The organism is Streptomyces sp. (genome assembly GCF_036566765.1).
GTDB lineage: Bacteria > Actinomycetota > Actinomycetes > Streptomycetales > Streptomycetaceae > Streptomyces.
Map to the genome: position 1 here is coordinate 1 of NZ_DATCVQ010000317.1, position 49,543 is coordinate 49,543.

The 49,543-nt window shown below is 68.5% G+C and carries 83 protein-coding genes and 1 pseudogene (1 of these 84 cut by a window edge); 11 read left to right on the plus strand and 73 right to left on the minus strand.

Annotation, left to right across the window (positions count from 1 at the left end):
• Positions 1–105: 105 nt before the first annotated feature.
• The 32 genes from VIU94_RS18355 to VIU94_RS18510 all read right to left on the minus strand — a co-directional run bounded on the left by VIU94_RS18355 (position 106) and on the right by VIU94_RS18510 (position 20,835).
• Positions 106–492, minus strand: coding sequence for a phage tail termination protein (locus VIU94_RS18355; RefSeq protein ID WP_331912825.1), 387 nt, complete (start codon positions 490–492; stop codon positions 106–108).
• A 14-nt stretch (positions 493–506) separates the two neighbouring features.
• Positions 507–698: a hypothetical protein gene (locus VIU94_RS18360; RefSeq protein ID WP_331912827.1), complete on the minus strand. Its 192-nt coding sequence runs from the start codon at positions 696–698 to the stop codon at positions 507–509.
• Positions 698–1,069 carry a hypothetical protein gene (locus VIU94_RS18365; protein WP_331912829.1) on the minus strand — a complete coding sequence of 124 codons (372 nt, stop codon included), beginning with the start codon at positions 1,067–1,069 and terminating at the stop codon, positions 698–700. Before VIU94_RS18365 ends, VIU94_RS18360 begins: the two co-directional genes overlap by 1 nt.
• The gene (locus VIU94_RS18370) at positions 1,069–1,407 is read right to left on the minus strand and encodes a hypothetical protein (protein WP_331912831.1); all 339 of its coding nucleotides are present in this window, start codon (positions 1,405–1,407) and stop codon (positions 1,069–1,071) included. The genes VIU94_RS18365 and VIU94_RS18370 overlap by 1 nt, the downstream gene beginning before the upstream one ends.
• Positions 1,407–1,991, minus strand: a complete 585-nt coding sequence (locus VIU94_RS18375; protein ID WP_331912833.1) for a hypothetical protein — start codon at positions 1,989–1,991, stop codon at positions 1,407–1,409. Before VIU94_RS18375 ends, VIU94_RS18370 begins: the two co-directional genes overlap by 1 nt.
• 38 nt (positions 1,992–2,029) lie before the next feature.
• A complete protein-coding gene (locus tag VIU94_RS18380) occupies positions 2,030–2,263 on the minus strand; it encodes a hypothetical protein (RefSeq protein ID WP_331912835.1) in 234 nt (77 codons plus the stop codon).
• 1 nt (position 2,264) lies between these two features.
• Entirely contained in the window at positions 2,265–2,648 is a 384-nt protein-coding gene (locus tag VIU94_RS18385; RefSeq protein WP_331912837.1) for a hypothetical protein, read from the minus strand.
• A 12-nt stretch (positions 2,649–2,660) separates the two neighbouring features.
• Positions 2,661–3,605 (minus strand): phage major capsid protein, encoded by a 945-nt coding sequence (locus VIU94_RS18390; protein ID WP_331912839.1) that lies wholly within the window; start codon positions 3,603–3,605, stop codon positions 2,661–2,663.
• A gap of 60 nt (positions 3,606–3,665) precedes the next feature.
• Positions 3,666–4,187, minus strand: coding sequence for a hypothetical protein (locus VIU94_RS18395; protein ID WP_331912841.1), 522 nt, complete (start codon positions 4,185–4,187; stop codon positions 3,666–3,668).
• A 55-nt stretch (positions 4,188–4,242) separates the two neighbouring features.
• Complete coding sequence (locus tag VIU94_RS18400; protein WP_331912843.1) at positions 4,243–5,259, minus strand: hypothetical protein; 1,017 nt, start codon at positions 5,257–5,259, stop codon at positions 4,243–4,245.
• Positions 5,243–6,664, minus strand: coding sequence for a phage portal protein (locus VIU94_RS18405; RefSeq protein ID WP_331912845.1), 1,422 nt, complete (start codon positions 6,662–6,664; stop codon positions 5,243–5,245). Before VIU94_RS18405 ends, VIU94_RS18400 begins: the two co-directional genes overlap by 17 nt.
• 15 nt (positions 6,665–6,679) lie before the next feature.
• Positions 6,680–8,386: a terminase large subunit gene (locus tag VIU94_RS18410; protein WP_331912847.1), complete on the minus strand. Its 1,707-nt coding sequence runs from the start codon at positions 8,384–8,386 to the stop codon at positions 6,680–6,682.
• A complete protein-coding gene (locus VIU94_RS18415) occupies positions 8,364–8,633 on the minus strand; it encodes an HNH endonuclease (RefSeq protein ID WP_331912849.1) in 270 nt (89 codons plus the stop codon). Before VIU94_RS18415 ends, VIU94_RS18410 begins: the two co-directional genes overlap by 23 nt.
• Before the next feature lie 670 nt (positions 8,634–9,303).
• The gene (locus VIU94_RS18420) at positions 9,304–9,891 is read right to left on the minus strand and encodes a phage terminase small subunit P27 family (protein WP_331912851.1); all 588 of its coding nucleotides are present in this window, start codon (positions 9,889–9,891) and stop codon (positions 9,304–9,306) included.
• Between the two features lie 955 nt (positions 9,892–10,846).
• Positions 10,847–11,176 (minus strand): hypothetical protein, encoded by a 330-nt coding sequence (locus tag VIU94_RS18425; RefSeq protein ID WP_331912853.1) that lies wholly within the window; start codon positions 11,174–11,176, stop codon positions 10,847–10,849.
• A 32-nt stretch (positions 11,177–11,208) separates the two neighbouring features.
• Entirely contained in the window at positions 11,209–11,538 is a 330-nt protein-coding gene (locus VIU94_RS18430) for a hypothetical protein (RefSeq protein ID WP_331912855.1), read from the minus strand.
• Between the two features lie 304 nt (positions 11,539–11,842).
• Positions 11,843–12,073, minus strand: coding sequence for a DNA-binding protein (locus VIU94_RS18435; RefSeq protein WP_331912857.1), 231 nt, complete (start codon positions 12,071–12,073; stop codon positions 11,843–11,845).
• A 168-nt stretch (positions 12,074–12,241) separates the two neighbouring features.
• Entirely contained in the window at positions 12,242–12,601 is a 360-nt protein-coding gene (locus VIU94_RS18440) for a hypothetical protein (RefSeq protein WP_331912859.1), read from the minus strand.
• A gap of 153 nt (positions 12,602–12,754) precedes the next feature.
• Positions 12,755–12,928, minus strand: coding sequence for a hypothetical protein (locus VIU94_RS18445; RefSeq protein ID WP_331912861.1), 174 nt, complete (start codon positions 12,926–12,928; stop codon positions 12,755–12,757).
• A 100-nt stretch (positions 12,929–13,028) separates the two neighbouring features.
• The gene (locus VIU94_RS18450; RefSeq protein WP_331912863.1) at positions 13,029–13,310 is read right to left on the minus strand and encodes a hypothetical protein; all 282 of its coding nucleotides are present in this window, start codon (positions 13,308–13,310) and stop codon (positions 13,029–13,031) included.
• Positions 13,311–13,918: 608 nt separating this feature from the next.
• Complete coding sequence (locus tag VIU94_RS18455) at positions 13,919–14,395, minus strand: hypothetical protein (protein ID WP_414720970.1); 477 nt, start codon at positions 14,393–14,395, stop codon at positions 13,919–13,921.
• Positions 14,392–14,574 carry a hypothetical protein gene (locus VIU94_RS18460; protein WP_331912865.1) on the minus strand — a complete coding sequence of 61 codons (183 nt, stop codon included), beginning with the start codon at positions 14,572–14,574 and terminating at the stop codon, positions 14,392–14,394. The genes VIU94_RS18455 and VIU94_RS18460 overlap by 4 nt, the downstream gene beginning before the upstream one ends.
• Positions 14,575–14,592: 18 nt before the next feature.
• Positions 14,593–14,913 carry a hypothetical protein gene (locus tag VIU94_RS18465; RefSeq protein WP_331912867.1) on the minus strand — a complete coding sequence of 107 codons (321 nt, stop codon included), beginning with the start codon at positions 14,911–14,913 and terminating at the stop codon, positions 14,593–14,595.
• 212 nt (positions 14,914–15,125) lie between these two features.
• On the minus strand, positions 15,126–17,264 hold the full coding sequence (locus VIU94_RS18470; protein WP_331912869.1) for a hypothetical protein: 2,139 nt from the start codon (positions 17,262–17,264) through the stop codon (positions 15,126–15,128).
• On the minus strand, positions 17,261–18,565 hold the full coding sequence (locus VIU94_RS18475; RefSeq protein WP_331912871.1) for an MFS transporter: 1,305 nt from the start codon (positions 18,563–18,565) through the stop codon (positions 17,261–17,263). The genes VIU94_RS18470 and VIU94_RS18475 overlap by 4 nt, the downstream gene beginning before the upstream one ends.
• Before the next feature lie 15 nt (positions 18,566–18,580).
• Complete coding sequence (locus VIU94_RS18480) at positions 18,581–18,778, minus strand: hypothetical protein (protein WP_331912873.1); 198 nt, start codon at positions 18,776–18,778, stop codon at positions 18,581–18,583.
• Between the two features lie 55 nt (positions 18,779–18,833).
• Entirely contained in the window at positions 18,834–19,004 is a 171-nt protein-coding gene (locus tag VIU94_RS18485; protein ID WP_331912875.1) for a hypothetical protein, read from the minus strand.
• A gap of 35 nt (positions 19,005–19,039) precedes the next feature.
• Complete coding sequence (locus VIU94_RS18490) at positions 19,040–19,270, minus strand: hypothetical protein (RefSeq protein ID WP_331912877.1); 231 nt, start codon at positions 19,268–19,270, stop codon at positions 19,040–19,042.
• A gap of 60 nt (positions 19,271–19,330) precedes the next feature.
• Positions 19,331–19,768: a hypothetical protein gene (locus VIU94_RS18495; RefSeq protein ID WP_331912879.1), complete on the minus strand. Its 438-nt coding sequence runs from the start codon at positions 19,766–19,768 to the stop codon at positions 19,331–19,333.
• A 166-nt stretch (positions 19,769–19,934) separates the two neighbouring features.
• Positions 19,935–20,180, minus strand: a complete 246-nt coding sequence (locus VIU94_RS18500) for a hypothetical protein (protein WP_331912881.1) — start codon at positions 20,178–20,180, stop codon at positions 19,935–19,937.
• The gene (locus VIU94_RS18505) at positions 20,177–20,422 is read right to left on the minus strand and encodes a hypothetical protein (RefSeq protein ID WP_331912883.1); all 246 of its coding nucleotides are present in this window, start codon (positions 20,420–20,422) and stop codon (positions 20,177–20,179) included. Before VIU94_RS18505 ends, VIU94_RS18500 begins: the two co-directional genes overlap by 4 nt.
• The gene (locus VIU94_RS18510) at positions 20,419–20,835 is read right to left on the minus strand and encodes a DUF6907 domain-containing protein (RefSeq protein WP_331912885.1); all 417 of its coding nucleotides are present in this window, start codon (positions 20,833–20,835) and stop codon (positions 20,419–20,421) included. Before VIU94_RS18510 ends, VIU94_RS18505 begins: the two co-directional genes overlap by 4 nt.
• A 110-nt stretch (positions 20,836–20,945) precedes the next feature.
• On the opposite strand from VIU94_RS18510, the gene VIU94_RS18515 reads away from it, so the two are divergent.
• From VIU94_RS18515 to VIU94_RS18525, 3 genes are all read left to right on the plus strand, one after another.
• Positions 20,946–21,314, plus strand: coding sequence for a hypothetical protein (locus tag VIU94_RS18515; RefSeq protein WP_331912887.1), 369 nt, complete (start codon positions 20,946–20,948; stop codon positions 21,312–21,314).
• A 121-nt stretch (positions 21,315–21,435) separates the two neighbouring features.
• Positions 21,436–22,902, plus strand: a complete 1,467-nt coding sequence (locus VIU94_RS18520) for a peptide deformylase (RefSeq protein ID WP_331912889.1) — start codon at positions 21,436–21,438, stop codon at positions 22,900–22,902.
• Positions 22,902–23,225 carry a GIY-YIG nuclease family protein gene (locus VIU94_RS18525; RefSeq protein WP_331912891.1) on the plus strand — a complete coding sequence of 108 codons (324 nt, stop codon included), beginning with the start codon at positions 22,902–22,904 and terminating at the stop codon, positions 23,223–23,225. The genes VIU94_RS18520 and VIU94_RS18525 overlap by 1 nt, the downstream gene beginning before the upstream one ends.
• A 182-nt stretch (positions 23,226–23,407) precedes the next feature.
• Here the strand turns inward: VIU94_RS18525 and VIU94_RS18530 are convergent, their stop codons facing one another.
• The 28 genes from VIU94_RS18530 to VIU94_RS18660 all read right to left on the minus strand — a co-directional run bounded on the left by VIU94_RS18530 (position 23,408) and on the right by VIU94_RS18660 (position 38,518).
• On the minus strand, positions 23,408–24,037 hold the full coding sequence (locus tag VIU94_RS18530; RefSeq protein WP_331912893.1) for a hypothetical protein: 630 nt from the start codon (positions 24,035–24,037) through the stop codon (positions 23,408–23,410).
• Positions 24,038–24,299: 262 nt separating this feature from the next.
• Positions 24,300–24,488: a hypothetical protein gene (locus VIU94_RS18535; protein WP_331912896.1), complete on the minus strand. Its 189-nt coding sequence runs from the start codon at positions 24,486–24,488 to the stop codon at positions 24,300–24,302.
• Positions 24,489–24,645: 157 nt separating this feature from the next.
• The gene (locus VIU94_RS18540) at positions 24,646–24,834 is read right to left on the minus strand and encodes a hypothetical protein (RefSeq protein WP_331912898.1); all 189 of its coding nucleotides are present in this window, start codon (positions 24,832–24,834) and stop codon (positions 24,646–24,648) included.
• Entirely contained in the window at positions 24,831–25,292 is a 462-nt protein-coding gene (locus tag VIU94_RS18545; protein ID WP_331912900.1) for a hypothetical protein, read from the minus strand. The genes VIU94_RS18540 and VIU94_RS18545 overlap by 4 nt, the downstream gene beginning before the upstream one ends.
• A gap of 57 nt (positions 25,293–25,349) precedes the next feature.
• Positions 25,350–25,520, minus strand: a complete 171-nt coding sequence (locus tag VIU94_RS18550) for a hypothetical protein (protein WP_331912902.1) — start codon at positions 25,518–25,520, stop codon at positions 25,350–25,352.
• Entirely contained in the window at positions 25,517–26,374 is an 858-nt protein-coding gene (locus VIU94_RS18555) for a hypothetical protein (protein WP_331912904.1), read from the minus strand. Before VIU94_RS18555 ends, VIU94_RS18550 begins: the two co-directional genes overlap by 4 nt.
• 83 nt (positions 26,375–26,457) lie before the next feature.
• Positions 26,458–27,276: a DNA-methyltransferase gene (locus VIU94_RS18560; RefSeq protein ID WP_331912906.1), complete on the minus strand. Its 819-nt coding sequence runs from the start codon at positions 27,274–27,276 to the stop codon at positions 26,458–26,460.
• Positions 27,277–27,463: 187 nt separating this feature from the next.
• Positions 27,464–27,697 carry a helix-turn-helix domain-containing protein gene (locus VIU94_RS18565; protein WP_331912908.1) on the minus strand — a complete coding sequence of 78 codons (234 nt, stop codon included), beginning with the start codon at positions 27,695–27,697 and terminating at the stop codon, positions 27,464–27,466.
• Positions 27,694–27,999, minus strand: coding sequence for a zinc finger domain-containing protein (locus VIU94_RS18570; RefSeq protein WP_331912910.1), 306 nt, complete (start codon positions 27,997–27,999; stop codon positions 27,694–27,696). Before VIU94_RS18570 ends, VIU94_RS18565 begins: the two co-directional genes overlap by 4 nt.
• Positions 27,996–28,316 carry a hypothetical protein gene (locus tag VIU94_RS18575; RefSeq protein WP_331912912.1) on the minus strand — a complete coding sequence of 107 codons (321 nt, stop codon included), beginning with the start codon at positions 28,314–28,316 and terminating at the stop codon, positions 27,996–27,998. The genes VIU94_RS18570 and VIU94_RS18575 overlap by 4 nt, the downstream gene beginning before the upstream one ends.
• On the minus strand, positions 28,313–29,071 hold the full coding sequence (locus tag VIU94_RS18580) for a zinc finger domain-containing protein (RefSeq protein ID WP_331912914.1): 759 nt from the start codon (positions 29,069–29,071) through the stop codon (positions 28,313–28,315). Before VIU94_RS18580 ends, VIU94_RS18575 begins: the two co-directional genes overlap by 4 nt.
• Positions 29,068–29,994: a hypothetical protein gene (locus VIU94_RS18585; protein WP_331912916.1), complete on the minus strand. Its 927-nt coding sequence runs from the start codon at positions 29,992–29,994 to the stop codon at positions 29,068–29,070. The genes VIU94_RS18580 and VIU94_RS18585 overlap by 4 nt, the downstream gene beginning before the upstream one ends.
• 75 nt (positions 29,995–30,069) lie before the next feature.
• Positions 30,070–30,501 (minus strand): hypothetical protein, encoded by a 432-nt coding sequence (locus VIU94_RS18590; RefSeq protein WP_331912918.1) that lies wholly within the window; start codon positions 30,499–30,501, stop codon positions 30,070–30,072.
• The gene (locus VIU94_RS18595) at positions 30,498–31,322 is read right to left on the minus strand and encodes a hypothetical protein (RefSeq protein WP_331912920.1); all 825 of its coding nucleotides are present in this window, start codon (positions 31,320–31,322) and stop codon (positions 30,498–30,500) included. The genes VIU94_RS18590 and VIU94_RS18595 overlap by 4 nt, the downstream gene beginning before the upstream one ends.
• A complete protein-coding gene (locus tag VIU94_RS18600; protein WP_331912922.1) occupies positions 31,322–31,567 on the minus strand; it encodes a hypothetical protein in 246 nt (81 codons plus the stop codon). Before VIU94_RS18600 ends, VIU94_RS18595 begins: the two co-directional genes overlap by 1 nt.
• The gene (locus VIU94_RS18605) at positions 31,564–32,589 is read right to left on the minus strand and encodes a hypothetical protein (RefSeq protein ID WP_331912924.1); all 1,026 of its coding nucleotides are present in this window, start codon (positions 32,587–32,589) and stop codon (positions 31,564–31,566) included. Before VIU94_RS18605 ends, VIU94_RS18600 begins: the two co-directional genes overlap by 4 nt.
• Positions 32,586–32,924: a hypothetical protein gene (locus tag VIU94_RS18610; RefSeq protein WP_331912925.1), complete on the minus strand. Its 339-nt coding sequence runs from the start codon at positions 32,922–32,924 to the stop codon at positions 32,586–32,588. The genes VIU94_RS18605 and VIU94_RS18610 overlap by 4 nt, the downstream gene beginning before the upstream one ends.
• 78 nt (positions 32,925–33,002) lie before the next feature.
• A complete protein-coding gene (recT, locus tag VIU94_RS18615) occupies positions 33,003–33,806 on the minus strand; it encodes a phage-derived integrase/recombinase RecT (protein WP_331912927.1) in 804 nt (267 codons plus the stop codon).
• The gene (locus tag VIU94_RS18620) at positions 33,803–34,816 is read right to left on the minus strand and encodes a YqaJ viral recombinase family nuclease (RefSeq protein ID WP_331912929.1); all 1,014 of its coding nucleotides are present in this window, start codon (positions 34,814–34,816) and stop codon (positions 33,803–33,805) included. Before VIU94_RS18620 ends, recT begins: the two co-directional genes overlap by 4 nt.
• A gap of 120 nt (positions 34,817–34,936) precedes the next feature.
• Positions 34,937–35,593 (minus strand): HNH endonuclease signature motif containing protein, encoded by a 657-nt coding sequence (locus VIU94_RS44740; protein ID WP_414720971.1) that lies wholly within the window; start codon positions 35,591–35,593, stop codon positions 34,937–34,939.
• 108 nt (positions 35,594–35,701) lie between these two features.
• A complete protein-coding gene (locus tag VIU94_RS18625) occupies positions 35,702–36,163 on the minus strand; it encodes a hypothetical protein (protein WP_331912931.1) in 462 nt (153 codons plus the stop codon).
• Complete coding sequence (locus VIU94_RS18630; protein WP_331912933.1) at positions 36,160–36,612, minus strand: hypothetical protein; 453 nt, start codon at positions 36,610–36,612, stop codon at positions 36,160–36,162. Before VIU94_RS18630 ends, VIU94_RS18625 begins: the two co-directional genes overlap by 4 nt.
• Positions 36,613–36,646: 34 nt before the next feature.
• Positions 36,647–37,141, minus strand: coding sequence for a hypothetical protein (locus VIU94_RS18635; protein WP_331912935.1), 495 nt, complete (start codon positions 37,139–37,141; stop codon positions 36,647–36,649).
• Complete coding sequence (locus VIU94_RS18640; protein WP_331912937.1) at positions 37,138–37,383, minus strand: hypothetical protein; 246 nt, start codon at positions 37,381–37,383, stop codon at positions 37,138–37,140. Before VIU94_RS18640 ends, VIU94_RS18635 begins: the two co-directional genes overlap by 4 nt.
• Complete coding sequence (locus tag VIU94_RS18645) at positions 37,383–37,598, minus strand: hypothetical protein (RefSeq protein ID WP_331912939.1); 216 nt, start codon at positions 37,596–37,598, stop codon at positions 37,383–37,385. Before VIU94_RS18645 ends, VIU94_RS18640 begins: the two co-directional genes overlap by 1 nt.
• On the minus strand, positions 37,595–37,816 hold the full coding sequence (locus VIU94_RS18650; protein ID WP_331912941.1) for a hypothetical protein: 222 nt from the start codon (positions 37,814–37,816) through the stop codon (positions 37,595–37,597). Before VIU94_RS18650 ends, VIU94_RS18645 begins: the two co-directional genes overlap by 4 nt.
• Entirely contained in the window at positions 37,813–38,133 is a 321-nt protein-coding gene (locus tag VIU94_RS18655; protein WP_331912943.1) for a hypothetical protein, read from the minus strand. Before VIU94_RS18655 ends, VIU94_RS18650 begins: the two co-directional genes overlap by 4 nt.
• A gap of 88 nt (positions 38,134–38,221) precedes the next feature.
• The gene (locus VIU94_RS18660) at positions 38,222–38,518 is read right to left on the minus strand and encodes a helix-turn-helix transcriptional regulator (protein WP_331912945.1); all 297 of its coding nucleotides are present in this window, start codon (positions 38,516–38,518) and stop codon (positions 38,222–38,224) included.
• Between the two features lie 529 nt (positions 38,519–39,047).
• Between VIU94_RS18660 and VIU94_RS18665 the strand changes: the two genes are divergently transcribed.
• The 3 genes from VIU94_RS18665 (at position 39,048) to VIU94_RS18675 (ending at position 41,395) form a co-directional block, all read left to right on the plus strand.
• Positions 39,048–39,479: a hypothetical protein gene (locus tag VIU94_RS18665; protein WP_331912947.1), complete on the plus strand. Its 432-nt coding sequence runs from the start codon at positions 39,048–39,050 to the stop codon at positions 39,477–39,479.
• Between the two features lie 154 nt (positions 39,480–39,633).
• Positions 39,634–40,089, plus strand: coding sequence for a hypothetical protein (locus VIU94_RS18670; protein ID WP_331912949.1), 456 nt, complete (start codon positions 39,634–39,636; stop codon positions 40,087–40,089).
• Between the two features lie 13 nt (positions 40,090–40,102).
• Entirely contained in the window at positions 40,103–41,395 is a 1,293-nt protein-coding gene (locus tag VIU94_RS18675; protein ID WP_331912951.1) for a tyrosine-type recombinase/integrase, read from the plus strand.
• A 321-nt stretch (positions 41,396–41,716) separates the two neighbouring features.
• Here VIU94_RS18675 and VIU94_RS18680 read toward each other — a convergent pair whose 3' ends face one another.
• Complete coding sequence (locus VIU94_RS18680; RefSeq protein ID WP_331912953.1) at positions 41,717–41,953, minus strand: hypothetical protein; 237 nt, start codon at positions 41,951–41,953, stop codon at positions 41,717–41,719.
• Between the two features lie 323 nt (positions 41,954–42,276).
• Between VIU94_RS18680 and VIU94_RS18685 the strand changes: the two genes are divergently transcribed.
• Positions 42,277–42,513 (plus strand): helix-turn-helix domain-containing protein, encoded by a 237-nt coding sequence (locus tag VIU94_RS18685; RefSeq protein WP_331912955.1) that lies wholly within the window; start codon positions 42,277–42,279, stop codon positions 42,511–42,513.
• 270 nt (positions 42,514–42,783) lie between these two features.
• Here VIU94_RS18685 and VIU94_RS18690 read toward each other — a convergent pair whose 3' ends face one another.
• Positions 42,784–42,954, minus strand: coding sequence for a hypothetical protein (locus tag VIU94_RS18690; protein WP_331912957.1), 171 nt, complete (start codon positions 42,952–42,954; stop codon positions 42,784–42,786).
• A gap of 325 nt (positions 42,955–43,279) precedes the next feature.
• On the opposite strand from VIU94_RS18690, the gene VIU94_RS18695 reads away from it, so the two are divergent.
• From VIU94_RS18695 to VIU94_RS18705, 3 genes are all read left to right on the plus strand, one after another.
• Positions 43,280–43,522, plus strand: a complete 243-nt coding sequence (locus VIU94_RS18695; RefSeq protein WP_331912960.1) for a GntR family transcriptional regulator — start codon at positions 43,280–43,282, stop codon at positions 43,520–43,522.
• A gap of 62 nt (positions 43,523–43,584) precedes the next feature.
• On the plus strand, positions 43,585–43,764 hold the full coding sequence (locus VIU94_RS18700) for a hypothetical protein (RefSeq protein WP_331912962.1): 180 nt from the start codon (positions 43,585–43,587) through the stop codon (positions 43,762–43,764).
• A gap of 9 nt (positions 43,765–43,773) precedes the next feature.
• Positions 43,774–44,013: a hypothetical protein gene (locus VIU94_RS18705; protein WP_331912964.1), complete on the plus strand. Its 240-nt coding sequence runs from the start codon at positions 43,774–43,776 to the stop codon at positions 44,011–44,013.
• Between the two features lie 140 nt (positions 44,014–44,153).
• Here VIU94_RS18705 and VIU94_RS18710 read toward each other — a convergent pair whose 3' ends face one another.
• A complete protein-coding gene (locus VIU94_RS18710) occupies positions 44,154–44,366 on the minus strand; it encodes a hypothetical protein (protein ID WP_331912965.1) in 213 nt (70 codons plus the stop codon).
• 68 nt (positions 44,367–44,434) lie between these two features.
• Here VIU94_RS18710 and VIU94_RS18715 point away from each other — a divergent pair, with 68 nt between their 5' ends.
• On the plus strand, positions 44,435–44,764 hold the full coding sequence (locus VIU94_RS18715; protein ID WP_331912966.1) for a DUF6233 domain-containing protein: 330 nt from the start codon (positions 44,435–44,437) through the stop codon (positions 44,762–44,764).
• Positions 44,765–44,878: 114 nt separating this feature from the next.
• Here the strand turns inward: VIU94_RS18715 and VIU94_RS18720 are convergent, their stop codons facing one another.
• From VIU94_RS18720 to VIU94_RS18770, 10 genes and pseudogenes are all read right to left on the minus strand, one after another.
• Positions 44,879–45,145 (minus strand): hypothetical protein, encoded by a 267-nt coding sequence (locus VIU94_RS18720; RefSeq protein WP_331912967.1) that lies wholly within the window; start codon positions 45,143–45,145, stop codon positions 44,879–44,881.
• Between the two features lie 86 nt (positions 45,146–45,231).
• The gene (locus VIU94_RS18725; protein WP_331912968.1) at positions 45,232–45,849 is read right to left on the minus strand and encodes a hypothetical protein; all 618 of its coding nucleotides are present in this window, start codon (positions 45,847–45,849) and stop codon (positions 45,232–45,234) included.
• On the minus strand, positions 45,846–46,499 hold the full coding sequence (locus VIU94_RS18730; RefSeq protein WP_331912969.1) for a recombinase family protein: 654 nt from the start codon (positions 46,497–46,499) through the stop codon (positions 45,846–45,848). Before VIU94_RS18730 ends, VIU94_RS18725 begins: the two co-directional genes overlap by 4 nt.
• 209 nt (positions 46,500–46,708) lie before the next feature.
• A complete protein-coding gene (locus VIU94_RS18735; RefSeq protein ID WP_331912970.1) occupies positions 46,709–46,873 on the minus strand; it encodes a hypothetical protein in 165 nt (54 codons plus the stop codon).
• A gap of 8 nt (positions 46,874–46,881) precedes the next feature.
• Positions 46,882–47,535 carry a collagen-like domain-containing protein gene (locus tag VIU94_RS18740; protein WP_331912971.1) on the minus strand — a complete coding sequence of 218 codons (654 nt, stop codon included), beginning with the start codon at positions 47,533–47,535 and terminating at the stop codon, positions 46,882–46,884.
• Positions 47,532–47,879, minus strand: coding sequence for a hypothetical protein (locus VIU94_RS18745; RefSeq protein WP_331912972.1), 348 nt, complete (start codon positions 47,877–47,879; stop codon positions 47,532–47,534). Before VIU94_RS18745 ends, VIU94_RS18740 begins: the two co-directional genes overlap by 4 nt.
• A 12-nt stretch (positions 47,880–47,891) precedes the next feature.
• Positions 47,892–48,113 (minus strand): holin, encoded by a 222-nt coding sequence (locus tag VIU94_RS18750; protein ID WP_331912973.1) that lies wholly within the window; start codon positions 48,111–48,113, stop codon positions 47,892–47,894.
• Positions 48,114–48,286: 173 nt separating this feature from the next.
• Positions 48,287–48,874 (minus strand): annotated as a pseudogene (locus tag VIU94_RS18760) (N-acetylmuramoyl-L-alanine amidase); the annotation flags it as partial.
• A gap of 1 nt (position 48,875) precedes the next feature.
• A complete protein-coding gene (locus VIU94_RS18765; RefSeq protein WP_331912974.1) occupies positions 48,876–49,358 on the minus strand; it encodes a hypothetical protein in 483 nt (160 codons plus the stop codon).
• Positions 49,359–49,446: 88 nt separating this feature from the next.
• Positions 49,447–49,543: the 3' portion of a DUF5678 domain-containing protein gene (locus VIU94_RS18770; RefSeq protein WP_331912975.1), read on the minus strand. It continues 86 nt past the right edge of the window; the window shows 97 of its 183 coding nt (coding positions 87–183); its start codon lies beyond the right edge, outside the window; the stop codon is at positions 49,447–49,449.

Below are 49,543 nucleotides of genomic sequence, written 5' to 3' on the forward strand. Positions count from 1 at the left end.
CACGTTGTCGGCGTCGTTCGCCACGGGATGCCTCCAGGCATAGCGAGGACCCGTGCGGCCAGAATGCCGACGGGTGAATGGGTATGGGGGCGCGGGTTGGTCGAGCTACGCGGGGCGGATGACCATGCTCATCACGAGCACGTACCGCGGGATCGGGTCGGTCTCGGACGCTGCCTCGAACGGCAGCCACACCACGCTCGTCTCATCGACGCCGTAGATACGGGCGCCCGGCAGGGCAGTGCCGGCCGCAGCCAGCAGATGAGCGGAGACGTCCGCGACCAGCTGCCGAGCCTGAGACTTGGTGGCCGCCAGGACGTCGATGTCGAGGACCCTGTCGGCGGTGATGGACCGCTGCCGCGAGCCGCCGCCGCCGAGGGACACCGCCACGACGGGGAGTCGCTCGGCGATAGTGGCCGGCCACTCGGTGCCCACGAACACGCCTGGCAGCAGGGACCTGAGATAGGTGGCAGCGACCAGCTCGATGTCTGGCATTGCCGCCGGGGCTGTCATCGCCGCTTGCGGCCCGGCTCCGGCGCCTCGGGCTCGGCGGCCGGCGTCGGCTCCGGAGCCGCGGCGGAGGTAACGACTCGGGCGACGCGTCCGTCACGCTGCATCTCCCGCAGCTGCACGTCATCGACGTCGATCACGTCGCCGGGCTGATGGGTGCCGTGCCAGTAGGCGAGTTCGATGCGGGGCATCAGGCGCTCCTCAATGTGTCCAGGGCACGCCCGAGCGTGCGGGTTTTCGGCGACCGGCCCGTCTGCGGGCGGTTGCGACTGGTTGCGGGGCGGCCGGACCCGAACTCGACCTGCAGCGTCCACGGTGCCGTCGCCCCGAACTCGGCACGCCAGCCGTTGGGCCTCAGGTTCGCCGCCGAGTAGATGCTCTTCACGTACTCGTTTTTGCGGCCGCTGGTGTACGTCAGGCCTGTGTACTTGGGGGCGATGGCGCGGGCCGCGGCGGCACCGCGATCCGCAGCCTCTTTGACCAGGGTCTCTACGGCCGGGGAACGCGCGAACTCCTGGAATGCGCGCGGGTTGGGTACGTAGCGGAACGACGTGGAGGGCATCAGTCGACCTCCTTAAGGTCGGCTTCGATGTGGTGGACGCCGCCGCCCGGGGCTGGCCATCGGGCGACTTCGCCCGTGACCTGGAGCGTCATCCCGTCCGACTCGATGCGGTCGGTCTCGCGCAGGTCCAGATCCATCCGCCTCGGCGTGTACAGGCGCCAGCCGGTCACGGTGACCTGCCGGTCGTCCGTGTCCTCGACGGATCCGCCTTGCGGCTGGACATTGACGCCGTCCACCGGGATACGGGTGGCGCCGGGGCCCCAGTCGTCCTGCTCGTTGCCGTACTCGTCCGTCACTGTCGCGGGCCGGACGATCGTGATGCTCTGCAGGAACAGCATCAGACGCTCCTGATCCGCACTGTTGCAGAGGTGCGCCGGTAGCGGTCCAAGACCCGCATCTCTGTCTTCGACAGGAGGATGCCGAGAGCCTCGCCTGTGGTCGGGATCAGGTAGGTAACGGACTCGCCGCCCACTGTCTCCGAGCGCAGCTGCGACGGGTTGACCATGACTCGGTTCACGGCCTGCATAACGATCGCCGCGATGTCCCCTGGGACCGGATCCCAGCCATGCGTGTACGTGACCGTCGCCTGCGGCGGCTGGTGCGCGGCAGGCGGGCGCGCCCACGACCAGGCCCTCAACAGCAGCTCATTGCCGTCCAGCCACCAATCCGCAGTTTCCACGCCGTTGACCTGCACAGACGTCACGGACTCGATCGGACGCTGCGGCAGCGTGACCATCCCCGCGCAGCCGTAGCGCAGGGCGTCCACGCGCCGCATCGTGAACGTGTCCGTCGTCGTCGCTTTGGTGATGTCCTGCCGGACGTAGGCACGGACCACGCTGGACGCCTGGTCCAGCAATGCCTGTGCCTGCAGCTCCTGCTGAGGGGTGAACGTCCGGCCCAGGAGGGTGGCGAGGTCGGCCACCGTAGCCAGCGAAGGCAGTGGCATGGTGGCCTCCCCGTCTACTCGTCGCCGCTCTTGGCGTCGCCGCTCTGAGCGGCCTTCAGAACTCCGGACACCGTGTAGGCGTCGTCGTCCTCTGGGTCGACGCGGTCGCCGCGGTAGCCGACATCCCAGCCGCCGCGCTCGTGGACCTCGTCGGCCTCCGTCGCCGCGGCCTCCGTGGTCTCTGCCTCGGTGGCCTCGGGCTGCTCCGATTCTTCCGGCTCCTTGGCCGTGGCCTTGCGTGCCGCCATGTCAGCCCCTCGCCCTCTGTGTGACCGGCGTGTACGTGTTCGTCAGCCGGTCCGGCGTCGCCGTGCCCGCGTTCACGGCGGCCACGGTGTATGTCTCCGACTCGGCGTCGGTCTCCGGGGACCAGCCGCCGAACCCGTAGGCCTGCGGCTGCGCGCGGCCCAGCGTCACCGACGGGGAGCCGGTGGCGCTGGCGGCTGCGGAGAGCACCGCCGCGGTGTCCGACGTGACCGAGGCGATCGTCGCCGCGGCGGGGATGCCGGTGCCGGTGATCGTGCGTCCGGCGTCCTCCTCGTGGAAGACACCGGCCGCCGCCGTGATGGCCGTGCTCGCGTTGGTCGTGCCGATAGTGACCGTGCGCGCTTCGTTGCTGCGTCCTGCGACCATGGCTCAGCCTCCTTACGGCAGGTCGAGACGGGCCACCGGGTAGCGGCTGGCCTCGGTCGGCTGGTCGTTGTTGATGGTGTTGGAGACCTGCCAGCCGACGCGGAACGTGAGGCGGATCGCCGTCATGTCCTGTTGGGCGAGGTTGTAGATGATCGCCCCGGTGTTGTCCTGGATGACGGCCTGGTCGAGGATCTTCATCGAGATGTCCGAGCGGACACCGACGACGAACTGCGACCAGTCGCCCATGAACAGCTGGGGCGACCCGGACGCGGTCGGGAACAGGCCGCGCATCGGGTAGACGACCGGCATACCGTCGATCATCGACAGAGCGCCGTTCACGCGCGTCTCGTCGAGCTTCTTGCCCTGCGAGTCGCGGGACTTGCGGAGCTTGGACTTGACCGACGTGGCGCCGACGAAGCCGTCGACCTCGAAGCCATCGCCCTCGACCTTCTCGTAGCCGTTGTCGATGTCGCCGAAGAACCCACCGGCCGTGGCCGCCGAGTTCGCGGTCACAGCGTTGCCGGCCGCGGTCGCCGCGGCGGCGATGCTGGTGGGCCACGAGGCCGGCGCGTTGGTGCCGAAGAACACGGCGGCGTCGAGGGTGCGGCCGAACGCTTCGGTGATCAGAGGCGCCGCCTCGTCCCACACGTTCGCGTCCACGTCGGCCAGGACGTTGTCCGGGACCGGCATGATCGCCGCGATCTCTTCGACGTTGAGGAACTTGTTCGTCCAGTTGACCTCGGTGGTCTGCTTCAGACCCGTGTCACCGGTGACGAAGTACGCCGTCGGCAGCGCGCTGAGGACCGGGAACCGGACCTGGCCGCGGCCGACCGGCACTCGACGGAACAGGCTGAGCGTCGCCGACTGCTCAAGCGCCTTCCCGAGCATCTCGTTCGAGACTTCCTCGGGGATCAGGGCCGAAGCGTCGGTACGCGAAGTGATGTTGTTGTACGGCACGGCTCAGTGCCTCCAATGCATGGGTGAGACCCGGCCGGAACGAGCCGCGCCGGAGGGGGATCAGCCCAGGCCCGCCTTCTGGCGGATCAGGGCGTTCATGTCGGTGGTGGCGGGTGCGCCCGTGCGCACACCGCCGTCGTAGCTCGGGGTGTTCCGCTGCTGCTGCGTACCGAGCGCCTCGAGCAGCGCGTCGGCGTCGGCCTCCAGGGCCTCCTGTGTGGAGCCCTGCAGCCGGGCCGCCCACTCAGCGGGCAACTTCTTCGCCGCGGCGACCTCGTAGCGGAGCAGCCGCGCCGTGGCGTCCGCAGCCTGCTTCTCCGCGGCCGTCTTGGCCTCGGTGAGCTTCTGCGCGTCCGTCTTGTCGCGGTCCTGGAACTCCTGCAGCTGCCGAGACAGATCTTCGATCTGCTTCTGGCTCGACTTCGCAGTCTTTTCTGCTGCAGCCGCTCGCTTGCGCTCAGCGGCCAGGGCCTTCTGTCCGGCCTCACCGAGACCGGCAGAGACGTCGTCGTGCTGGCCGGCATCCGTCGCGGACCCCGAGTCGTCACTGACGTCGGTCGTGCTGGTGTTCTCGTCAGCCATCGCGGCCGACTCCTTCCGATCACCCCGCCCTCGCGGCAGGGACACTCAAGATCGGCTACACGATGTAGCCGTAGCGGCGCAGCAGCTTGATCTGCTCGGCGCGGTCATCGGCGATGCGGAAGATCTCTTCAGGCATCAGCCGGGGGGTCATCGTGCGGCCGTAACGCCGCGAGGTGGCCTGGCCGAATCGCAGACCAGCGGTCTTCTCGAAATCGCCCTTGCCAGCGGCACGCAGGCGGCTACGGCCGTAGAGACCGCGCTTCGTCGCGCCCTCGTGCGTGGTCTGCAGCTTGCGGCCGTGGACGTGCGCCGTGTCCATGCCCCGGCGCGCGTTCACGACCTGCATGACGTCGGCGCCCTCGCCGATCGCGCGAGCCCCGTCAACGGTGAACACGCGGCGCTGCTCGGCCGGCGACATGCTCTCGAACAGCTGCTTCGGCGTCGGGACGCCAGGCCACTCGTGCTGACGCAGCGGCAGCGTCTCGCAGTCACAGTTCGGATGCCGATCGAAGCCCTCGGAGTAGCGATACATCTGGCCTGACAGGACGATGCAGCGCGAGCACGCAGGCAGCTGCACCACGCGCACGTAGGCCACGCAGTTCCTGTTCGCTGCCATGCCGACCTGGTCGGCCGAGCGCGCCGTGTCCGCGACCGCGGTCGACGCGTAGCGGGCCATGTCCGCCAGCCCACCGAGCATCGCCTCCTCCGGCAGAAGCCCGGCCGCCAGGCGACGCCGCACGCCGATGGCAGGCAGGAACAGGAGTGTCTCCAGAGGGCCGCCGTCCGGCGCGATCCCTGCGAACGCGCCTGCGACGAGCGTGGCTTCGGCGAGCGCCGTCCCGCCTTGCGCGGCCATCTGCGCAGCGATGTACGCCTGCGCCGCGTCCGCCACGGTGAACTGCCCCTCCGTGACGGCCGCGAGCATCGCGGCCCCGGCTGGGCCCGCAAGATCGTCCTCGATCGAAGACGCCGACAGGCCCTTCCACAGCTGCTGGATCTGCTCGACGATCACCCGGATCGTTGCCGACACCTGCCGGTAGCGGGTCTGTCCGAGCTCAGCCGGAGTCGCCATCCGCCGCTCCCGCCGTCACTTCAGTGTCCGGCTTCGGACCGTATTGGCTGGCCACGTCGCCGCCGAGAATGCGCGCCGCCTGCTGGTCGGCCTGCTCGCGCCACTGCGCGATCTCCGTCTGCGACGCGCCCCAGCGCTCCCACAGAGCCTCGCGCGGGACGCCGAGCGTCGACATCTTCATGAGCGCGTCCACGAGCTCGCCCTCGGTACGGAACTCCGGGTTGTGCCAGATCACTTCGATCGCCGAGAGATCCCGAACATCGCCCGCGGCCCGCAAGTACAGGCGGACGATCTCCTCGATCGCCTCACCGAACGGGCGGATCCGCTGCTTCACCTTGGACACGAGTCCCGACTCGGCAGCCTTCAGCGCATCCCCGGAGATATTGACCATCGAGCCGAGGAGGTACTGGCTCGGGGTGCGCGTGCGCGCCGCCATGTCCTTGACGTCCGACTCGACGGCCTGCAGATACGGGCCGATGTCCGTCGCCGAGAACTCGCCCATCTGGACGTTCTCGTCCTCGATCACCCACAGTCGGTCGACTGCGGCCCGGAAAGGCTCGACCGGCTGCCCGTTGTCGTCCGTCGGTACCTCGTAGCCGGTCATCCACCGCTGCCGGAAAGCGCTGAACTCCTGCGCCATCAGCCGGTCGATGAGGGTCTTGTTGATGCGGTCCTGGATGTCGAGGACGTCCTCGATCTCCGACATGCAGCCGCCGAGCAGGTCAGGCCGGTTCTGCATCTCGATGAGCGGCACCACGCCGAGCGGATTCGGGGCTGGCCACGCTTCACCCTCAACGGTGCGAGGCTCCCAGCGTGGTTTCCCCATCGAGCCCGTCTTCGGCGTCGGCGCCGTGTACTTGAACAGGCCGCCCGGCAGGTAGACGGTTGCCATCAGGGCGCCCGTCCAGTCGTCGGTCCACACCTTCAGCCCCGCGGCCCGCTCGCGGCGGCTGCCCGGCACGTAGGCAACGATGGCCTGCGTGCAGTCCTCGGCCGTGACGATCGGGGTCGTGGCATCGGCCGGGTTCGGAGCGACGAGCATGAAAGCCCTGCCGACCTTCACGGCCTCGGTGATGAGCAAGTCACTGTCGGCGTCGAGGTTGTTGGCCTGCCAGATGCGCCAGGCCTCCTCATCGCCCATCTCTCCGTTGCCGATGCGCATGCCGTCGACCTGGATGCGTTCCGCCGTCGCATCCACCACAAGACCCGTGTAGTTCGAGCGCGCCTGCCGCAGCAGCCGCCGGAACGCATCACGAGCCTTGTCGGCGATCCGCGCCAGGGGATGGTCGCCGCAGTAGTAGCAGCGCATCTTGTCCGCGTAGTCGCGGCGCTGCTCCAGCTCAGCCCACAGCTTGTCCAGCCACCACAGCGGCTCGCCCGGCTTCGGCTTCTCAGCAAGGGCCACGAGCACCCCCTCGCATCAGAATCCGACCGCTATACGGCTCTTCTTCTTCGGCCTGCGCAGATATCCGTCCAGGCCCATCACGGTCGCCGCGATCCCGTCGATCCGGGTCTGCGACTTCCGCCTGTTGGGTTTCGTGGGTCTGTAGTTGTCGTTGCCGTCCGCGATCGTCTCGACGCAGCCGGCCATCCACCGCAGCACCGGATGCCCGCCGTGAAGAAACGACTTCTCCAGCAGGAGACGGTCCATCTCCTTGCAGGCCGGTGACAGCCCGAGAAACGTCTGACTGATCGGCGTCACCTTCACGCCGCGCTTCGTGTCGCGGTCGACGTTCTGCACCAGCTGGCCGGCGAACATGCGGTCGTAGCCGAGCCACTGGACGTCATAGAACGCGCAGTCCTTCAGGACCTGCTTTTCGATCGTGTCGTAGTCGACCGCGTCGCCTTCGGTCAGGTGTAGGAAGCCCTCGCGGGCCCATTGCGCCAACGGGACCTGCAAGTGCCGCTGCAGGTCCTCTAGTCGCTCCGACGGAAGCCAGAAGCGGGAGACCAGCTCCACCTCGACGCCGGGCTGCTTCGACTCCACGGCCAGCACGAACGCACTCAAGTCGGAGACTGCGGACAGGTCCAGGCCGCCCCACGCGCGGCGCCCCTTCAGCTTCGACTCGTCGACCATGCCGGCGACCTGGTCCCACTGGCGGACGTCGATCCACCGCGTCGAGGCCTTCTCGCGGATGTTCAGCGACAGCCGAAGGAAGGTCGGGTAGTAACTCGGCGTGGCCTGCGCCTTGTTCGCCTCACGCCGCAGGTACGCCAGCGTCGGCGACGTCCCCAGCCCGGGGTTCGCGCGCCGCCACGTCTTCTCGTCGAACGGATCGTCCGTCTCACCCGCGGCCCAGATGACGCCGTAGTGCGCCGGATCCTGCACCACGTTCTCCGCGACCTTGCGCGTGTACGAGTGCTTCTCGTCGTAGATCGAGCCCTCTTGCGCATCATCCGCCGTCGTGATGAACACGATCAGCGGCTGATCACGCGCGCCCGTGCCCGTCTCGATCGCATCGATCAGATCGCGAGCCTTGTGTACATGCACCTCGTCGATCACAGCCGCCGACACATTGAGGCCATGAGCAGTCTCCGCGATCCGCGAAAGGGCCCGGAACACCCCACCGGTGCGCGGCACCCGGATCACGCTGGTCAGCACCTCGGCGCGGCCCTTTACCGCCTTTGACGTCTGCGCCATCCGCTTCGCGTCGTCGAACACACGCTTCGCCTGCTCCAGCGAGCCAGCTGCGGCGTACACCTCGGCCCCAACCTCGCGGTCCGCCAAGAGCATGGTCAAGCCAATGCCCGACGACAGGGTGCTCTTGCCGTTCTTGCGGGGCACCTCGATCCAGCAAGACCGCACCACGCGGACCGGCCGGCCGAGCTCCGGGTCATCCCACAAGTAGCCGAACACCGGAAGGATCACCCAGAGCTTCTGCCACGGGGCAAGGCGGAGGAAGTTTCCGCCCCAACGCCCCTTGGTGTGCTTGAAGCTCTCGATGGCGGTGACGGCCCGTCTGGCCGCTTCAATGTCGAACCACGAACCCGGCTGCTCTGGAACTTGGTTGGCAACCACAAGAGGCCTGGATTCCCAGGCCTCTTGGATCTCTTCATCAGTCATGCCCAACTCGCCCAGCGCCTCGTATGGCACTGGCAGCTGCTCAGGCGGGAAGCGCTCCGTCATCCATGCCGCCTTCCAGGCGGTACATCAGGAACTCCAGCAGTTCCTTCGCGCCCTTTGAGCTGTTGCACGACTTGCAGCATGCAGCCAAGTTCCACCAGTGGTCGGTGCCGCCGGTGACGACTGCCTGTAGGTGATCGTTCGTGTCCGCCGGGGCTCCACAGTAAGAGCAAGGTGAGTTCAGGTTGAGGTTCCGGTACCAGGCCGACTCGGCACGATCAGCTCGGGTCATGCCAGCCTGCTCGCCCATGCGTCGCCTCGCGTCCTTAGCTGCGAAGCGCCCTGGGTTCGTCGCTCGGTAGTGAGCGTCCAGGTGAGCACTGCAGAAGCCGCGCGCTAGGTGCGGACGTTCACACCCCTCGCGCGTACAGGTCTCTGGCGGCGAGCTGTTGCGGCGTAACGCATTCACGTCGCCGTGCTTCGCCAGTCGCCTCCGGTGCATCGAGCACATCCGACTGTCTCCACCGTTGCGCTCGCAGCCTTCAACAGAACAAGGGGTCCTGCGGTCTGGAAGATCCAGTTGGCCGAAGGCCCTCATCCGTTGGTAATGCCTGCCGCAGAGACCCAGGCTCTGGATCGGCTCAGCGCAGCCGTCGGCCGAGCAAGCCGCTCCGTTGTACCGCACCTTAAACACCGCAGAAGGGTCGCCATGCCTCCGTGCTCGGGAGTAGTGCATGTTGCACATACCCTTCCCGAACAGGGGCTTCTCGCAGTCTTCAATGGTGCACAGCCGTTGCACCTTCGCCTTAGCCGCCAGCTCCACCGAGCCAGTGGTGCGCCATCGCTGGTAGTGCGTTGCGCACCAGCCGCGCGCCAGTCTCTCTCGGCCGCAACCCTCAATGCTGCATGTAGCGTTACCCACGTCGACTCCTACAAAGTCGGCCACGCCCCGGGGGTGTTAGCGCACCCGCCGGGGTCCTCTAATCGAAGACGCTGTCCTCGTCGTCTTCGTTCCCCTCCGGCGGCGTCAACCGGCCCCGCGCGCTGGGCGACAGCCCGAGCTCGCCGATGTACGCCTTCAGCTGCGTCCGGTACTGCGACGCGATCGTCGTCAGAGGGTTACGGCACGGGCCTCGCTGCCCCATCGTGACCAGCCCTTCGATGGACAGCTGCCGCTCGCACCACTCCACCCGGGCCACGCACACGCAGTAGTCCACAGCTGTGGACCGGTCCACCGACGACAGGCCCGCCATGTGCTGGAGGATCGGCACGACGCGCTGCCACTCGCGGCCGGCCACCTCATGCCCGAACGCGGCAGCCTCACCTGCGAGTTTGAGGCGCTGCCAGTGCGCGACCTCGGCCCGGTACTCCCGAAGCTGCTCGTCGTCTGCGCCTCTCGGCGCGCGCGGCTTGGCCGGGAGACGGATCTTCGGGAAGAAGCTCGACCAGTCGGGCTCGACGAGCTCGGATGGCGGGAGCTTCACGCCCTCGCGAACAGGGCGCTTGCTGGGGTTGCCCTCGCGGACGACCTGCAGAGGGGGCTTCGGCTTGCGTCCGGGGACGGCCATCGAAGATCACCCCCAAGTTGATCTTGAGATCAAAAATTCAAGATCTACGGCGCTAGCATTTTCCCTCCCCGGCGGTCTCTGGGGGAGATGATCATGGGGGGTACCCCACCCCTGGCCTGCGGTTTTGCGCGTTTTCGCAGGTCAGAGTGGGTGCGGTCCAAATGGGCCCTTTGATCTGCGGTTTCGCGCCGCCCTCTTGGTCGTTTGGAACTGATCGACTCGGGCCTTCGCTGCATCAATGATCTTGGCGGCTCGTGTCTTGCCCGCTCGGGCCTTGATCGTCTCGTGCACTGCGCATCGGTCGACCATGATCCTCGGTGCATCTGCCCTTGCCCTGCGGCATGGTGATCACTGCTGTCGGTCAGCGTTCCATCCGCCCGGCTGATGCCTCGCGGTCTCGCTGCTGTGGCATGGCTTGCATAGCCCTCGTCCGTACTGTGGATCATCAGCGTCCAGGCCTTGAGCCTCTAGCTGTTGGCGTGAGCGTGGCCAGTGGTCTGCCTCGGTGGCTGGCTGCTGCCTGCACAGGACGCACACGGGACAGGCGTCGAGTACGCCCTGCCTGAACCTGTGCTGATGCCTCGTGCCGTAGCCGCGCTGGCGTGCTGTGCCTCGTGCCCTGTTGTCCCTGCCGTGTTCCGGGCATGGCTTGGTCTGGTCACAACCTGGCCTGGAACATGGAGGCTTGAGCCTGCTGGGCACATTGATCACCTTGCCTGCACTAGCCTGCCTGATCCGCTATCAAGGGGGATGACATGGCCAGTGGATGCCGTGACTGCACGACGTGTACGAAGCCAGGGCTGGCGAGGATGATGCAGAACTGGGGTGCCGGGTTCCTGCACTTGTGCACGTGTGGGATCAGCTTCGCCATCAAGCGGGGCGCGATGCGGCATTGCCCGCAGTGCAAGCACCTGCTGTCCAATCACCAGCGCAGGAGCGATGGCTCGTTCCGGGACTAGTACCGCAGGGCCCGCGTTACCTTGCCATGCGCGTACTGGATCTCTTCTTCTACCTGCTCCCGGAACTTCTCGAAGTCACCCTCGATGCGGATCTTCAGCGGGTACCCGTCGGGATCGACCGGCACCTCGTTGGCGGGGATGCCGATGGTGTCCTCGAAGACGAGGACGGCGCGGGCGCCGATCTGGTCCTTGACGTTCTCCCACCCTTCGAGCCACGGGCGGAGGGAGCCGAGCGAGTCGCTGTTTGCCTGGTCGATGACGAGGGCGAAGGGCGGCCGCTCGTCGCCAGCCCCTTCGGGGAGTTCGAGGATCTGGATGCGGGCCATTGCGGGTTGCCTCGCTCAGTCGATCGGGGTGGTCAGATGCCGAACGCGAGCAGCTTGAGTTCGGCGTTGTCGACGTCGACCTGGAGCGGTGATCCGTATGCGTCCGTGGGGAACGGGCCGATGTAGCGGCTGGCCGACTGGGGGATGCTCACAGTCTTGGGCGTGACGGCCTGTCCGTCGGTCAGGCCGGGGAGCCGGAGGGTCACGGTGCGCGCGACGGTCGAACCGGAGTTCCGGACGAGGAGGACGACGCGGCCGTTGTTCGCGACGACGTGATTGTTCGTGGCGTCGCCGGTGACCTCGGTCGGGGCCGCTACGCCCGCGCGCGTGATCTGAGTTACCGGGATGGCTACGCGAGGCATGGCGAGCTCCTTCAGTCGGAGGTGTCAGGGCTGGGGTGCGGTGACGAAGGGGGCTCGCTGGTAGGCGGCTTGCTCGTCGGGGGCGCGGACGTAGGCGGCTTGCTCGTCGGCGACTTCGTGGCGGAGGGGCCGGGCTCAGGGCTGCAGCGGTCGCTGCTGCAGCCTGCGAGGCCGAGGACGAAGGCCGCGGTGAGCGCGGCGACAGTGAGCGTTCGGCGCATGGCTCCTCGAAGGATTGGGTGCCCCGCCGCCAGCAAGGGCGGACGACGGGGCATCGGGGTCCGCGGAGGACGTTGACCCCGAGCTAAGCGACGCGGAGGCCCGCGGGCATGGCCGGCGTCGCACCAGGGGTGATGAGCTCGCGAGTCCACTCATCGCGTTCGGCCTTGGGGAGCTCGAAGACGTTGTAACGAACCTGGCCACGACCGGAGCCGTACCGCTTGATGCGTCCCTCGTGAGCCCACCGGCGGATCGTCACGCCAGGTCGGCCGGCGTAATAGGCGGCGGCTTCCTCGTTGACGAGAGCGGAGGCCATTGACACCTCCAGGGCAGCAAAAAGGCCGCCGTTTCGCGGCGGCCTCAAGAGTCACAAAGGTCCAGTGAGACACACGTTACGTTCGCCCAGTTCAGCCGTCAACTAGAACTGACAGGCAGGGCCCCGACCGGATTCACCGGTCGGGGCCCTGTCACGTCCGGGTAGCGACTACGGCTGTGTGGCGTCCTCGATCATCTTGTTCCTGTCGAAGTTCCCGTCGTCGTCCGTCCATCCCAGATCGTCGATGACCTGGGCTACTACGAGGGCGTCGTAGTCGTCCTTCTTCAGCCCGTCGCATGCTGCGGGCTTTCCCTTGTCGCCGTGCGCCCGAGCTTTGAGGGCGTTGACGCAGTTGTTGCCGATGTCTTCGTAGGTCGGCTGGCTGAGCCAGTACGCGCCCCCGCCGATGGCGAGAGCCCCCGCGGCGATGGCGGCGACGATCCACGTCTTGCGCCTACTCGATGCAGGCCTCGGCGCATGGCTGGGCATGGGCGGGGTGTTGGGCTGCGGTGGCAGTTCGGTGGTCATAGTCCCCCCAGGAATTGCTGATCCGTATGTGATGGACTCGTGAAGGCGGGTCACGGTTGCATCGGGGATTCGTTCGGCCTGTACGGTCACAGCAGCGTCCCCGCACTAGACCTGCGGGGACGCGCTGTTGTGGCGGGTCAGGGGCGGTGCGGGTCAGCGGTGACTCCGCTTGTGGTCACTGAGCTGCTGCTTGCAGGGGCGGCACTTGCGTTCGGGCCCGTTACCGACAACCGGGGCCGGGATGATCTGCCCGCAGATGGCACGGGTCGAGCCGTGCACCAGCGGCCCGCAGTCGGGGCAGTGGAAGTGGCTTTCGAGGACTGTCATATCAGCGTCCCCTTTCAGTTCTGGGTGGAGCTGCGACCCCACCAGCGGTTGTTGTTCGTCGTCTCGCTGTACTCCTGGTAGACGGTGCCTGTTAGGCGGATCACGTGCTCCGCGTCCAGCCGCGTGCCACATCGAGGATCAACGCAAGTGCACGCGCGTGGAAATATTCGCGGCCCTTCACGGGCTGTTCCCCTGCGTCGCGCAGGGCTGAAAGGCAGACTCGCTCTAGGGCGACAGCCTCGCCACCAGTCAGACCGTCGATTACGAGCTCAACGCGGTCATACCCATCGAGCCGATGTGTAGCAAGGCGACGCCGTCCGTCGCCGGAGGTGATGCCTAGCTTGACTGCGTCGTTCGCCTCGTCGGAGACGATGTAGAACACTTCGTAGGCGCGACCTTGACAGAGCGCGCAGATACCCGTTCCTTGCTGCACATTGTTCGGCCGCGGGTCGCACTCGTGTCCAGCCGCGCACTTCACTCTGTGCGGAGTCATAGTGCCGAGCCACTTGGCCTCAAGCAGGGTCGCGCCGAGCTCGTCGAGACGGGCACGAAAGGCGGTCTCAGCCGCCAGCGGATCCTTGCCGGCGCAAGTACGGCAGATGCCCTTACCCTGCTGAATGCTCTTCGGTCGCGGTCTACTCTCGTGCCCTTGCGCGCATCGAATGCGGTGAGGCCGCATGACCCCAAGCCACCTTGATTCCAGGAGTGTTGCGCCGAGCTCATTCAGTCTTTCACGGAAGAAAGACTCGGCAGCCTTGGGATCTCTGCCAACGCAAGTTCGACAAATGCCAATTCCCCGCTGAACATCCGATGGACGTGGCGCACACGCGTGACCAGCCACGCATTGAGCGCGGTGCGGGACATCCACTCCGAGCCACTTCGGTTCGAGAAGTGTCGCGCCGAGCGCATCTAACCGAGAAATGAATGCCACCTCGGCCTGCATAGATCGGGCGGAACGGCGACGTTGCACGGGTGCCACGCGGGGCTCCTCTACTCTCGAATATTCGTTCGCGCCCACACGCCAACGTTCTTGGTGCGGACGTTGCGTTGGTCCTGGTATACCGGGCCGTTGTTGTGGTTGTGAATCTCGTCGGGCAGGGCGCTCTTGGCCTTCTTCGCGAGCCGGGCCAGGGCGAGGACGAGGGCGGTGGGGGCGCCGAAGACGAGGCCGCATACGACGGGGTCGGCGAACTGCGATACGTACATGAGGACGGCTGCTGTGCCGCCGACCATGACGGTGGTCGCTCCCCCGGCGAGCATGAGGACGCTCGCGTCGGTGGCGCCCTGGCTCATGGGCGGCCGGCCCTGCTGAGCGACGGGCGGGGCATCGCCGATCAGCGGTGTGGGGCTGGGGTCGCGGTAGCTGGTCGTGGCGAGTGCGTCCTCGACGGCATTGAGGAGCATCCGCGCGTTGTCGTCGATCTCGTTGTCGGCCGTCTGGTCGGGCAGGGGCTGGGGCATGGTCATCCCTTCTTGTCGAACTCGCCGGCGGCGGACTTGATCCGCCAGATGGTTGTGTCGCGACCGGTGCCGGACTCGCGGACGAGGCGGCGTGCGGGGCGTTGGCGGCCCTGCTTCCGCTCGGCAGCTGCGTGGACGACTTCGTCTTCGGACGGGTGGCGGCTGGTGCGGTTGAACAGGCCCACGGCGGGGCTCCCTTCGGGTCAGAGGTACTTGCGGGCCCTGCGCTGGATGCGCTCGACTTTGCGCTCGGCGTCCTTGGCGGCGCGGCGGGCCGAGGCCCTGTCGCTGCCGGTCGCGAGGTCGGCCTTGACCTTCGCCGCGGCTGCCGCGGAGCGTGCGCCGTCCAGCTCGCTCCACATGCGGTCGGCTTCGCGCTCGCCGCGCTCCTCGGCCCTGGACCGGATGCGGTCGGCCCTGGCTTCGAGGTCGGACATGTCGGCGCCGGCGATGGCTCGACGAAGGCCTCGAAAGCCCAGACCGACGCGCTGGCGGTTCTCTCGGCGGGTGTAGGACTCGGGCATGATCGGTTCTCCTTCGGGATGTGGGAAACAGCGGGTGGAGCGTGGACAGAGCCTGGACTCGGCTCACGTTTGTGCAGGTGGGAGCGTGGACGGCGCCTGGACTTAGGGGGCGTGACCCTGGACGGGGAAGTCCAGGGTCGGCGCCGGTTGTCCAGGGTGGACGGCGCGCTGTCCAGGGGTGTCCAGGCACCGTCCAGGGTTAAAACCGGGATCTATCGGGCGTCCTGGAGGTCATCCAGGCGGTAGCCCATCGACCGGCCGCCGTCGTCGCCGGTGGGCACCTTCACCGCCTCGACGGAGACGCCTTCGGCCTCGAGCGCGGCGGCGAGCGTCTTGCCTACACGCGCGTTGTAGGCGCTGTCGCTCTCCTCTTCCGTGCGGCCGTACTGCTCGTCGACGGCGGCGAGGTAGCTGAACAGTTCGGCGCGCGTGACGACCCTGCGGCCAGTCGCGGACGCCGCCTTGATCAGGTGGTCGAGGATCGTGACCTCCGGCTCGGTCACGGCCGGCAGTACTCCGGCTGCGGCGCGCAGCTGGTAGGCCCGCCGCAGGATCGCCTCGACTTCTTCGTCGGTGTAGAAGTACGACTGGGTGAGCGTGGGCTCCGAGGTTTCGCCGGTCTGCAAGTAGCCCACGCCGCGCTGGCTCTTGAGGATGCGCTGCGCGTTGTAGCCGGCCGTCGCCCGGCCCTTGCCGAGGATCGTGTCCGACGCTTCGGGGGTCATGCAGCGCCCGGCCCAGCGGGTGGAAAGGATGTCGCGGATCCCGGTCGGGACGGCATTGCTGTCGGGCTTCTGCGTAGCAGCGATGACGAGCACGGCGTAGGCCCGGCCCTGCTGTGTGATCAGCCGCAGGAGGCGTTCCAGTTCCTTCTGCTGCTCCGGGGTCGCGGCGGCCATGTAGGACGCCCACTCGTCGATGTACAGGATCGTCCAGCGAACCCGCTTGTCCTTCGCGGCGAGGGCCTCGGAGAACTTGCGGACGCTGTGATCCTTGACTGTCTGCTTCAGCCTCGGGAGCACGACGGTCCACACGTGGCGGAGGATCGCGAGCAGCTGGTCCGGGTCGCCGTCGGTGTCGATCATCTGGGCGATCGGCTCAAACGGCGTCAGGTCGAAGCCGCCCTTTCCGTCCGCCAGGTACAGGTCTGCGATCACGTCCAGGGCTGCGGAGAGAAGCGGGTTGTTCGCCGCGGCCGACTTGCCGGCCCCGGGCTCGCCACCGAAAAGGGCGGTCTTCTCGAACCACTCGACGGCCGTTACGTCGCCGCGCTCGGACACAGCCATCGGCTGCGGCTCCCAGAGGTTGACCTTGTCCGCGGTGAGCAGCGGCCCCTTGTTGGGCTTTCCGGTGAAGGGCACCTTGAGCGTGACGCGCAGAGTGAGCCAGTCCTCCCGCGCGCCCTTGGCCTGCGAGATCTGCTGAACGCTGACGCCGAAGCCGTTCGCGAGCTGCGCCGTCGCACCCAGAGCCTTCGAGGCGGGTATGCCGTCCGGCAGTTCGATCCGGACCTCCCAGGCGGAGCCGTCCGCGGTGAGGGTGCACGGCGACAGGAGCTTGACCTCTTCCTCCGCTCCGATGACCTTGGCGCTGCGGTAGACGCGGTTGACCATCTCGTCGGTCATCCGGTCACCGTCGCCGATCTTCGCGTCGCGGTCGGTGTACAGCTCCCCCGCGCTGGTGCGGCGGCCGAGGAGCGCGAAGGTGAGGAGCGTTGACCCGGCGGCGAGGAGCCCGCCAGTGCCGCCGAGCAGGGACAGGCCGACACCCTCAGCGGCAGCGATCGGGCCGAGAGCGACGGCGCCACGGCCGAGGCGGCGCAGGCGCACGTCCCGCTGGGCCGCCTTGTACCGGCTCATCGCGGACACGGAGTCGCTGAAGGACTCCTCCATGTCCCTGCGCCGCTTGTCCTTCTCCTTGCCGGAGACGAGCCGCCGGTCGTGCGCCCACTTGGCCGCCTTGTAGTCGCGCTGCGCCTGCTGCACCTCGTGCCGGGCGGCGACAACCTGAGCGCCTTCGGCTCCTTGGATCCACAGGAAGGTGCGGCGCATGCCGCGGGACATCTGGGCGCCGTGCCCGTGTTCGGTCTTCTGTCGGCGCACCCACTTTCGGAACTGGCGGGTCGAGTTGACGCGGCCGACCGTGGTGCGGCCCTTCCAGCCGCCAGTCGTGCGCGCCCACCCGGGAACGAGGGGGGTGTCGCCCATCGGGTCGGCGGACGGTGCCTGGCCCGGGATGGCGGGGCCGGCGGACTGCAGTGCGGGTTCGGGTGCGGGGGTGTTGAGGTAGCCAGCGACGATCTGCTCCCACTCGGGGTCGGAGTCGTTGCTGGGGATCCTTTCGATGCTCACTTCGAGTCCTTGTCGGTGGTCTGTTCGATGGACGCCTGTGCCTTCGCGAGGGGGCTGTAGGGGGCGGTCTGGCCGGCGCGGCGGACGGGCGGGGTGCCGCCGTTGTTGCGGCGTCCGTCGGGGGCGTTCGGGTCGCGCTTCTCGCGGGGGCCCTTTTGGGATTCGATCAGGGAAAACTCGCCCTTTATGGGCGCCTCGGTGACGGCCCGCATCCGGAACTTCGCCGCCTGCGACTGCTCCTCGATTTCGGGGCGGATCCCGACCGTCTTGCAGCCCGTCACGAGCAGCCACGCCTCGCCCCAGATCTGGTCGGTGACGTACCGCGAGCCGCGGGCGGAGCGCAGCGCGTCGGCGACCGCCCACACGTCCTTGTGCTTCGCTTCGCGGTCGGCGTCCTTGCGTGCCTGGTCTTCCTCGGCGCGCTGCTGCGCGGCCTGCTTCTCGGCCGTGGCTTTCGCTTCGGCTTCCGCCTTCGCGTCGCGTGCCGCCTGCCGGGCAGCCGCCTCGGCTTCGGCCTGCTTGTCGGCGGCCCGGCGCTCCCGCCAGGACGGGATGCCGTCGGCCTTCTGTGCGATGCCGTGCTCGTAGGCCATGAGAACGATCGGGCCGCCGAGCGAGGCGATCGCGCCGATGAGGCCGGCGTTGAAGCCGATCCGCTCGTCGGACAGGCCGCCGTACATGTTGATCGCTGCAGCGATAGCGGCGCCGAGCATGATGCCGACCCGGTAGGGGGCGACGTCTCGGCGGTGGGCAACGGCCCAGGCAGCGCCGAACGCGAGAACGAGGGCGAGGCCTTCGAGGAGTCCGGGCGCGGCGACGAGGAAGGGCCGCTTGGGGTCCCAGAAGTGCATGAACTGCACCGGGGCGGCGATGATCAGGCCGACGGCGTAGATGCCGCGGGCGCCCCACTTCCACCACTGCTCCGACCGCTGCTGCTCGGCGTCCCGCTTGGCCTCTGCGGCCTCCTGGTCGGCCTTCTCCTTGTCGGCCTTCTCCTCGTCGGCCTTCGACCGGGCGGCCTCGGCCGCCTTCTTCGCCAGGTGCGCCTGGTGGTCGGCCTTCTCCTTCTCCAGCCGCATGGCGGCGCGCTCGTTGGCGATGCGCTCCTTCTCCGCCTTCTCGGCGGCGAGAAGCTTGTCGGCTTCGGCCTTCCCCTGCGCTTCGATGCGGGCGGCTTCGGCTTCGGCGGCGGCTCGGGTACGGATCGCCTCCGCCTCGGCCAGCGCCCGCGGGTCGAACCGGGGCTCAGGCGAGGCCATCGGCGTGCCGTTGACCTTCTTCTCGACGGACATGGCGGTCACGGTTGATCAGTCCCTTCAGGCGGTAGCGGGGCGGGCGGGCTTGTGGCGGAGGTAGGCGACGGCGGCAAGGCCGATCAGCACGACGCCGGGGATCTTGCCGACGATCACAGCCAGGCCACCGAAGGCCAGTGCGACCGGGGCGGCAGCAGCCGGCCACAAGCCGACGGCGATCAGGAAGGCCGCCAGAAGCGACCAAGCGACGATGCGGAACATGACGATCCCTCTCGGGTTGGGGTGCCGGGGAGGCGAGGTCCTCCCCGGCGGGCGGTTACCAGCGGCGGGACTTCTTCGCGTCCTTCTCGGCCTTGACGACCCGGTCGTGGGAGGCCAGGAACTCCGGGCTGTCCGGGTCGGTGTTCTTGTTGTTGAACCGGCTGTTGTGCTCGCGACGCGCCTCACGCGCTTCGGAACTGGCGGAGCTTCGGCTGAACAGGCCCATGACGGGTCCTCTCTCTCGGTTGAGGTGGTGCAGGGTCAGGCGGCGGCCGGGTAGTCGAAGCCGTCGAACTCGGCGAGCAGCTGCTCGTCGGCGAACAGGCGGATCAGGGTCATGCGGACGGTGTCGCCAGCGGCGCGGGCCGCGGCGTACTCGCCGAACAGGTCGGTGATGGACAGGACGGTCGCCTCAGCAACGGTCGTGTTGGCGCGGGCCTTGCGGCCCAGTTCGGTGACGCCGAGATCGCCGGAGAAGAGATAGGGAGACATGGGGGTGCCTTTCGCGCGGATCAAGCAGGAATGGGGGTGGGGGTGGAGCAAAGCCGTGGGCTAGCGGCCGTTGTAGGCCTGGGCGCGGCACTTCTCGGCGTGGGACTGCGCCCACTCGCGGGCGGCCTTGACGGACTCCATGACGCGCTCGGCGGGTTCGTCCGCGTCCTCGTGCAGCAGCCAGGAGTTGTTGACGTTCTGCTCGAAGGTCGGGTCGGTGCAGCCGTTGCCGTGGCACTCGGCGACCGCGCCGACGTGGACGCGCTGCTCGTAGCCAACCAACGTCGGCGGGTTGTAGATGTACTTCTCCTCGTGGCGGACCTTGGCGTGGACGGTCACCAGGGCGCCGCCAGCGGTCGTGTACCGTCCGGCTTCCTCGCGGCCCCTCCGGTCGAGCAGGCTGTTCCGCATGTCGCCGTTGTCGACGCTCTTGCGGTACCTGCGGATCAGGTCGGCGACCCGCAGCTTCAGGTCCGGGGCGGTCGGGATGTACGACATGACGGATCCTCCAGGGATCAAGAAGTGGGGGTGGAGACCGCGGCCGGCAGGACTGGGGGGGCGACCGCCAGCCGCGGCGGTCAGAAGGCCAGCTACTTCGGCCGGTTGGAGCTGTTGCGGTTCCGCTCAGCGAGCTTCTCGGAGAGCTTCTTGTGCTCCTCGGCGGTCACGACGCGACCAGCCGCAGGTGCCGGACGGTGGGCGTGGGGGTGGGCTCGTCGGCCGCTTCCATCAGCCGGGTTAGGCGCTCGACGGCGGCCTCGGACAGCTCGACGTCCCAGGAGAAGCCGTCGTGGGTACTGATCGGCACGGCCAGCAGCGGGCGCGTGGTCGGCTTCGGGTCGAGAGCCAGCAGCAGGTGAGCCAGCCGATATCCGAGAGCCACGGCCCGGTCGTCGATGGCCGCGGTCATGACGTGACCAGCCGGCTCGCCTGCTGCAGCATCCAGCGGCGCGGGTCGGTGTGCATGAGGTGGTCGGCGCAGTCCTCGGCCCACGACTGGTGCGCCCAGCACGTCTCACGGTCGTTACGGGCCAGCGCGGCGGACAGGTCGTCGGAGATCGGGTACGACGTCGTCTGCGCGGCCCGGCGGATCGGACCCTGCGCAGCCTCGTGGGCGGCCACGTCGGCCTCCGAGAGGAACTCGGTGCTCATCGCTGCCCCTCCTTGGCCGTCTTCGCCATGGCGCGGACCTGTGCGGCGAAGGCCTCAAGGTTGGCGGCGAACTCGTCGGCCGCCTGCTCGGGCGTCATGTAGAAGCCGGCGCTGCCGTCGTCGACGAACACGAAGGGCTTCTGCATGCCGGGCTCGTCGGACTGCTCATCGACACCCAGGCGGGCGAAGGCGAGGAGCTCCGGAGTGCCGCTCATCCGCGGGACCTTCAGGTCGGCGTACTCGCCGGCGTGCCAGATGTCCTCGATGCTGTTCTCGTTCGCGGCGACATGATCCACGGTGCACCACGCTTCGCATTCGATCAGGACCTTCGTGCCCTTGATCAGGGCAGGAGCGATGCGGCGGGGGGGCGGGACTTCAAGCGCCGCCGTGGCGGGCTGTACGGTTGTCGTCATGGTTCTGGGTCCTCTCAGCGATCCGAACCAGTGCCCCGTTCGGTGTTCCAGCACCGGCGGGGCTTCTTCATGCCCTGTCGTAGCGGCCTGATGCGCTCTATAGTTGCAACATGGTGAAGCAGATGCAAGCGCACAGGAGAAACTGGTCGAATCTCGTGTTGGCCGCCCCCTCTAGTTGCAACCGGGGGCTGTGGGAACATCTGGCTATGACGGATGAGGCGACGGCGCGCAGAGACGCGGCATTGAAGCGGCTGGACGAACTGAGCGCGGCCTACGAGGCGGCCAAGAAGCCCTTCGACGAGGCGCGCGACGCGCTGCATTCCGCCGTCGTCGAGATCCTGCTGAACCGCGAGGCGCGACCAGGCGAGGTTTCCGACCACACGCCCTACGACCGCAACCACATCCGTCGGATCGCGAACGCCGCCGGCGTGCCACCCCTCCGGGAGAGCACGGTGCGTAGCGCCAAGCGTGACGAGTAACGAGCTCTATCGGCTGGGACATCTCCCACCTCCCCTCGCATTCAGGGAATCGCCTGGGGAGGGTGTGAGGTCAGCCTGAGAGTCGATCACTCACAACTCACTCACAGGCACAGGGGGAGCGATGCAGGCGGCAGCCGAGGCGTTCATTGCCGAGCTGAAGCACTGGCGAGACGTGCGAGGTAAGAGCCAGTCGAAGCTCGCTCGCGAAGTCGGCTATACGCCGTCCTACGTGTCGAAGGTCGAAGGTGGCCAGCTGCCTGCGTCAGAGGAGTTCGCCGCCCAGGCCGACGATGTCCTGCTGGCCGGTGGCGCGCTGCGGCGGGCGTTTCGGGATATCGAGAAGCACGGCCGGCCGGTGGCCCCGCACCCTGGCCCGGCCTCTGAGGACACGCACGCGACGAGTCTGATCGTCGAGCACGAGGACACGACGCTGTCCTACGACGGCAGCACGTACCGGGCGACCCAGCGGCGGCGGCTCTACAACGACTCCCCCGACCCAGTCACCCGCTACCTGATCCGGATCTCCGTCGACCGCTACCCGGGCGACCCAGAGCGGTCGAACCAGCACTACCGCGAGAACCCGCTGACGTGGGAAGAGATCGGGCTCAGCGCGTCGATCGACGGCGAGCCGCTCAACTGGCGCGTCAAGCACGACCGCGACGCGTTCAAGGAGTTGTGGCTGCTGTTCGGGCAGTCGCCGCTCTACCCGGGCGAGTCGGTGTGGCTGGAGTACAGCTACACCGTCGGCGACACCAAGTGGGGATCCTGGTTCCAGCGCGCGGTACGCCTGCCCACGCAGCGCATGAGTGTCCGCCTCGACTTCCCGACTGAGCTCGACCCGGTCGTGTGGGGCACGGAAACCAGCATGACCGCGGAGGCGATGCCGCTCCGTACCGCGATACGCCGCACCGAGGAAGACGGCCGGCGCGTGTACTCGTGGTCCACCGAAGACCTGCCGCTGCACGCCCGTTACCGGCTTGAATGGAAGTTCCGCGCACGGCCCGACACGGAGGAGACCAGGCAGGACATGATGACCGAAGCGACCGCAAGCGAGAGGATGCGCGCCGTCGGCGTCGTCCAAGAAGGCGACCCGATCCTGGTGAAGACGGCCCGGCCGTTCGCCCTGCCTGACGAGGCCGAGGACGCTCGCAGAGTGATCGCGGAACTCATCTCCGCCTGCGAGCGCGCTTCTGGCGTTCACGTCTTCGGCAAGGGGATGGGGATGGCGGCGCCGCAGATCGGCATCGACCGGGCCGCGGCGATCGTCCGCGCCCCGGACGGCGAGTCGATCACGCTGTTCAACCCTCGGATCGTCGAGGAGTCCCCGGAGTCCGACGAGCAGTACGAGGGCTGTCTGTCGTTCTTCGACGTGCGCGGCAAAGTCCCCCGGCCGCTCGCCATCTCGGTAGAGCACCAGGACATCGACGGCACCGAGCGCATCACGATCTTTGAGCACGGATTGGCCCGGCTCGTCGCGCACGAAGTCGACCACCTGCATGGGGTGTTGTACCGAACGCGCATGCGCGAAGGCATCAACCCGATCCCCGTCGCCGAGTACCGCGGCACCGGCAGCAACTGGAGGTACTGATGCAGAAGCATCGAGCGCGTCGGCCGTACAAGGGCATGCCCACGCCTGGCGCCACCTGCCTGTACCGCCTCTACGACAAGGACCGCGGACTGCTCTACGTTGGCATCGCCAATAACCCCGTCAACCGCTTGAACGCCCACCGCTGGGACAAAGGCAAGCCTTGGCGGCACGACATCGCCATCCAGAGCGTCGAGTGGTTCGAGACTCGAGTCGCGGCTGAAGACGCCGAGGTCGCAGCCATCCGCTCAGAGCTGCCGCTCCACAACCGCACGCACCACCCCGAATGCGACAGCGAGCCGTGGAGCGGCTACAGCGCCGCCTGATCCCAGACGCACGAATGCCCCCGACCGCCTGAGCGGTCGGGGGCTTCTCTATGCGCTGCGCTTCCGTAGTTCTTCGAGCCGCGCTCGCGCCTGTCGTGCGCCGCGTCTGGCTTGGATGGCGGCCACGGTGGCGAGGCCGGCGGTGGTCCAGGTGATGGCGAGGCGGATCCAGTCGGCGGGGCTCACGCCGCGCTCCGTGCGGCCAACGGCAGGTCCATCAGCTCGCTGTGCCCGTACTGCTCTCCGCAGCCGGTGCATCGTTCGCCGGGGCTGTCGAGCGTGACGCGGAGGACTTTCCCGCAGGGGCAGGCGACGGGGACGCGGACGGCCGGCTTCTCTCCGGTGACGAGGCGGCGGGCCTGGCCGTGGTAGCGGCGAAGTTCGTCGTGGAGTTCGTCGACGGCGGCGAACGAGCTGTAGATCCAGGGCGCGTTGCCGATGAGGAAGCCGACGATGCCTGTCAGGGTCTGCTCGTAGTTGCCGCGGAACGTGGCTGCGGCGTAGCCGAGTTCGTCGCGCACGGCGTCTTCCCAGCTGGCGAGGATGGTGACGAGGCCGCCGCGGGCCCGCAGGTCGAGTATGTCGGCGGAGCACGGCAGGGGTGCGCTCTTGCTGCCGCTCACGCGTCCTTCGCCGCGTCCGGCGCCGGGCTGGAGGAGGTCCCCGAGCTGGACGTAGAGGGCGGGCATGGCGCGCAGCATGCTGATGCCGCGGTCCTGGCAGAGACGGCAGGTGAACCGCCCGGCCTCGTCGGCGTACAGGCCGCGTCGGCAGACGATGCAGGAGGGGGCAGTGACGTCGTCGAGGGACATCGGCGAGTGCTCCATTCGGCGGTATTGCAGTGACGGGCTGTGCGTTGGCGCGTTGAACTTGCATGAGCAGAAGTCGCAGGTTGCGGGAGCTATCGGGCCCGGCGGCGTTCGACCAGCTGCAGGCACAGTTGGCCCGTGCTGCCGCCGGGATGGCGAAGGGGAAGGCGCCCCGCCGGGAGGCCGTTGAGGGAGCGCTTCACTCTCCGGGCGCGGAGTCGGATGACAGCGGCGGCGAGGCAGCGCCGCCCGGCTCGGGCTGAAGTCACTCGCCCTCCTTCTCCAGCGGCCAACGGCGATCGGCCGCAGTGCACTCGGCGATGCTCGGCCCGTCGTAGCTCTGCCGGGCGTGCATGGCCCGCAGCGCGGCGCGGAGTTGGGCGGCTTCGGCGGGGAGGAGTACGCCGCGTTCGGCCCGGTCGACGAGGTGGAGGAGCTGGTCGAGGCTGGTCACTTCTTCCTCCTGCGCGCTGCTCGCCTGGTCGCTCGGTTGGGCCGTGGGTCGGGGGCGTCGTCGGGTATCAGCTGCTCGCCTGTGGTGCGGAGTTCGGTCTCCCAGCGGGCGCCGGGCTTCGGGGTGCGTTCGCCGCGGGGACTGCTGGATGGCCGGCTCACGGCTGCCTCCTGGGCTTCTTGAGGCGGCCTTCGCGGATGGCGTGCTGGCGGACGGCTTCCTCGATGACGGTGGCGGGGACGAGGCCGGGGAACAGGTCCCGGAGCATGACCTCGACGTTCGCGCTGATGTAGCGGCGGCGTGCCGGCTTCTTGGGCAGGTTCGCGGCCGGCTTCGCGGGGATCACGACTGCTCCTCGGGCCGGGTGCGCCATGCGGCAGGGTCGTGCTTGTGCTCGCGGTCCGGCATGACGATCGCGTCGCCGCGGAGGCCGTAGCCGATTACTGTGCCGGTCTTCAGGTGAGGATTTCCGTGGGACCAGGGCCCGCAGGATCCGCAGCTGTCGCCCTGGTGGCGGCCGTGCATACAGCGGTCGAGGTCGGCGACGAGCGCAGCCCAGGGGCCGTCGCTGCTCTGGCTGTTGGGGGTCGGGACGTTCGACCGGTCGGTACGGGCGAGGGCGTGCTCAGTACCCGAGATCGCGGCGGTGACCTTGGCGTGGAGCGGCGAGTAAAACACCTCGGTGGCGCAGTGCAGAGCGGCGTTCATCTGGGCGTGAGCGGAGAGGTGGGATTGCGCGTCGATCAGGGCGAGGCGGGCCTTCTCCAGTTCGCGGCGGAGGTCGGTGATCGTGGACTCAGTCACAGTGCTGCTCCTTGCGGTCGGGGTGGGGCGGCGGCCGGAACCACCGCCCCAGGGCGGCTACTTGTCGTGGATGAGGTGGAGGCCTGCGAAGATCACGAGGCAGAAGAGGGTCGCGACGCCGACGCCGATCGCTACCTCGGCCCACTGCCCGGAGAGGGCGGCGAGGAGTACGAACGCGGCCGGGATCAGCGACAGCAGCGCCCATCCGGCGAGACGGCGCGCGGTCATCGGCCCTCCCCCGCCTGCTGCGCCTCGTCGGCCATGCGGCGGAGCAGGTCGGCGACCCGGTGGCCGAACCGTCGGTCGTCGGCATCGTGGCCGTAGCGGTCGAATCGTTCGGCGGCCTCGCGCAACACGGCGGCCCGGTCGGCGGGCGCGGTTGTTGTCTCGGCTCCTTCGAGCGTGTGACGGATGGCGTCGACGGCGGTCGCGGTGCTGATGGTGTCGGGGAGGCGCTGCTCCCACGCGTCGATCATCTGGCGTACTCGGGCGATCACGGCGTCTCGCCCTTGCCGGACCTTCACCTCGTCGAGGTAGCTGCCCTGCCACTCGTAGACCTTGGCGCGCAGCCGCTCGATCTCGGCGGCGTAGTTGTCCGCTCGCTGCCGCTGCCCTCGGGCTGCGGCCTGCATCTCCTTGCGCCATGCGCGCTCACGTGCGAGTTCCGTGTCCGCCACGGACATGGCTTCGTCAACGAGAATCAGCCGGTACGCCTTGCCTTGGGCTGCCGCGAAGTGGAACTCCTCGACCGTCAGGGCATCCGGGCCTTCCGGCAGGTACAGCGAGCCGTCGTTGTACACCAGGGCGATGGAGGTGGTGGCGTTGCGCGGGTTGATCACTTCGTACCAGGGCGAAGCTTCAGCCTCGTACCGCTCGCGGCGTTCATCGTCGGTCTCCGCGGGCGTCTGGTCGGCGGGCGCAGACGGCGCGGCGGCGGGCTCGGCGACCTGAGGGCGGTACATGCCGCAGCCGCACCTGCCGTATGCGGCTTCGGGGTTCTTCTGGATGCAGTGGGCGTAGGTACCGGCGAGCCGGGCATGCCGGCCTTGGGGGTGTCCGCACTTGCAGGTGTCGGTGGTCATGGTCGCCTCCTGGGCGGTGTGGTCGAATGGGGCCAGCAGCGCCCGGCTACGACCCGGGCGCTGCGCTGCTGTGGTCACTGGGCTCATGCCGGAATGTCGCTGAACAGGTCGACGCGGTACGGCTCGGCGAGGCGCGCCGCAGCCTTCTCGGCGTGCACCTCGTACCGTTCGATACCGATGGCGCGCATCCCGAGGCGGCGGGCGGCGTCGAGGGTGCTGCCGGAGCCGGCGAACGGATCCACGACGAGGCCGCCGGGTGGGCAGGCGTACTGCAGCAGTGGAGTGAGGATCGGTAGCGGCTTCTCGTCGGGGTGGCGCTTCTTGCCGCGGACCGCTGCGGCTTTGATCACGGAGCGCATGAGGCGGGTGCCGTTGTCGACGTACTGGTGCGCGCCGATCTTCCCGGTGTGTGGAGTTACCGAGTTCTTGCCGCGCGCTGACTTATTCGGTCCGCTGTAGGCGACGCGGGGAACGTCGTGGTGCAGGTCCCGCCAGGGGCCGCGGTAGAAGTGCAGGATGTGCTCGTGGACGCGCCGGAACCGGTCGTTCGCGATACCGGAGCCGTTGTTCTTCTCCCACACCACGTTCACGTCCCCGACCAGGGGCTCGCCTGCGTCGTCGTGGCCGACGACGTCCTGGGACAGGTGCCAGCCTGCCGTCTGAAACTCGGCGGCGCGGCGGAGGAACATGCGCTGGCTGCCGAAGCACCACAGGCTGTTCGCGTGGGCGGCAGCCGTGTCGAGCCAGCCATCGGGCCACACGTCCCAGCCGTGCGAGGTCTCGCCGTAGGGCGGATCCGCCAGGATCAGATCGGCGGTGACGTCGAGGGCGGGCAGCACCTCGCGCATGTCGCCGACGTACAGGGCGAGGCCCGTCTCGTCGTCGCGCCAATAGGGCTCCATCACAGACTCCTTCGGGTCGAGTTGGGGATCACGGGGTCGATCGGCTCTGCGGCGCCTCTCGCTGGCGTTCTCGGGGCCGTAGCTGACACGGGGCCTTCGCGGGCTGCTAGGCCCGGAGACGGGCGCTGAGCCCCGTTCTCGGCCCGCTCCATGCCGGAGGCGACTGCCGCTGGCATCCACTCCGGCATCAGGCGGCCTGCCTGAATCCCTCGGAGCGCCACCGCCACACGGTGCGCGGGGTGACGCCGACGATGCGGGCGATCTCCTCACCAGGTACGGCCCGTTCGGTGAGTCCGCGGGCGACGAGGACGCGCTCGAGACGGGTGAGCCCTTCGACGGGCCGGGCTTCGCGGACGATCAGTTCGACGTCGTACTCGTCGGCGGTCTGCCACGTGGGGCGAATCTTGTGCCAGGCGCTCATGCGGCGGTGGCCTCGGCTTCCTGGTAGCGGCGGTTGTGGACGGTGGTGCGGGCGCGCCCTTCGTCGTGGCACGGCGTAGTCGGCTCGACCTGGCAGTCGGGGCAGCACGCCGTGGTCTGCGCCCATGCAGACACGCGCTGCGGGTGGGGCTGCGGCAACTGGCGGCCGGTCTTGCGCAGGACGCACGGTCGGTGGGCGTGGGCACCGCAGTGCGGGCAGGGCACGGAGCGGGCCGGGTGCTGGCTGGCGCGCATGAAGTGCCGCAGCGAGTCGGGCATCGGGGCGCTGGAGCGGATCGTCATCGGGTCTCCTCGGGGCAGTTGCCGCAGTCGCAGGGCTGGTCGGGGCGGTTGGTCTCGTTGCTGTAGTGGCGGGCCGCGGCCTGCCACACGTGGGCGGGGATCTGGCGTTCCGGCGGCGGGCCCGGCGGCGACGTCCCCGGCGGCCAGGCGCCAGGCTTGTGGCCGGGCGGCTTCAACACCGGCTTCGACTTGGGCTGTTCGCGGCGGGCGCGGCCGTTGGCGATCTGCTGCCGCATGAAGGCCTTGAGGTCGGCGCCGCCGTTCTCGGAGCGCATCGCCTTGATGTCGTCGACGTCCGGCTCGAAGTCCTCGCTCACGACGCGGCCTCCTCGTCGACGATCTCGGCGTCGGGGATGTCGGCTGCGGCGTCTTGGCGGGCGAGGTGGCGGGCGGACATGGCGCGGATCCGTTGTTCCTCGGCGGCCCTCTGGTCCGCGGACTGTTCCGCCTGGCCGGCGACGGCCCTGAGGCGGGCGCTGTGCGGCTTGAGACGCGGCTTGCCCATGGGCTGCTTGCTCGACGCGCCGGGCGTCTTGCACGGACGGCCTATCGCGGCCTGGCAGGCGGGGCACTCGATGCCGAGCGGGCCGGAGCGGCGCACGGTGTCGATCAGCCCGGCCGCCTCGTCGTCCTCGCCGTCGACGGTGCGGTTGCCTTCCCAGCCGCGGGCCTCGAGCTCGCGCATGAACTCGCGGGACGGGCCGCCCTCGAGAGCAAGCCGGCCGGTCGGCGCTGCGATGCGGCCGGAGGCGATGGCCTGCACCTGGCCCTTGTAGCGGGCGAGGTATTCGGCGGGGGTCTCGTCGGCGATGGGCTCGTACTGGAAGTTCTCGAGCCGGGCTGAGCGGATCTTGCTGCGGAGGGTGCGGACGTGGTGCGGCAGGATCCACAGCTTCGCGTTCGGGTCCTGCGGCGGGGTCGTGTAGTAGCTGGCCACGGCGGCTCGGGCGTCGTCGTCGAAGGGCACGTCGTGGAGGGCGGAGGCCCAGGCGATTGCGGCGGCCTCGGAGGGCTGCCGGTTGTCGAACGCCGAGCAGTGGCCGAGTAGCGCGGCGGCTTCCTTCCTGTTCATGCGGAGTCCTCGTCTTCGAATTTGGCGGCGATGGCTGCCCAGCCGGCGACCTTGGCGTCGGTGCCGGTGAGGGTCTGGCCGGAGGGCAGCTGGATGACGTTGCCGGGGCGCTGCTGGCGTTGGGCTGCGCGCTGGGCGTCGTCGCGGATCCACTTCTGCCAGGCGTCGGGCCAGCTCTTGCGGCGGGCGCCTGTGGATCGGTAGTGGCTGACGAACTGGGCGGTGGCGTGATCGACGTCGAGGCCGGGGTACGTCGCGTGGACCCAGCGGCGCATGGAGTCGGTCAACTGGAAGCCGTCGACCTCGATGGGGGTCGGCGCGAGAGCGCCGTTCGCTGCAGCACTACTACGTGTAGAACTCCCATCTACATCAGCCATAGATAGGGGTTCGGGTACGGGTCGGGTCGGGGCACCGTTAGTAACGCCGTTACGGAACGCGTTGACCTGCGACTCTTCTTCGACTTCGTGACGCGTTTCGTGCGCGTTCGTGTCGCCGTCGTGTCGCCGTCGTGCTGCCGTCGTGTCGCCGTCGTGCATTTCGCCATCTCGCGTAACGCCGTTACTGCTGCCGTTACGGGCACCGTTGTTGGGCGGTGTCGGCTTGCCGCGGCGACGCTGGCGGAAGGCGTCCTGCCGAGCAGCGTTCTTCTTCCGCTCTGCGATCACCTGCTCGCGGGACGGGTTGTAGTTGAGGTAGTCGTGGATCGCCCACCCGTCGTCGACGCGGTCCCACACGCCGGCGTCCTCGAGCTGCTGAGCTGTTGCCTTCAGGCTGCGCACGTGCGCAACGAACGGGAGCTCGCGCTCACGGATGTGCCCGTCGGTGAGGTTCTCCGCGCACCAGCAGATGGCGGAGACATGCAGCCGGAAGGCGCGATCGGACAGCAGCGCGACCTTGCGGTGCGAGGGGAAGCGATCGTCCAAGCGGACCCAGGGCATGGGAACTTCTCTCTGACTGGCAGTACGGATAAGGCAGTTGCGGTGGCGGTTAGCCGGAGGTCACGCGGCTGGCTTCTGGCTGCCGGTGAGCCGGTATCGGCGGTCGGCGGCAGCGTTGGCGGCCCGGCAGGCGTCGCACGGCTTCTCGCCGTTCTTGAGGTGCCGGCGGTACATGCGGGCCTCGCCGCACTTCGGCTCGGTGGGCAGGCTGTACACGCGTGGCGCGGACGAACGGCCGGGCTTCCAGCCGTTCCTCTTCCAGCCCTCGACGGTGCTGCGGTCGGAGCCGATGCGCTTCCCGATGGCGGTGAAGTCGAAGCCGCGGGCGTCGAGGATCCGTGCCGCGTACCGCTTCTCATCGGCGGTGAGCTTCACCGGCTCGCCGTTGAGCGCCTTCTCGATGGCGATGAGGTCGAGGTCGCCGTCGTAGGTGGCGGTGGTGGAGGCGTAGAGGCGCTCTCGCTGGCCGGCGCCGATACGGTGCCCGTTCATGCGGCTACCTGCTTACGGTCGCGCTTCTGGCCGGTGCGCCAGTCCTGCACGATCTGCCGGACGGTGGAGATGGAGACCTCGCCGTTGAGCCGGGCGAGGATCTGCTCGGGGGTGTCGCCGTGCCAGGCGAAGTGGATGATCTCTTCGCGGCGGAGGGCGGCCCGCTCGTGGAAGTTGAGGACCCGGTCCGCCGTGCTGGGGTCGAAGCCGGGGTCGTCGAGGTCGCCCAGGTCTTCCCACCACTGCGGGTCTCGCCAGCCGAACCGCGCGGCCCGCTGCTCGCTGAGCTCGGAGGGGCCCGGCGTGATGCTCCAGTCGGCATACAGGGTCTTCATGGCGCTGGCCGTTGCCGACAGCACGCGGGCATGGCGCTCGTGCAGGATCCGGCTCATGTGGTCGGGGTGGAGGTTGAGGGCTGCCGCCATGGATTCGACGGTGTAGCGGTGTCGGTGGAGGGCTTGGGCGCGTCGCCGTGTGCCGGTGGCATCGACGTAGGTGGCCGCGCCCATGCGCTCGGGCCGGGCGGGGATCTTGTCGAGTCGAGCGGCGGTGACTGGCCCCAGTCGCTCGACGCCGTGGAGCAGGTGGTGGAAGACGGTTTCGCAGCATCCGGAGAGGGCGGCCATTTCGCCTTGACTCCAGCCAGCTGCGGCATAGCGACGCGCGATGGCGGCATAGGGTGCGGCGTCGACGCGGCGTCGCCCTGTTGCGTAGCGCGTCACCCGGTACTGCTTGCAGTAGCGCTTGTTGGCTTCAACGCATCCGGCCTCGCGGCAGCCGCGGAGATAGCAGGCTCGGCTCGGCTCATGGGTTGCGGTCATCACGACTGCTCCTTCCGGGTCTGGTCGATGGCGGCGCGGAGCCGGTCGAGGCCGGCGGGCCCGTAGTAGGCGAGGTATGCGTCGAGGAGCCGGTCGTCGTCGGTGCCGGGCCGGGTCTCGATGCGGGGCGGGTCGGTGTGGAGGATCGCGGCGATGACCTGGTGGGCGCGGCTGACGCGGAGGGCGATGAAGATCGCGCCGCTGATGACGGTCAGGACCGCGGCGACCATCCAGTTCGGGTTCATGCGGCGGCCTCCTCGTCCGTCACGGGGGCGCCAGATCGGCAGGCCCACGGGGAGCAGCCGTCGGGGTCTCCGTTCTCGGCGAGTTGGGCGTCGTACACCGCGTCGAAGAAGTCGTCCTGCTTCCACTCGCTCGGGCGGACGCGGTCGATCGGCGCCTCGTCCAGCGGCAGGCGGGAGATGTGCAGGAACCTCTCGTGTCGCATGCCGGGCCCGCGCCGGTACGCCTTGTCGAAGGCGACCGCGTCGGCCCAAGACTCGGGGTCGGTGTCCCGCATGCGTCGCCACTCGGCGTTGCCGTGGAACGGGCAGCCGATGCATGCCGACTTGGCGACCGACGTCCACCCGTGATGCTCGAGATACGCGTCGCACTGGGTGCGCGACATGTTCAGTTCGAGCAGCGGGTGCCGGGACTTGCTGTATCGGGTGTCGCCGCGATCTGAGACTCGGCCGATCTCGTCGGTGGAGAACCCGATCCACTGCTCGGCGTACACGCCCGCCGGGGGCTGGCCGACGCGGACGAGGGTGCCGGTGCCGTCACATACGGAGCATGGGCCCGACGTGTGGTCGTCGCGCTTGGCTCGCCAGGGCGCAACGCGCTGGCCGCTCCCTTCGCAGTATCGGCACGGCGTCGGGTCCGAGGTCTGGGCGCCGAGCAGGAGGCGGGCCTGCCGCAGGATCGGGGTGAGCTTGTACGTCTGGGTGCAGCGTCGGTTCAGCATGCCGTCCTCGCCCGTGAGCGGGTCACGGGTGTGAGCGGGCAGGGAGCGCTGCTTGTCCGGGTCGAGGACATCGTCCTGAATCCGGCCGGCGGACACGCGGTAGATCGGGATGCCGGCCGGCTGGGCGACCTCACGGTCGAGTCGGTCGAGGTGCTCGTACACGGCGCGGGGTTCCCAGCCGGTGTCGGAGAAGATCGCGCCGTCGAGCTTCGGCAGCTTCCCTTCGGCGGCCAACATCAGCAGCGTCGTGGACTGCACGCCAGCACCGAGGGAGAGGAGGCGGAGAGTCGGCTCGGTGCTCATGCCGCGGCCTCCGTCTGGTCCGCGGCGGTACGGCGCCGGTAGATGGCTATGCGGTGGCCCTTGGTCGCCTTCGACGTCGACGGGACGTAAGCCCCGGTGCCGATCAGGTAGTTGTGGCTCATGCCGCGCAGCACGCCCGGCAGAACTCCGGCGGCGACGTTGGGCAGCTGACTGCGCAGGTCGTTGGCGGACACGGTGTCGTGGTCGCGCATCCAGATGAGGACGGCCTGAGCGACGACCTTGCGGTCCCAGCTGGAGGACTGGCGGACCAGCTGAGCGAGGGTCTTGTCGCGGACGTCTGCGGCGACCTGCTCGGCGAGAGTGAGGCGGGGCATGGCGTGCTCCCTTCCGGGTGTGGTGTTCTTGGGGTGGGCCGCCCCGATTCCCGCGGGGCGGCCCGTGGCGTGTGCGGGCTAGTCGGTGGTGCCGGCTTCGAGCTCGGGATGCTGCGGGGCGCCGGGGAACTCGGGCGTCACGTCGATTGCATCGGCCGTGAAGTCGGTGCGGACGGTGCCGTCGTGGGCCATGGCACGGGCCAACTGGGCGCTCTTCGGCAGGGCCTTGAAGTGGTTGCGCAGGACGGTCTTCTTGGCCTGCTCGTCGTAGTGGTCACGCCAGGCCGGGCTGTTCTTGGAGGGCATCTTCAGGCGCCGCTCCTCGATCTCCGCCGGGTACATGACCTTGAAGGTCCGTCCGCCGTTGATCAGGCGGGCGACGGAGTAGTAGGCGACCGCCTTGCCGCGCGGTCCGCTGGCGCAAGGCCGGTGGACGAGCCTCTCCTCGAGGCCTTCCTCGTGCTCGAAGTAGTCGTTCTCGCGGACGGTCTCGACCTTGATCGACGACGCCATCGGGTGCTGGTAGAAGAGCGTCACCATGCCCTGGTAGCCGAGCTGGAACTCGGCCAGGCCCTTGCGCGGGATGATGTACGCCTCCTGCGTCGGGGAGCCCGGTTCGAAGCCCAGCTGCGAGCAGGTCATGAGCGCGCCGAGGAAGGACTCGGTGGTGCACTCCGCGAGGTCCGGGTTCTTGCGGATCAGCGTGAGTGCGAGGCGGGCCATGCGGTCCGCGTCCATGTGCTTGGGCAGGGCGCGCTTCAGCTCAGGCTTCATGCGCTCGATCTGCTGCGCCATGGTCGGCTGCTGCTGATCGCCGTTCTGCTCGACCTGCCCGACGTTCTGGGCGCGGCGGGCGACGGCGTTGCTGGCGTTGCTGGTCACAGGTTCTCCAGGTGGATGCGCAGGGTGCGGTAGGTGGTGGGCTCGCCGCGGTACGACTCGAGGTCGATGTCCGGCCAGTCCTCGGCGAGCTCGGCGAAGTCGATGTGGCCCTGGCGGCTGTAGCGGGGCCACGAGTAGGCCTTCTCGCCGCGGATGTGGACCTCGACGGCGTCGCCGGCGATGGCCTTGAGCTGGTTCTCGGCGTCGAGGAGTGCGATCTCCCCGGCGGCGATCTGCTCCTTGGCGGTGGCCCGCTGGCGCAGGAGCGGCTCGACGGTGTCGGCGTCCGCGATGACCGAGACGGTGTCGGGGTTGGCGTGGAGCCGGTCGAGGAGCTGGCCGGTGGCGTGGCTGCCGTCGACGGGCGGCTGCGTTCCGTCCTGGACCCAGCCCCAGAACTCGCCGGCGATGGCCAGGAGGTGCTCGATCATCTGCTCGTCGCGGTCGAGGCGGTGGACGATGGTGCGCTGTCCGCCGATCAGGGCCGCGGAGTAGCCGAAGGACCAGCCGGTGACGGCCATCTGCCACTGCATCTGCACCTGGACGTCGACGGGGATCTCATCGAGCCAGTCGGCCAGGGCGTAGCTGGAGCGGGTCTTCAGCTCGACGACGCCGGGCTCGCCGTTCTCGAAGGTGACGCGGTCGAGGTTGACGAGCGCCCACGGCAGGTCGGTGCGGCGCAGGGTTCCCGGGTGGTCGAGGGCGGGGAGTCCGGTCTTCTTCGTGAATCGGCTGGCGACGAACGGCTCGAGGTCGTGGCCGTTCTCGGCGGCCTCCGACAGGACGGCGTCGTCGCGGCGCGGGATGTCCTTGCCGGTCTTGCGGAACCAGATCTCGAGAGGGCTGGTCCACCGGTTGAGGCCGCAGATCGCGGGAAGGTCGGAGCCGCCGAGGCCTGTCTTCCGGATGGCGTGCCAGTCGTCTTGGTCGGCGTCGGGTGCGAGGACGACGACTGCACCTGACGGGAAGACCAGTGGCGGCGAGTCTGTGGCGGTGCTGTTGATGCTCATGAGTCCTCGTTTCTGGGTGTGCTGAGGGAGAGCCGCCGCCCCGTCAGGGGGGGTGGTCGGGGCGGCGGCCCTGGTGCCGCGGAGCACAGGGGGGAGCGCTCGCGGCTGTTACGGGATTGGTCAGGCGGCCATGCGCTCGCGGGCACGGCGAGCTGCGTGGTACTCACGGATGCAGGCCCGGCAGCGGGGGCGGCGCATATCCGAAGTGGCGGAGCGCTTCTCCCACACGGTGTTCTCTTGCGTCACCTCGTGGCCCTTGCCGCATTCACCCCGCGGATCACCTGCCTGCCGGCGTCCGGAACGCTTCTCGCCCCAGTTCGCGTTCGGGCGCTGAACTGCACGCTTCGTGTTCTCGCCGCTCGACACAGGCTCCAGATGGAAGGGGTTCACGCAGCGGCGATGCAGGCAGGCTCGGCCTCCGGAGCAAGTGGCCGACCGGTTGTGACAGAGGTGATCGATGGTCAAGCCTGGAGGTATGGGCCCGACCATCAACTCGTAGGCGACGCGGTGGGCGCTGGCCTCGCGGCGGTTGCCGAGGGATACACCTCCGTACCCGTCACCTCGCACGCGGCCGGTAAAGAACACGCATCCGTCGGGACCCGGTGTAGTCCTCCCGAACACCTTGAGCAGTGGGTCAACGACGACAACTCGCGGCTGGACGCCCCGCTCTCGGGCGAGGGAGCGCCGATAGCAGGTTTCGCAGAGCCCTCGCTTCCAACGGGTGGTCTTCTCCTGGCGGCACTCTCCGCATGTCCCCTGTCGCGGCTTGCTCGGCATGACGTCCTCCGTGGGATGCTGGCAATCGATCCCCGGGCGTTACTGGCGTCCGGGGGTTTTCGTTTGGGCGCCGCCTCGCCGGCCGGTGGCATCCGGCGCGGCGGCGAGTCAGGCGGCGGGCGGGAGACCGGGGTCGGCGGATGCGCCCTTGGCGGAGATACGGATGACGGGGCTGAGGAGTCCGGCTGCGGCGGCCTCGCGCAGGGACCGGACGTCGATCGGCGCGGTGGCCTGGTCGGCGCCGTTGCTGGTGTCGCGTTCCATGGGCGGCACGGTGACCGCGTCCCGGTTCGCGAGCTCAGCGCGCAGGCGGGTGTTCTCGGCGGCGAGTTGGTCGCGCTCTTTGGTGCGATCGTCGACGTCGGCCTGCAACTGCACGACCAACTCCTCGGCGGCGGCCTGGTGGGCGCGGGCTTCGGTGAGGTCCCGTTCCAGCAGTGCGACGTGGTCCCCGGCCCGGTGCGTGATGGTCAGCAACCGGCGGTTCTCGTCGCGGAGTTGCTCGACCTTGTCGACGGCACGGCGGGAGCCGCTGCCGCGGAGGGCCGGTATGCGGTCGGTGATGCTCACGACGCCTCCCACGTGGCGATGGCGGCACGAAGGCTGTCGGCCTGGTCCCAGTCGCCGCAGGGCTCGGCGGGGAGGCCGGTCGGCTTCCAGGGGTTCGAAGTGCGGATCTGGCGGGCGGCGTTGGCGACGGCGAGCGGGTCGGCACACTGCGGCAACGTCGGGACGTAGTACGCCTCGCGCTCGCCGACCCCGTGGCCGTCGACGGGCATGGCCTGCCACGCTCCGGCGGGGTGGTCCCACAGCAGGGCCAGGCCGGATGTGTCGGTCTCGTCGTCGCCGAGCCAGGTGATGACGGCGCTGAGCATCGTGGTGCAGCCCGCATCGTCGCCAGTGGCGTAGGGGTCGGTCTCGGCGTCGGAGGTCCAGTAGCTGTCGGGTTCCAGCCCGGCCACGGTGAGCGCCTCGATGACGGCGGTGATGTACGGGTCGTGCGGAAGCGTGGCGGTCACGAGTCCCCTCCTTGGGGCGGGCAGGTGGTGGTGGTCACTGGTTCTCCCAGCCGCGGGCGACGTCGAGGGCCCGGCGCAGCGCCGACGCGAGCGGCAGGCGCTGCGCCTCCGGGAGCTGTACCGACTCCGTCACGTCGATCCATCGGCCGGCGTCGTGGTGCCCTTCGGTGACCGTGACGTGGAGGGTCGGGGTCGCGACGATCCGAGTCGGGTCGCCCCAGCCGGCCGCCTGCTCCCATCCGGCATGCCCTTCCAGGGCGGCGATCAGCGACGGCAGATTTGTCGTGGTGATGCCGGTCTCGGCGGCGCCCTTGGTGGCGGGCCCTGTGAGTCCGAAGTCGTACAGTCCCGACGCGTCGGGGCGGGTGACGCGGACCATCACCTCGGAGCAGCCGGGCTCTTCACGGAGGCCGGCGGGGATGACGGTGAGCGTCGTGCCGACGCTGTCCGTGTAGTCCCAGGGCTGGGGGGTGAGTTCGGCGATGACGCTGTTGAGGGCGTCCTGGAAGGTGGGTTCGTGGATGGTCACTGGTCCCCCTCGTTGTGGTTGCGGGGCTGGCCGCAGGTGCAGTCGGTGGTGTCGGTGTGGCCGTCGGCGCAGCGGCAGTCGGGCCGGCCGGGGCAGTCGTCGCAGCCGGTGACGGGACCGCGCTGGGCGAGGAGCTGGTGGACGCGGCGCCTGAGCCCGTCCCGCTCGGCCGCCAAGAGGACGTACTTCGCCCGCAGGTCGACGAGCTCGTTCTCCGCGGTGGTCTGGTCGAGGGCGGCCATCACGCGCCGCCCTCGGTGAGGAAGTCGGGCAGCTCGTACACGCCGTCGAGGATCGACTGGATGACGTCCGGGTCCGTGATCCACGCCGGGATCGTGGGCCGCTGGGTGACGCCGAGGCCGCTCAGGAGTCCGGGCAAGATCACCGGCTCGGCGGTGACCGGAGCGGACGGAAGGTCGGCGAGGTCGACGGCTGGCTCGGTGGCTATCGCGGTCACGAGGCCACCGCCTTCACGCGAGCGGCGTCGTTGAGCTTCTGGATGGCGGCGATGTGCTCGTCCCAGCCGGCCGGAGTCTCGACGGTCAGCGCCTCGGGGTGGAGCAGAAGCTCCGCGTCGAGGGCGTAGGCGATCCGGTCCGACGGGGAGTGGCTGTCGGCCGCGGCCTGGCGCAGCGTCAGAACGGCGATGTCGCGGGGCGCCAGCGGGGCGGTCATGAGGCACCGCCTTCGACGATGGCGCGGATGTCGGCGGCGTCCTGCTGCTCTCGGGCGGCACGGGTCTCGCGGTCGGCCAGCGTCGCCGCCCAGTACGTGTAGAAGAGGGCGTCCAGCGCCGCGTGCTTCTCGGAGGCCGGCAGCATGTCGAGGGCGGCGCGGCCGATGTCCTCGGGCGTGAAGCCCTCCGGGCAGACCTGGCTCAGCATCTCCTCGGCCTGGTTCCACACGGCCTGCCACGGGGACAGCACCGGGACACCGGAGGTGATGCGGTCGAACTCGTCGAGGGGTTCAGGGATCTGGGAAGATGAACTCACGGTTCACTCCTGATTCTTCTTCAGGGTTCTGGGGGTGGATCGAGGCCTCGGCTGCCGGTTGCGCCCGGTGGACGGGGCCGTTTGCCGTCTAAGCGGCGGCGCGGGTGGTGCGGCTGGCGAGGCGGGGCTCTGCGGGCCGGCTCTCTCGCTCGCGGCCCGGGTCGGGCGCCTGGGCGCCGCGGTACTGGGCTTCGAGGTAGGCGTCGAGGTCGGCGATGCGGAAAGCAATGAAGCGCCCGATGGGGTAGCCCTGCGGGCCCGGCTGCTTTCCGAGGAGCCGCCACTTGCGGAGTGTGCTGAGCGTGACGCCGATGTAAGGGGCGGCGTCTTCGATCCAGAGGCTGCCTTCGGGCGCCTTCTGCTTGGGTCCCTTTCGGTTGTGCACTGGTTACTCCTTGTCGGTGGGGGGATTCTCTGGAGACGGATCGTCCAGTTCTGGAGACGCCTTGGGCATGAAGAGAACCAGGAGGGCTACGCCGAGGGACTCCACGAGGGCGTGGGCGTCTGTGACGTCGGCCGTCTTCTGTCTGCCGGTGGCGAGTTTTTCGATCAGGCCGGATCCGCAGCCACTGGCTTCCGCCAGGCTGTCGTACCCATAGGGGGCGCCCCGACCAGGGTTTTTCATGACCCACTGAAATATTCGGGCGCTCTTAAGCGTGTACCTACGACTCAACGGATTCTCCGTGGTGCGGGGTGGCCTTGATGAGACGAGTTAAGCACAGCAGAGACGAATCGTCTACCAATCTGGACGATGGGCCGGTGGGTACCGGCAAAATTCTTGGCTAGATAGCATTGATCTGTAGACGATTCGTCTCTGTCAGGCGATGGTTGTACGGGCTGAGCTGCTATTTTTCCGACGCCCGCCCGCACACATAGAGACAGTGGGTGCTGAAGTGCCACGAGAGGATGAGGATATGAAGGCGCCGGCCACCAGCCCGGATCCCGGTGCGCCGGAGGCCCCCGCCATCGGCGCGCTCTCCCAGCTCATCCAGGAGGCGCTCGACAAGGGCGACTCCTACCAGCGCCTCGCCTCCCGAGCCATCGACCCCGAGACGGGCGAGACCGTCTCCAAGCCGTACCTGCAGCAGATCGTCAAGACGCCCCCCATCAACCCGCCGACTCTGCCGCGGATGGGCGCGATCGCCGCGGCCCTCGGCAAGCCTCTGGGGCGCATCAAGGAGGCCGTCGCTGAGCAGTGGCTGCAGTACGAGGCCACGGAACTCGCGGGCTACGACGAGGAGGTGCGCATCATCGTCGGCCACCTGGCGGGCAAGTCGAAGAGCGACCTGCTGCGTTGGCGGATGATGATCGAGGCGGACGAGCGCGCCCGGCGGCAGAGCGAGTAGCGCAGATCATCCAGCGCTGCAATGGGTTGACCGTAAAAGGCCACAAGTAGACATTCCTGCAACTGATTGTGATGGTCAATCACTAGTCGTACTCTTTCACAACCGTGCACTTCTGACCCCCCGGTCACAGGTGCACCGATCTGTGGGAGGGCACATGCTGCGCGTCGTGTACGAGGCCGCCGAGGATTTGAAGCCCGGCCAGTTGGTCGCCATCGGCGAGGACCGCGGGATCATCACCGTCCGCATCAGACGGACTGCCGACACTCCCACCTACACACGAGCTCTCAATGGAGAGCTCGAGAAGTTCCTCGCGACCTCTGAGTGGTTCCAGCTCCGGAAAGACAAGATCGTCTCTCCGCAGAGTACCGAGTGCCCCGTCCGCGTCGTGTACGTGCTCGACGACGACCTCGGCGCCGGCGAAGTCGTGGAGATCCGCGAGCACCTGGGCCTCGTCAAGATCAAGGTTCGGCCCGACGCCGACGTGGACCGTTTCGTGGCCGCCCTCAATCCCGCCATCAAGACGTTCCTCGATGCCGGACACTGGTTCCAGCACTGGCAGGGCGAGATAGTCGACATGACCTCGCCGGAAGGCCAGGCGGCCCAGGTCTGAGCAGGGAGCAGGGATGGCGGGGTACGTCGAGGACCGGTGGTACAAGAAGGGGCCAGTCGACCCCGAGACCGGCAAGGCGCCGCAGGTCGAGACTGACCTCTACAAGAAGTGCAAGAGGTATCGCGTCTGCGGAATCCCCGGCGTGCGGAAGCGGTCGTTTGAACGCAAGGCCGACGCCGACGCCTGGAAGGCAAAGGCGCAGGCCGATATCCTCCGGGGCGAGTTCGTTGACCACCGGGACGGCAACGTCACCCTGGCCCAGTACATCACCACCGACTACTGGCCCACCAAGACCGGCGACCCTGCCACTCTCCATACTGTCGAGACCCGGATCAACGTCCGGATCATCCCCTATCTCGGGGAGCTGCGCCTCAACGCGATCAAGGTGCCACAGCTCCGTAAATACCTGGCCGACATCAACGAACGGTACGCGGCAGCAACCGTCATCGAGGCATGGGGGACCTTGTCGTCCATCCTCCAAGCAGCCGTCGATGACGAGAAGATCGCCAAGAATCCCTGCCTGGCGAAGACGGTGCGGCCCCCGTCGAAGCCGGAACGCAAGGCCCGCGCCTGGAGCCGCGAGCGGGTCATGGCGGTGCGCGCGGGTCTCGACGACCGGTTCAGGGTGATGGTTGACCTCGGCGTCGGTGCCGGTCTACGACAGGGCGAGGTGCTAGGGCTCTCGGTCGAAGACGTGGAGGGGGACCTCATCCATGTCCGCCGCCAGGTCCGTGTCGTGCGCAACAGGCTGGTCTACTCGCTTCCCAAGGGCGGGAAGACGCGGACGGTTCCGCTGCCGAAGTACCTGGCGGAGCAGTTGGCCGAGCATGTTGAGCGGTTCCCGCCCCTGGAGGTGGAGCTGCCTTGGACCAATCCGGCCGCGCCGGAGAACGACAAGCAGGCAGCCGAGCGTGCCCCACAAAGGCACCGGCTTCTGATCACTGGCGAACGTCAGCAGGGTGCAATGCGCCGAGGCGTCTTCAACGAGGGGCCGTGGAAGCGCGCCCTCGTCGCAGCTGGGGTCATTCCGCCCCCGCCTCCGAGGCCGGCTCGCACGGCTGAGGACCGGGCCCGCAAGGCGCGAGGAAACACCAAGTACGCGGCAGCGCCAGATGACGGCTTCCATGCCCTTCGGCACACCTTCGCGTCTGTGCAGCTGGATGCTCGCGAGTCCGTCGTGGCAGTGTCGAAGTGGCTCGGGCACTCGGATCCGTCGATCACGCTCAAGATTTACGCGCACATGATGCCGGAGGCGGACGGGCGCGGAAGGGCTGCGATGGATGCCTGGTTCGCGGGAGACTCCTAAAAGATCTCCCTGGCCGCTCCCTGGCGGCAGAATTCTTGCACCAGGGAGCGGCGTTCACGCAGGTGGTTCTGTCAGCTGTTGGGGCGCAGCGTCCAGACGACGCTCATTTTGACGCCAGAGTTCGCTGACCAGCAGCAACAGCAATCACAGGACCCAGCAACCCCCTGAACAGTGAAGACGACGTGAGACGCGCTGAGACGAGTGGCGACGGGGTGGGGTCTCCGGGGCGCCCTGCACAACCCCTGGGCCAAGATCACCCCCTGAATCCCCCCTGGTTTCCAGCACCAGACGCACCCTTCACCAGGCGATTTCCCGTTGCGTCTACCCGAGCATCTCGCCGGCGCGGCCCGGGACGTAGGGGATTCTCGCCCCCTCGGCCGCAGCGCGGCGAGCTGCCTCCATGGCGAGGATGCAGGCGTGACAGGCGCGGATCTCTTCAGCCGGGCCAGAGAGGGGTTGGAGGGTCCTGATGACGGTCGTGTCTGTCGTCGTGCCTGGATGCCGGAAGCAGACGCCGTCGCCCCACTGGTAGAGATCGAGGATCTGCTGGCGGTTCATGTCAGGACTCCTGCCTGTTGACTGTGTGACTAATGGGGGGCGACGCGCTGATTCCCTTTCTGCCCCCGAAGAACCACAGGTCAGCGAATGTTCACCCTTTTGGGGGAACACGCGTTCGAATCTAGGACAGTACCCGTAGCCCTGCGGCATATGCCAGCACCGCAGGGCTCACACGTTGTGCAGTCGCAGTGCCACCCCTGTGAAGCGACCCCTACATCTGCTCTACGTGCCGGGGCGGGTCGTCCGTCGGCCGGATTTCAAGATCGCAGAATGCCCGGAATACCAGGCTGACTTATGATCATCTGGGCCAGAGCGTTTGTCGAGTGCACCACCTGCCCGCGGACGACGACTGGCTGCTCGAGCGGCGACGCCTCCTCGGCGACCGCATTCGCGCCGTCCGCCTGGACCGCAACCTCACCCAGGAGCAGGTGTTCCTCGCCGCCCACGTCGCCCGTGCGACCTACCAGGACGTTGAGGCCGGCGCCCGCGACGCCAGGATCTCGACACTGCTGCGCATCGCCCACGTCCTCGGCGTGCACATCACCGACCTCCTGAACTAGGCGCACGGTGGCAGGTATTGACACTGCCACTAATAGGCGCCCGCAGGAACGGTGCAGCGTGCAGCGAAACCTGCACTCTGATCGCACCCCGTGTGAAGGCCCGCCCGCCGCTGCCGTCTTGCCCCTGCGGCGGGCGGGAGTCTCAGCGCCGTGGCTTGGGCGGGCAGGTCTTGTGCAGGTGGACGGTGGCCGGCGCCCTCGAGGCGCCCGGCATCTCGACTGCCGTGTACTCCTGGCCCGGCTTGATGGCCTGGTCGCACTTCGCGCAGATCACTGGTCGCGCCCCTTCCAGATGTTCCACAGGGCGCGGCCCTGGTCGCAGAGCGGGTGCGCGTTACAGGCGGCGCAGTCGGCCGTGTGCTTGATCAGGTCGGCATAGGCGCGCTGCTGGCGGGCCGCCATGGAGGCGAGGATCCCGGCGATCGGAGTGTGCTCGGTCACGAGGCGGGCCCGAGGCCGTACTGGTGAGTGGGTGCCTGCGGGCAGTCGTAGAAGCCGGCGTCGGGATCGCTGGCGGAGAACGCGACACCGACCCGCAGGGGCGCATGGTCCGTACTGCCGCAGGGGCATACGAGAGGTTCTCGAGGCTCTTCGCTGGCGGCGGGCGGATCCGTAGGCTGTGTCATGGCGGCGCTCCACACAGTGTCGTCCACGCCCCCGAGCCGTCGACAGCGGCTGCGGGGGTCTTCTCTGCGGTTGGTCTACCGCGGTCTACCGCACTTTACTGCGGTCGCGCGGTAGACCGCAGCTACCTAGCGTCAACTACGTGAGCATTGATCTTGACCGGACGCGGCCGGTGTGGCGGCAGATCGCGGCGGTCGTCGTGGAGCGGATCGAGGACGGCACCTATCCGGCTGGTGCGCGGGTCCCGTCCGTGGTGGAGCTGTCGGCGGAGTTCGAGGTGGCCGCGTCGACGGCGCAGAAGGTGCTCGCGTATCTGAAGAGCGAGGGCTGGGTGCGTGCGGAAGTCGGGCTCGGAACGTTCGTCGAGGACCGCCCCGCCGACTGATCGGACTATGCCGTTTCCGCTGATCGCTGGGCCGTGTCAGACCCGGCATCTAAGCTTGATCCATGCCTCCCACTCCCCCGGCCTCGGGTCCAGCGCGGCCTGCCGCCGCGGTGAATGAGGAGATCCGCGCGCTCGTTCTGGAGTGTGGTGGCTGGCTGTACGGCGACACCCGGATCCGCTACGAGCAGCTCGTCGCCGAGTGGGCCGCCGCGGTGCGCGCCGGCATCGTCGAGGCCGCTTAAGATCCACTCGTGGCCGACATCCCCGATGACCTGATCAAGCTGGAACGTTCCGCCGAGGAAGAGCGCGCGAAGCTCGCCGGGCTCGACGGCGACGAGCACGCGGCACAGTGGCGCCGGTGGCGCGACGCGGCTGAGCGCTTCCAGGCGGCCGTCACGGCGCACGCCGAGGCGACGGGGCAGGCGCGGTATGAGGTCGAGATGGCAACGAAGAGGGTTGTACGGCACGGCGACGAAGACCCAGCGGAGTAGACCCGCCTCGTGGTTCTTCCTGCGGCCTGGCAGCAGTGCGCCCGCCCCTGCATCAAGGGGGCGGGCGTTGCGCTGCAGCCAGCAGACGCGGATATCGATGGGGCTCAGTTTAGAGGCGGGCGCTGACAACGCCGGGTGAGTCAGGCGTTCTCTGTGGGCCACTGCTGGAGAACTCGTTCTGTCCCGTCGTCGTCCTGCTCAGTGAGGACGATCCGCGCGTCCGATATGGCGCTGTAGCTGCCGACCCAGGAGATGAACTTGCGCTCCCCGGTCGCGCGGTTGGACCACCAGCCCTGCATCACGACGGCGCCGTCAGAGGTGAGGGTCAGGCGGTAGCGCTCCGGATCGTCCACACGAGCACTGTGTCACGGCCGCGGCCGGCGTCGCGGAGGGCGGTGACCAGCGTCGTAATATCGAACGCATGAGCGATGATCTGCCGCCGGATGTGGAGCGCCTCGAGACACTGCGTACCTGGCACGTACTGAGCCTCGAACGCATCGACCGGGCACTCGCCGTAGCCCGGCAGCGGGAAGCCGAGGAGCAGGAGCGCCGGGAGCGTGCGGCGGCAGAGCGACGGTTCAAGATTGAGCCGGGCCTGGATCAGCAGATCATCCACCGTGGCGGCTGCGCGAAGTGGGCCGGCAACGGCAGCTTCCTCGACCGGAGCGAAGTGCTGCTCGCCATCCACGACGACGCACTCAACGTGAAGCCCTGCCCCGTCTGCCGGCCGGACACGGCGCTGCAGACGTAAGCGGCCCGCCTCGCCGGGGGAACGAGACGGGCACGCGGGCAGTGTGGCATGCGGCGGCTGCTCGCTTACGGGTTCTCCTTCTTGCGGGCGCTGCCATTTGAGCGGTCTGAGGTATCAGAAGCGGATGCCCCGCGCGAAGCCCTGGACCGTCTCTCGCATGGCCGCCTCCATGCCCTGCTCGTCGATGACGAGTAGGCGCCCTTCTGGACAGCACTGCGAAGCCACTACCTGGAACAGGCCCCCAGCGTCGTAGACGTCGACCGCAGCCTTAATCGTGTCGACCAGGCCCGGCGGGCAGAGGATCGTGCGGCGCGCATCGCCGAGAACCTGCTCATAGAAGCGGACATCGGTCAGCATCTTCTCGACATCCAGGTCGTCCACGGGTCCTCCTAGCCGAGCACCCCACCGCCGGGCGCAGTTCCGAGGCAACTCCATGCTACGAGCAGGCGCTGACAACGCCGGGGCTGTCATCGGGCAGCCTCCGCACGCTCGTTCGGCTTGCACGGATTGGGGATGGCGATGCGTGATGCGAGCTGGTCGCCAGTCATCTGCCCCACATGGACCAGCGTCGGCAGGGCCGTCATGACCTGATCCCAGACGTCGTCAAGCGCCTCGTCTGCAAGGTCGTGCAGCACGCTGTAGTCGACTGGTCCGTCGCCGAAGCTAGGTCGAGGGTGGGGCTCCATCTCAAAGACAGCAGCTCGGTCATGCGCGGCGGTCAACTCCCCCATGGCGGCCAGACTCGGCGTCCACAGGCCTGTCTCTCGCAGCCACCGATCTACGGCTCGCTCACCGGCAACCAAACCGGCGAAGAGTGGCGTAGTCGCCCAGCGGGAAGCTGCCGCGATCTGCGCGTGGCCACTGAATTCGACTCCAACGCCCAAGGTCACCACATGGAAGCCCCCGGCCATCCACACCACGGCGTGTCCGAGTTCGTGTACGGCGGCGATGGCTCGGCTGTCCGCCTCCGAGAGGCCGAGCGCCTGGGGGTTGACCGCTTCGTGCAGCTGAGCGTCCCCCAGAGGGTTCCTGGTGGGGTAGGGCGTGCCGTCATCCAGGGCGGCCTCGTGATGCCAGACGGTCATGCACGCTCCAGCCCTGAGTGCTGGCCGCCGACGCTGGGTCGATGCCCGGCGCGGAGTTCAGGCACGTACTTGTAGATCGTGGTCCGGCTGACGCCGAGGAGCTTGGCGATCGAGGTGACGGATGCATCCGGGTCGGCGAGCATCGAACGCGCGTGCCGGATCTGCTCTTCCGTCATGGCCGGCGGACGGCCTAGACGTTCACCGCGAGCACGGGCAGCGGCGAGGCCTTCGTGGGTGCCTTGGACGATGAGTTCGCGGATGAACTCGGCGAGCGCGGCGAAGACGTGGAAGACGAGCCGGCCGCCGGGCGTCGTGGTGTCGAGGGACTCGTGGAGCGAGCGGAAGCCGATGCCGCGCTTGCGGAGTCCGGCGACGATGGAGATGAGGTCTTGGATCGAGCGGCCGAGGCGGTCGAGGGACGGCACGACGAGGGTGTCGCCTTCGCGGATGTAGTCGAGGGCATTCCAGAGTTCTTCGCGCTCGGCGTTCTTGCCAGACTTCTTGTCGCTGAAGATCCGTTGACAGCTGGCGGCTTCGAGGGCGGCGATCTGGCGGTCGAGTTTCTGGCCCTTGGTGCTGACGCGGGCGTAGCCGATGAGGGCTCCCCCGCGGCCGACGGGGGCGAGGAGGTCCGGGGAGTCGGGTTCCATGAGCCTATTGTCCAGAAAAGGGGGTCGGATAGTTAGTGGACATTCAGCCTTTCTGGACGGGGTTTCTGGACACCTTCGGGGGTACTAATGCCCGGTTCGTCCTCCAGCTGTCCAACTAGCCAACAATCGATCGATTGATGGACAACCCGTGTGCGGGCATAGAGAAACGCCCCCGCCGCCTGCCGAAGCAGGGACGGGGGCGTCGTCGTTCACGCGGGTTCGTCGCCGTCAGCCGGCGGCGGTAGGTCGGGTTCGAGGAACAGCCCCTCGTAGCTGGGCTGCGGTTGTGGCTCGGCGAGGCCGAGGTTCACGAGCGAGCCCATGTCGGCGGACGAGTCGTCGACGCGGCGGGCGACCGGAACGGCATCGGGCATGCGTCCTCCTAGGTGTACTGGCGGCGGGTCGGGTCGAGGCCCATGGACAGCAGGCCGTCCTTCTTCTTCTCTGGCTGTGGGGCGCCGTCCTTGCGGCAGACGAGCGCGTCGGGGTCGTAGGCCGGCGCCTGGAGCGAGTAGCCATCGGGACACTTCTGCCCGTCCTGCCCGTCCTGCCCGTCCGCCCCGTCCTTTCCGGCGGGCCCTTCGGGTCCGGCCGGCCCGGGATCGCCCTGAGGTCCGGCGGATCCTGGGACCCCGTCGCTACCCGCGGCCCCAGTCGGACCCGTTGAGCCGACGCCGTCCGTTCCCTTGCTGCCGTCGTCTCCGTCCTTGCCGTTCTTGCCCGGGGATCCGGACGGGCCGGGACTGCCGGGCTCCCCCGGTGTTCCGGGATCGCCCTTGTCGCCCTTCGGTCCCCGCACGGAGTGGCCGGGTTCGCCGCGGCTGCCAGGAGGGCCGGCGACGGGCTTGTGCCCGAGCTGCTGCACCTGGCTGGCCAATGCGTCGCGCGCGTCGTTGGCTGCGCGCAGGTCGTGTGACATCTGTTGCAGCCACAGCACGAGCAGCGTGAACACGACGATCCCGCTCAGGACCAGAGCCCCGACCCAGATGTCGCGGCGGTGCTGGATTTGTTCTCGGCTGTGGTGCTTGGCCCTCACGTGCCTGCTCCCCTCGCCGCCAAGTACGCCTGCAGGAGCAGCAGCAGGACGGGGGCCGCAAGGCAGGAGAAGACGAGCCGCCTGTCAGAGCGCCGCTGGTCCTCCCGCTTGCGCCGCTCCACGTCGGCGTTCTGCTTCTCCTGCACCCGCTCCGCCTCCATGGCCGCGATCCGCTCGATGACCTGCCGGTGCACCTCGTCGGCGGCTCGTCGCTCCAGCTCGTACCGCTCGACGCTGACCTTCTGGTCCAGCCGGGTGCCGTACTCGCGGAGGTCTTCTTTGAGGTCGGCGTGGATGGCCTCAAGCCGTCTCGCGACCTCGCCGAGAGTCGGCTCGTCGGCCATGTGGTGCTCCGATCAGCTCTCTGGCGAGACCCGCGGCGTGTGCTGCGCGGACCAGCCGGACAGGAACGTCACGGCCGCGGGGGCGACCGCGATGATGACCGGCTGCAGCCACGACGGGAGCGGCCCGAGGAGGCTGTCGTCCGCCACCACAGAGTTCAGGACGGCGATGAGGAGCGACACCACGAACGTTGCGGCGGTCGCGGACTTCACCTTGTTCTCGATCGGGGCAGCCATGTCGGGTGTCCTCACTTCTTGGGGAGCTTGAGGGTCTGGCCGGGCGTGATTGTGTCGGCGTCCTTGAGCCCGTTGAGCTGGGCGATGTCGTGCCACCGGTTACCGTCGCGCAGCTTGGACGCGGCGATGGACCAGAGGGTGTCGCCGGAGCGGACCGTGTACGTGACGGTGGGCTTGAGGCGGTCGCGGATCTGGCCGCGCAGCCAGTCCATGCCGAAGCCACGCGGGTCGACCTTGCCGGGCTGCCACTCGAGGTGCCCGATGACGGAGCGCTCCGACCAGCCGTGGTGTCGGCAGATCGCTGCGGCCACGCGCTCGATCGCCTCGAGCTGGGCGGCGGGCCACGGGTCCTTGCCGTCGCCGAGGTTCTCGCACTCGAAGCCGTAGAAGTGCCGGTTGCCGTCAGTGTTCGCCTCGTTGTCGGCGGGGAGCGCGGTCTCGTTGATGACGGCGCGGAGGACGTCGTCGTCGCCGAGGCCGGCGTGGTTGGCGCGGCCGTAGCCGACGAGGTGCACGCGGCCGTCCTTGGCGATGACGCCGTGGCAGAGAGGGCCAGGCAGGTCGGAGTGCCCGTCACGGCAGATCTTGACCGTGGCCGTGGTCCCCTTCGTGACGGTGTGGTGGATCATCACGCCGTTCAGCGGGCCCCACGGTCCCTTGTGGTTGCGGTTGTGGTGCTCCCAGTCGCCGACCTCGACGACGGTCACGCCCTCGGCGCGCAGCAGCGCGGCGAACGTGGAAGCGGACGGGGGTGTGGCCACGTCAGGACTCCTGTGCTGGATGGATGGCGAGCTTCAGCTCGGCCAAGGTGATGCGCCTCGCGCGGCTGTCGTTGTGGGCGACGAGCAGCGCGATCGGTGTGCCGGGGTGCACAAACAGCTCGTGCGACTTGTGGAAGAACTGCTGCCCGGGCGAGCGCGGCCGGTGCTCTGTCGCGGTCGAGTCGGCGCCCGTCGACAGGCCCAGCGGGTCGCGGACGAAGCGGTCACGGAGCTCCGTGTAGCCGCCGTCTTCCCAATAGATCATTGCGCTGAGCGAGCCCCAGCCGTCCGCGGCCGGCCAGATCAACCCGGCCCGGTCGTCGCGCTGCCAACCCTTCACCTGGCGGCCGTCGGGCTGGGCCGGGTCGTGCATGTGGTGGGCGTCGTAGGACTCGACGAAGGGGAAGCGGACGACGTGGTACTTGCCGTCGGCCGGGATGACTTGTGGGGTGTCGGTCTTCAGCGAGCAGACGCGGACCGTCACGGTGCCTCCTAGGTGAGGCGGCCAATGGACTGTGGGCCCTCGCTTGGGCCGTCCCGGCCGCGCTTGTGGCCAACCATCCGGGTCGAACTCAGTTGGACTTCGTGACCAGAGACCCCTTCACGATCAGCACCTGCGAGGCGGGAAACTCGGCGTCGTTCACTGTGACGGTCTGCACTGCCTGGGCG

What these genes read in the sequence shown, in the direction of transcription:
- VIU94_RS18355 (WP_331912825.1), bottom strand. Translation starts at nt 492, where the DNA reads ATGCCAGACATCGAGCTGGTCGCTGCCACCTATCTCAGGTCCCTGCTG.
- VIU94_RS18360 (WP_331912827.1), bottom strand. Translation starts at nt 698, where the DNA reads ATGCCCCGCATCGAACTCGCCTACTGGCACGGCACCCATCAGCCCGGC.
- VIU94_RS18365 (WP_331912829.1), bottom strand. Translation starts at nt 1,069, where the DNA reads ATGCCCTCCACGTCGTTCCGCTACGTACCCAACCCGCGCGCATTCCAG.
- VIU94_RS18370 (WP_331912831.1), bottom strand. Translation starts at nt 1,407, where the DNA reads ATGCTGTTCCTGCAGAGCATCACGATCGTCCGGCCCGCGACAGTGACG.
- VIU94_RS18380 (WP_331912835.1), bottom strand. Translation starts at nt 2,263, where the DNA reads ATGGCGGCACGCAAGGCCACGGCCAAGGAGCCGGAAGAATCGGAGCAG.
- VIU94_RS18385 (WP_331912837.1), bottom strand. Translation starts at nt 2,648, where the DNA reads ATGGTCGCAGGACGCAGCAACGAAGCGCGCACGGTCACTATCGGCACG.
- VIU94_RS18395 (WP_331912841.1), bottom strand. Translation starts at nt 4,187, where the DNA reads ATGGCTGACGAGAACACCAGCACGACCGACGTCAGTGACGACTCGGGG.
- VIU94_RS18400 (WP_331912843.1), bottom strand. Translation starts at nt 5,259, where the DNA reads ATGGCGACTCCGGCTGAGCTCGGACAGACCCGCTACCGGCAGGTGTCG.
- VIU94_RS18410 (WP_331912847.1), bottom strand. Translation starts at nt 8,386, where the DNA reads ATGACGGAGCGCTTCCCGCCTGAGCAGCTGCCAGTGCCATACGAGGCG.
- VIU94_RS18415 (WP_331912849.1), bottom strand. Translation starts at nt 8,633, where the DNA reads ATGGGCGAGCAGGCTGGCATGACCCGAGCTGATCGTGCCGAGTCGGCC.
- VIU94_RS18420 (WP_331912851.1), bottom strand. Translation starts at nt 9,891, where the DNA reads ATGGCCGTCCCCGGACGCAAGCCGAAGCCCCCTCTGCAGGTCGTCCGC.
- VIU94_RS18425 (WP_331912853.1), bottom strand. Translation starts at nt 11,176, where the DNA reads ATGGCCCGCATCCAGATCCTCGAACTCCCCGAAGGGGCTGGCGACGAG.
- VIU94_RS18430 (WP_331912855.1), bottom strand. Translation starts at nt 11,538, where the DNA reads ATGCCTCGCGTAGCCATCCCGGTAACTCAGATCACGCGCGCGGGCGTA.
- VIU94_RS18435 (WP_331912857.1), bottom strand. Translation starts at nt 12,073, where the DNA reads ATGGCCTCCGCTCTCGTCAACGAGGAAGCCGCCGCCTATTACGCCGGC.
- VIU94_RS18440 (WP_331912859.1), bottom strand. Translation starts at nt 12,601, where the DNA reads ATGACCACCGAACTGCCACCGCAGCCCAACACCCCGCCCATGCCCAGC.
- VIU94_RS18445 (WP_331912861.1), bottom strand. Translation starts at nt 12,928, where the DNA reads ATGACAGTCCTCGAAAGCCACTTCCACTGCCCCGACTGCGGGCCGCTG.
- VIU94_RS18455 (WP_414720970.1), bottom strand. Translation starts at nt 14,395, where the DNA reads ATGACCATGCCCCAGCCCCTGCCCGACCAGACGGCCGACAACGAGATC.
- VIU94_RS18465 (WP_331912867.1), bottom strand. Translation starts at nt 14,913, where the DNA reads ATGCCCGAGTCCTACACCCGCCGAGAGAACCGCCAGCGCGTCGGTCTG.
- VIU94_RS18480 (WP_331912873.1), bottom strand. Translation starts at nt 18,778, where the DNA reads ATGTTCCGCATCGTCGCTTGGTCGCTTCTGGCGGCCTTCCTGATCGCC.
- VIU94_RS18485 (WP_331912875.1), bottom strand. Translation starts at nt 19,004, where the DNA reads ATGGGCCTGTTCAGCCGAAGCTCCGCCAGTTCCGAAGCGCGTGAGGCG.
- VIU94_RS18490 (WP_331912877.1), bottom strand. Translation starts at nt 19,270, where the DNA reads ATGTCTCCCTATCTCTTCTCCGGCGATCTCGGCGTCACCGAACTGGGC.
- VIU94_RS18495 (WP_331912879.1), bottom strand. Translation starts at nt 19,768, where the DNA reads ATGTCGTACATCCCGACCGCCCCGGACCTGAAGCTGCGGGTCGCCGAC.
- VIU94_RS18500 (WP_331912881.1), bottom strand. Translation starts at nt 20,180, where the DNA reads ATGACCGCGGCCATCGACGACCGGGCCGTGGCTCTCGGATATCGGCTG.
- VIU94_RS18505 (WP_331912883.1), bottom strand. Translation starts at nt 20,422, where the DNA reads ATGAGCACCGAGTTCCTCTCGGAGGCCGACGTGGCCGCCCACGAGGCT.
- VIU94_RS18510 (WP_331912885.1), bottom strand. Translation starts at nt 20,835, where the DNA reads ATGACGACAACCGTACAGCCCGCCACGGCGGCGCTTGAAGTCCCGCCC.
- VIU94_RS18515 (WP_331912887.1), top strand. Translation starts at nt 20,946, where the DNA reads ATGGTGAAGCAGATGCAAGCGCACAGGAGAAACTGGTCGAATCTCGTG.
- VIU94_RS18520 (WP_331912889.1), top strand. Translation starts at nt 21,436, where the DNA reads ATGCAGGCGGCAGCCGAGGCGTTCATTGCCGAGCTGAAGCACTGGCGA.
- VIU94_RS18525 (WP_331912891.1), top strand. Translation starts at nt 22,902, where the DNA reads ATGCAGAAGCATCGAGCGCGTCGGCCGTACAAGGGCATGCCCACGCCT.
- VIU94_RS18530 (WP_331912893.1), bottom strand. Translation starts at nt 24,037, where the DNA reads ATGTCCCTCGACGACGTCACTGCCCCCTCCTGCATCGTCTGCCGACGC.
- VIU94_RS18550 (WP_331912902.1), bottom strand. Translation starts at nt 25,520, where the DNA reads ATGACCGCGCGCCGTCTCGCCGGATGGGCGCTGCTGTCGCTGATCCCG.
- VIU94_RS18555 (WP_331912904.1), bottom strand. Translation starts at nt 26,374, where the DNA reads ATGACCACCGACACCTGCAAGTGCGGACACCCCCAAGGCCGGCATGCC.
- VIU94_RS18560 (WP_331912906.1), bottom strand. Translation starts at nt 27,276, where the DNA reads ATGGAGCCCTATTGGCGCGACGACGAGACGGGCCTCGCCCTGTACGTC.
- VIU94_RS18565 (WP_331912908.1), bottom strand. Translation starts at nt 27,697, where the DNA reads ATGAGCGCCTGGCACAAGATTCGCCCCACGTGGCAGACCGCCGACGAG.
- VIU94_RS18570 (WP_331912910.1), bottom strand. Translation starts at nt 27,999, where the DNA reads ATGACGATCCGCTCCAGCGCCCCGATGCCCGACTCGCTGCGGCACTTC.
- VIU94_RS18580 (WP_331912914.1), bottom strand. Translation starts at nt 29,071, where the DNA reads ATGAACAGGAAGGAAGCCGCCGCGCTACTCGGCCACTGCTCGGCGTTC.
- VIU94_RS18590 (WP_331912918.1), bottom strand. Translation starts at nt 30,501, where the DNA reads ATGAACGGGCACCGTATCGGCGCCGGCCAGCGAGAGCGCCTCTACGCC.
- VIU94_RS18595 (WP_331912920.1), bottom strand. Translation starts at nt 31,322, where the DNA reads ATGACCGCAACCCATGAGCCGAGCCGAGCCTGCTATCTCCGCGGCTGC.
- VIU94_RS18600 (WP_331912922.1), bottom strand. Translation starts at nt 31,567, where the DNA reads ATGAACCCGAACTGGATGGTCGCCGCGGTCCTGACCGTCATCAGCGGC.
- VIU94_RS18605 (WP_331912924.1), bottom strand. Translation starts at nt 32,589, where the DNA reads ATGAGCACCGAGCCGACTCTCCGCCTCCTCTCCCTCGGTGCTGGCGTG.
- VIU94_RS18610 (WP_331912925.1), bottom strand. Translation starts at nt 32,924, where the DNA reads ATGCCCCGCCTCACTCTCGCCGAGCAGGTCGCCGCAGACGTCCGCGAC.
- VIU94_RS18620 (WP_331912929.1), bottom strand. Translation starts at nt 34,816, where the DNA reads ATGAGCATCAACAGCACCGCCACAGACTCGCCGCCACTGGTCTTCCCG.
- VIU94_RS44740 (WP_414720971.1), bottom strand. Translation starts at nt 35,593, where the DNA reads ATGCCGAGCAAGCCGCGACAGGGGACATGCGGAGAGTGCCGCCAGGAG.
- VIU94_RS18640 (WP_331912937.1), bottom strand. Translation starts at nt 37,383, where the DNA reads ATGGCCGCCCTCGACCAGACCACCGCGGAGAACGAGCTCGTCGACCTG.
- VIU94_RS18650 (WP_331912941.1), bottom strand. Translation starts at nt 37,816, where the DNA reads ATGACCGCCCCGCTGGCGCCCCGCGACATCGCCGTTCTGACGCTGCGC.
- VIU94_RS18665 (WP_331912947.1), top strand. Translation starts at nt 39,048, where the DNA reads ATGAAGGCGCCGGCCACCAGCCCGGATCCCGGTGCGCCGGAGGCCCCC.
- VIU94_RS18670 (WP_331912949.1), top strand. Translation starts at nt 39,634, where the DNA reads ATGCTGCGCGTCGTGTACGAGGCCGCCGAGGATTTGAAGCCCGGCCAG.
- VIU94_RS18675 (WP_331912951.1), top strand. Translation starts at nt 40,103, where the DNA reads ATGGCGGGGTACGTCGAGGACCGGTGGTACAAGAAGGGGCCAGTCGAC.
- VIU94_RS18680 (WP_331912953.1), bottom strand. Translation starts at nt 41,953, where the DNA reads ATGAACCGCCAGCAGATCCTCGATCTCTACCAGTGGGGCGACGGCGTC.
- VIU94_RS18700 (WP_331912962.1), top strand. Translation starts at nt 43,585, where the DNA reads ATGCCTCCCACTCCCCCGGCCTCGGGTCCAGCGCGGCCTGCCGCCGCG.
- VIU94_RS18715 (WP_331912966.1), top strand. Translation starts at nt 44,435, where the DNA reads ATGAGCGATGATCTGCCGCCGGATGTGGAGCGCCTCGAGACACTGCGT.
- VIU94_RS18725 (WP_331912968.1), bottom strand. Translation starts at nt 45,849, where the DNA reads ATGACCGTCTGGCATCACGAGGCCGCCCTGGATGACGGCACGCCCTAC.
- VIU94_RS18730 (WP_331912969.1), bottom strand. Translation starts at nt 46,499, where the DNA reads ATGGAACCCGACTCCCCGGACCTCCTCGCCCCCGTCGGCCGCGGGGGA.
- VIU94_RS18735 (WP_331912970.1), bottom strand. Translation starts at nt 46,873, where the DNA reads ATGCCCGATGCCGTTCCGGTCGCCCGCCGCGTCGACGACTCGTCCGCC.
- VIU94_RS18745 (WP_331912972.1), bottom strand. Translation starts at nt 47,879, where the DNA reads ATGGCCGACGAGCCGACTCTCGGCGAGGTCGCGAGACGGCTTGAGGCC.
- VIU94_RS18750 (WP_331912973.1), bottom strand. Translation starts at nt 48,113, where the DNA reads ATGGCTGCCCCGATCGAGAACAAGGTGAAGTCCGCGACCGCCGCAACG.